Here is a 57304-nt window from a genome sequence, read left to right as displayed (position 1 = left end):
GGGGGAAGGCTTTAAATGAGAAGCCTTTCTAATATTGCCTTCCCCTTGGGGGGAAGGTGGCGCGAAGCGCCGGATGAGGGGATTCATCATTCTCCACTTACAGTTGAATTCCCCGCCGTTATATCAATCGTCAGATCAACATAACCTTCCGTCGCCTGTCGCATGAGCACCAGGTGCACTTCCTCGCCGGGTTTTATATTTCTCAATTTGGATATAAAGGTATCATATCCATCTACCTGCTCGTCATTGATCGCAGTTATGATGTCTCCGCTCTGCACACCTGCCAGCATAGCAGGAGAATCCATCTCCGTCCTTGTTACGTAAACACCCTCCGGCAGTTCCTCACTGTCACGAAGAGACTGGGGAACGGTCTGCCCATGAATTCCCAAAAAGCCTCTTGCCTTTTCATTTGACAAATCCTCTATAAGTGCGCGAAGCTCTGTGATTCCGATGGCACAAAGGGTATTAGGCATATTTGAATTATTGTAATTCATATCAATAAAGCCAACTACTGAGCCTGACAGATTTATAATGGCTCCGCTGGCGTTACTGCTTCCGCTCATGTCAGTTGTAAGCAGCATATATTTTGAATCAGGCAGGTCAAGGACAGAATTATCTGAAGTCACAAATCCATAGCAAATAGATCCCTGAATTCCCGTGGGACTTCCGATTGCTATTACAGGCGTACCCGTCACAACTCCGGAGCTTGAGCTTCCGAGGGGAGCTGTCTTTATATTCTCCCTGGTCGTATCATCAACAATCCTGTTTTTTACCGCAAGTATGCTGAGCCCCGTTATGCCATCGCTCATCTTCAGGTAAGCACTTGTAGTACTTCCGTCAAAAAAAGTAACCTGTATTGATTCAGCGTCATCTATCGCAGAAGTCTGGGTAAGTATCAGATACTCAGCGCCGTTATCAGCGACTATAACACCTGAAGTCTGGCCCTCACTCTCGTAGGGGTTATTGATCCAGTTGGTGTCCGAGGTCTTGGATGTTACCGTAACTATGCTCTTTGCAGTATTTGTAGCCACTGTTTTTAAAGAAGCATACATCTCGATGTAATCGGAGGAGTCAAAATGGTAAGAACTCATCTCCTGCTGCATCCTTGATATCTCTGAGGAAGCCATGTCTATAGCAACACTCGCAGCCTCAGCAGCTATGGCGTTATCATCGGCATACATATCCTCAGGCTTCATCTCATCCGTTACGGTCTCCTCTGTCAACGCAATAGGCGCAGGAGATTCCTCTGGATAAAGCTTATTATTGATCACAGGTGAGAGAAAAACGAATGTCAGGCATGCTACCGCACCGAACACCACTGCCAACGTCGTGGTTATCAGTGTCCTTCGTAAGAGCTTTTTCTTATTTATGGGTCGCTGCTTGATTTTTTCCCTCATGAAATCAGCCCTGGCTATAGGACTTTTTTCAGGATCAAGCCTTTCATCTTCAGAACCGTGCTTTTTTTCTTCCATAACTGCCTCTGATAATTACTTTTTCTCTAGCCTATCGATGAATCTTCTAAGTCTCTCCATGGCCTTCTTGAGGTCATCAAGTGAATAAGCGTAGGAGATTCTAAGGAAGCCTTCACCGCAGTCTCCGAATGCATTTCCGGGCACAACCGCAAGCTTCTCCTCCTGAAGAAGTCTTGTGGCAAACTCATCACTTGTCATTCCGAACTTCTTGATGCAGGGGAAAATATAGAACGCTCCAAAGGGCTCAAAGCATGGAAGTCCCATATCCCTGAGCTCGTGGATAAGGTATCTTCTTCTCTGATTGTACTGATCCCTCATCATCTTTACGTCATCATCACCGTTTTTCAGTGCCTCGACTGCAGCGTACTGGCTGGTTGTGGGAGCGCACATTATTGCGAACTGGTGGATCTTGGTCATCTGCTCAATAATTATCTCCGGTCCGCAGGCATATCCCAGTCTCCATCCGGTCATGGCGTAGGCCTTTGAAAAACCGTTGATCAGAATTGTTCTCTCATACATTCCGGGTATTTCCACAATTGAGACATGTTTATCCCTGTATGAAAGCTCGCTGTAAATCTCATCGGATATTACATACAGATCCTTCTCTATGATCACCTTGGCAATGGCCTCAAGATCTGCTTTCTCCATAATCGCCCCTGTCGGGTTGTTGGGAAAAGGCAGCACAAGAATCTTGGTCTTGTCCGTTACGTTATCAAGGATCTCCTGAGCTGTAAGTCTGAACTCATTTTCCTCTTTAAGTTCTATTATTACAGGCTTGGCTCCGGCCAGAATAGCACAGGGCTCGTAGGATACGTAGCTAGGCTGAGGGATAAGTACCTCATCCCCGGGATCTACCATAGCTCTGATAGCAAGGTCAATCGCTTCCGATCCGCCGACAGTAACAAGAACCTGTTTACCCGGTTCGTACTCCACATTCTGTCTTCTTTTCAGATAGTTACAGATTTCAACCTTAAGCTCTAATAATCCTGAATTGGATGTATAAAAAGTACGTCCCTTTTCAAGGGAGTATATGCCCTCATCTCTGATATGCCACGGTGTATCGAAGTCAGGTTCGCCTACACCGAGGGATATTGCACCGTCAATGGTCTTAACAACATCAAAAAATTTACGGATGCCCGAGGGCTTTATGTCTACAATTTTCTCAGATAGCGGATTCCTCATGGCGTAATTTTCTCCCTTGTATCATCATATTTTTTTGTCAGAATTGTTCCGTGCTCCTTGTACTTCTGCAAAATAAAGTGTGTAGAGCAGCTAAGAACAGTATCAAGCGGAGAGAGCTTGTTTGTCACAAAGCTTGCAACCTCCTTAAGACTTTTGCCCTCAAGCATAACCATGAGGTCAAAGCCGCCTGACATTAGATATACACTTGTAACTTCGGGATATTTGTAGATGCGCTCTGCAATGGAATCAAAGCCTATGCCCCTCTGAGGTGTGACCTTGACCTCAATAAGTGCCATTACTTTGTCGATTGAGGTCTTGGACCAGTCGATCATTGTATGGTAACCACAGATGATTCCTTCGTCTTCAAGCGCTCGAAGCTCATTCGCGACGTCTATTTCAGGCTCACCTAAAAGTACCGCCAGCTCGGATACACCTATACGGCTGTTCTTGTCAATTGTGCGAAGTAATTCGTCTCTGTTTACCATTATCTTCTCCTCCAACTCTTTTAATAAAGCAATATTCTACCTATTATACCATAAATCTCACTATTTCATCTGCCTGAGGCTTATCAAGATATCTCACTTCATCATCATTTCTGATAATCCTGTCGTTTTTATCTGTGGTTACTCCTATGACCGTTGCTGCTATACCTTCATTTTCAAGGGCTCTCACAACCGCCTCGCCGTCAGGTGCCAGCAGTAAAAGTGCTCCGCCCGAAACCAACTGATATGGATTTACACCTAAATGATTGGTTATCTCCACAGTCTCCTGTTTTATCGGAATCTTCTTGAGGTCAACCTCAAGGCCGCATTTTGCTCTCTCAGCGATTTCCCACAGAGCTGCAAAAATTCCGCCCATTGAGATATCATGAAGATAATATGCTCCATTCTTAATGGCCACCTCTGCATCTTTTCTTATGGAAATAAGCTCCTTAAAATTCTGTGCCTCTCTGATCATGTAGTCAGGAAGCCTCTCTGAGAGTTTTTCATGGCAGTTTTTCGAAAGGATAGCAGTCCCTTCTATTCCTGCCCATTTTGTCATAACTATGGAAAGTCCATTCCCATTTTCACTTATAGTTAGGACTTCTTTTCCTGTCACATTTACTGTTATAACCGGTCTCTTCACAGCATCCGAGACCTCAGTATGTCCGCCTTCAATGGTTATACCAAGGTCATTTGCCGCGTGTACTACGCTTCTCATTATGTTCTTAAGCTCTGATTCTTCAGCTTCCGCAGGCAGTAAAATGCTAATGACCGCCATTAGCGGAACTCCGCCCATGGCAAATATATTATTGGCTGCATTGTGCATCGCATAATAGCTTGCGTCCTCAGAAGCTATAGTAAATGTAGCTATAGAGGATAGCAGCTTTTGCCCGTTTTCATCTATAGAATAAGCGCAGTCTGATTTTGCAGCTGCGCTTACCTTATTAGAATCACTCTGTATTATCTTTAGTACTGAGCGTTTAAGCACGCTCTCAGTAACTTTTCCGATTCTCATGTATTAATTTGCTCCGTTTGTTCACTCCGCAGGATCGATAGGTGCCGGTACCTCTTCCGGTTCAGGATCGATAGGTGCCGGTGTGTCTCCCTCAGCGGGTGCAGGGGCAGGTGTAGGTTCTGCTGCCGGTGCAGGTGTCTGCTCTGCGGGAGTCTCTGCAGGCGTTTCTGCCGGAGTTTCGGCAGGTGTCTCAGCCGGTGCCTGCTGTGCATCGAGCTGTGCCTGTGCAGATGCAGCCTGAGCTGCTGCCGCTGCCTGTGCTGCCTCAACGTCTCCGCCCTGTGCCGCAACCTGCTGCACTGCTGCAATAGCTCCTGCTACGGCTCTTATCTGGTTGATATCGCCTGTCGCAATCGCTGTAGAAATCTGCGCTGCAGCTGTCGGGTCTGAGGTAGCTGTTCCAACAGTTATGATCCTTGGAACCATCTTATAATTACTGGAGTTGATTACTTCTCTGCTTGATTCTGTGCCATTTTCATAAGTAATCTTCCAGAGCTGTGCCTTATAACCTATATGTGCCGCCTGAGTAGTTACGGATCCGATAGGTGAAGATCCATCAGCTACTATCTGGTCAGCTCCTGCAGGTATTGTCTCAAGTACCTCGCTCTCGAACTCAACCTTGTGAGTAGAAGGTCTTGTCTCAACACCGTAGATTGTAAATGTTATATGCTTATCGCTTGTGGTAACACCTTCTATATAGATAGGATATTCCGTACTGTTGACGAATTTAAAGTTCTTTCCGCCATTCTCAGCAATAGCAGCATCCATAGAAGGATCAACATAGCTGATGATCATGGAGTGGTTATGTCTCTCAGTGACCTCAAGCTCAGCCTTAAGTACTGCGTTGTAAAGTGTAGTGGAAACCTGACAGATACCACCGCCGACACTTTCAACAACTATTCCGTTCAGGTATGATCCTGCAGGGAAATATCCATTTTCCTCTGTAAAAGGTGTAATAGCTCCAAGGACAGAGAACTCCTCACCGGGATATAGCGTTGTTCCGTTTATCAGCTTGCATCCGTTAGCAACGTTGGCACTTCTGGCCTTACCTGATGACGAATAGCTTGTAGTAAATGTACCGAGTACATCTCCTACTCTGCTGAGATCCTCATAGCTTCCCTGAGGTTCATCAACATCCATTTCTACCTGAATTGTGCAATCCTGATGGTTCCACTCGTTCTTAACATAATCCTTTATCTTAGTAAGGGATGCCTGCTCATTCAGAATATATCCTGTCTGACCGTCTGCAACCGTGAATCCGCTCTCAGTTTTTGTAAGTGTGTAATTTTTCTTGGAAACGTTAAAGGGTGCGCAGTCAACATCAAGAACCTGATATATAGCATCATCGTTGAATGAATACTCTATATTAAATCTCTTGGTGCTGTGCTCCAAATCCTTCATAGCTTTGTAGCGCTTAATGATGTTGCCCTCTCTGCAAAGAGCGTAGGCTTCATCCACTACCTCAGTATTTGCCCATCCGAGTCCCAAGTCGGCCATAGTCACAACAACGGTCTGGCTATCCTCCATACCCTTCAGGGTTACGTTCTTTGCTCGCAGCTGCTCAATATACTGATTAACAGCATCAGTTGCCTGCGCAGTTGTCATGCCGGAAACATCAACATCACCAATAAAAACACCTTGATGAATAGTATCTGAAGCTGCCTCTGCTTTGCTTGCCGGAAGAACAAGTGCAAGCGTAAGCGCCATCAGACAAAGAAACATAAATTTTTTCATAAACTTCTCCATTTCGCCACTTTTCTGGCAAATACCGGTGTTATATAATCAAAATGAAAGACTGCTTGCAAGCGGAATGACCAATGCAAGAATCAGCACAGCGATGATTATCGCAGAAATGACCTTTCTGTTTTTACCGGAATTAAAAAATCTTAACATAAGTATACTCCTCATTTTCTGAAAGGATATTATAAATGAGATTACCCGTTTTTACAAGTTTTATCATGATAGTCCTTATCACCAACCTGGCTATCCGCAGGAGCAATGCCAAGGCCCGCAAGGACGAGGAGGATTTCTGGAACAAGGAGCTTAAAGCCAACAGCACCAGAAGAAAAAGCCTCGACTCCCTTAATTACATAACCATTCCCGTGGAGAGGCTCCCCTTTGGAGTCGTGCAAAATAACGACGAGATAGATTATTGTGAAAAGAACATCATGCGCCTTACTGACCAGAAGATTGTCAATTTCACAGGTATAACCAACACGGATCTTAAGCTTGAATACGGCGCCCCAAACATTACACTCCTTACAACCTACGACCAGAACTACACCACTTTGGTGACCATGCTGCAAAAATGGGCGAAGGAACTCAGCGACGCCGGTTTTTATGAAGAAGCCGTCTCCATCCTGGAATTTTCAATTTCCACCAAGTCCGACGTGACCGCTTCCTATAAGCTCCTCTGCGACCTGTATAAAAACAAGCTATCCCTCAGCGACACCGAGATAAAGAAAAAGATTGAGAATATCCTTCCCATCGCAGAATCACTCAACTCGCTCAGCCGGGATAATATAGTTAATATCCTTAATGCATGTTAAAAAGACTTGCCTTAGTGAGGCATAGTTGAAATAAAAAGCCTTCCCCTTAGATGACAAGTGTCTGCAAAGCAGACGGGCGAGGTCTCCCTCGCCCGTCTGTATTTTTATAGTATCGTCGGTCCCTGTCCAATTGAAACCGTATAGAAAGTTGCATCATATCCTATCTTATCACGATAAGCCTTTCCAACCTTCTCCTTGAATTCCTCAACAGCCTCATCCTTTACAATAGAAACGGTACATCCGCCGAATCCGCCACCGGTCATTCTTGAACCGATAACTCCCGGAATCTTCCACGCCTCCTCAGCAAGTGTATCAAGCTCTACTCCTGTAACATCATAATCGTCACGAAGTGAGATATGTGACTGCTTCATGAGTTCGCCGAATTTCTCAAGGTTTCCTTCCTTAAGTGCAGCAACAGCCTCGATTGTGCGCTGGTTCTCGTATACAGCGTGCTTAGCCTTAACTCGTCTGTCGTCATCCTTGATTGCATCCTTGTGAGCCTCGAATTCCTCTTCTGTAAGGTCACCAAGAGTCTTGATGTCAACAACTGCCTGAAGCTCCTCAAGAGCCTTCTCGCAGGCACTTCTTCTATCGTTATATGCTGAATCTGTGAGCTTATGCTTCTTATTGGTGTTGCTGATGATAATTTTGGCACCCTTTAAGCTGATAGGAGCATACTCGAATGATAAGTCCGCAGTATCAAGGAAAATTGCATTTCCTTCCTTACCCATAGCAACAGCAAACTGATCCATGATTCCACAGTTACAGCCGTTGAAGTTGTTTTCAGAGTACTGACCGATAAGTGCAAGATCCTGATTTGTAACATCAAAACCGTAAAGGTCTCTTAAGATAAAACCTGTAAGTACTTCAAGTGATGCTGAAGATGAAAGGCCTGAACCATTAGGAATATTTCCATAAATAATCATGTCAAATCCGGTATCAAGCTTAAAGCCTTTCTTCTCAAAAGCCCATACAACACCAACAGGATATGCTGTCCAGCCTGCGTTTCTTGATGCGTCAAGATCATCAAGAGAAGCCTCGATTACCTTTGCATTGTCAAAATTCATTGAGAAGAAACGCATTTTTCTGTCGCTTCTCTTTGCTGCGGCGCCATAAGTTCCGATTGTCAGTGCGCAGGGGAATACATGGCCTCCGTTGTAGTCTGTGTGCTCACCGATAAGATTAACTCGGCCGGGAGCAAAGTATGCCTTTACGGCATCATTTTTTCCATACTGTTCTTCGAAGCCCTTGAGTACGGCTTCCTTCATGTTCTGTTCCATTTTTTTGTCCTTCCTAAACCCTCATCCGGCACTTCGTGCCACCTTCCCCCAGAGGGGGAAGGCTTTATATTTTTTCTTTCTTTCTTAATCTAATAAGATCAATTCTTAATCTAATAAGATCAATTCTTAGCAGCCTGGAGGAGCTTCTCGCGGAGCTGTACTTCAATCTGGGAAAGCTCTGCCTCTGCATTCCTTCTCTTTTCCTTGCCTTCAGTCTGTATCTTCATAACCTCATCGAGTGTTGAGATCAGTGTCTCGTTAGTGTGCTTCAATGTCTCCATGTCTACGATGCCTCGCTCGGATTCCCTGGCTGCTTCAATTGATGCAACCTTAAGCATATCTGCATTCTTCTTAAGAAGCGCATTTGTCATGTCGTTAACTTCTCTCTCTGCCTTAGCTGCCTGTGCTGAATGCTCGATACCGATGGCGATTACCATCTGGTTTTTCCAAAGAGGAATTGTGTTAACGATTGTTGACTGAATCTTCTCAGCCATTGCTGTGTCTGCACTCTGAACCATACGGATCTGAGGTCCTGTCTGCATGGCAATTGTACGTGTAAGCTCAAGGTCATAGATTTTCTTCTCAAATCTGTCGCAGAGAGATGCCAAATCTTTAGCTGCCTGAGCATCCTCAGGAAGTCCAGACTGCTCTGCCTTCCTCTGAGCTTCAACAAGCTCGGTTGCTCTAACCTGCTCGAGCTTCTTCTTACCTGCAATGATGTACATTGAAAGCTCTTTATAATAGTTGAGATTCAGCTTGTACATATTGTCGAGAGTTGCCACATCCTTCATGAGCTGCATCTGATGTCTCTCAAGCTCATTACTGATTGTCTCAACGTTCTTCTCAACGCTTGTGTATCTCGCCTTTAATGCGGTAACCTTGTTGGCACTCTTCTTGAAAAGAGCCTTAATTCCCTTCTCGTCTTCCTCAACGTCGAAGTTCTTAAGCTCTGTAACAAGTCCGGTAATCATATCTCCGACCTGTCCCATGTCCTTAGTGCGCACATTATCAATGGCTTTTTCTGAAAAATCTGCCATCTTCTTCTGTGTGCCTGCGCCGTAGTTCATGATCCCCTGTGAGTTAGTTAAGTCGATCTGATCTACAAAAGCATCGATCTGCTTCATCTCTTCCGGTGAAAGCTGTGCTTCCTTAGCTGCCTGCTCCACTGTCGGTGCAGGTGCCGCAGCTGCTGCCGCGGGTGCTTCAGCCTCCGCTACAGGTGCATCGAAAGATAATGTCGGTGCCGCATTCTCAAACTCTTTAAACTCGTCTCCCATTTTACTTCCTCCAACTAATTTTTTCTTTTCAAAATGTTCCAAAAAACATACATTTACGACTGTAAATAATTGTTAAAACTTAAGCTCTACTTTTCCGTCACTTGCTGTCTGTGACTGAGGCTGAGCTGCTGCCTGCGCTCCGGGTGCTGCCTGAAAAGCTGTTCCTCCAAACTCAAGTGGCTGAGTAGCCATCTGAGGCTGTGGCTGTGCTGAAAACTGCGGAACAGGCTGCTCACCTGCCTGAATCTTATCAAGGGCATCCTCTGTGAGGCCGTCCTGAGCCATCATTGTTTTCATAACCGAAATATCAGAAGATATATCCCACGCCATATCCTGGAACAGACTATCCAGAAGGTTTTCAAACGCATCGTTTATAACATCGATAGCGTCCTCGATTTCCTTCTTGGTCTGGGTGATGTTAACACCAACCTCGGGCTGTTTATCAAGATCCGCATAAGCCTGTAAAAGCTTTGTGGTGGTGGGCAGATAATACTCCATAAATTTCTTAAGGTCATCCGCACATCCGGGATCCTTTTCAACCTGAGTGAATATCTTCTTCATGATGCCTTCAAGCTTGTATATCTTAGCAGACATCTCATCACCGGGAATTGCGTCATTTAACTGCTGTATCTGTCTGATATACGCGTTTCCTTCGTTTATTACCGCTCTCGCACGGGAATCAGTAGTATTTAAAGCACTGTCAGTCTGTACTCCGCCTGCATTTGCAGCTGCAGCAGCTTTTAGTTTTTCCTGATTCTCAGCAAACTCTCTGTCCTGTCTTGACTTCTCTGCTTGAAGATACTGTGCAAAGGCACGCTCCGAAAGCATAACTGTTGTCTCGTTCTGATCAAGTCTTGCAGTGGGCAGGAAATCCTTTTTCATCATCTTCTTAATATTGGAAAGAACTGTGTCAGAGCGCTCCCCAGCCGCTATTGCCAGGTCGCTTACCGCAAAGTATTCTGCATTTCCAAGAATTTTTCCATATTTATTAAAAATTCTTGCCAGCTTCTTTTCATCTGATCCCGCCTTAATCAGGAGGCCGCACACTGCCGTTATTGCAAGGAAAAGAACTCCCGGCCAGATGCTTGCGTCTATAAGTGCTCCTAAAGCAGCCACTCCCCAGAAGGATGCTCCGACTATTCCGAATACAACTTTTCCCATTCCCTGGTTGTAGCCGACGGTTCTTGTGAAGAATGGTGTTCTTCGTCCCGCACTTGCGTAATTAACAGTTTTAACAGTAGAAGCTTTTCCGCTAAAATTCTGGGAAGGATTGGCTTTTGCTGCCTTAACCGCGTCCTCTATTGAATTTTTCAGCGAGCTGCTAAGGTTGTTGTAGTTGCCCGTCTCGACAGCTTTCTCAACCTCTTTTAATATTTTATTGCTCGCGTTGTAAATCTTGTCATAATCTCCCATAATTTACCATCCGCTCATATATATAATTCAATAAAAATCCACAGTCTTCATTTTATAATAAGATTTTACAAAACACAATGATAGTGCGCACTTCTTACGCGTCTTTAATTCATCTGTTTTGGCAATTTTATGGTATTATGGTACGTGAGGTTTACCTTATAAACAATAAAAAAGAGGGTATTATTATGGACAGACAGAATCTGACACTATTAACCGACCTGTACGAGCTGACAATGATGCAGGGTTACTTCAAAAACAAGTCTCAGAACGAAACAGTTATATTTGATGCTTTTTTCAGAACTAACCCCTTCGGCGGCGGCTATTCCATAATGGCAGGCCTGGAACAGCTTATCCAGTACATCAAGGAGCTGCACTTCGATGAAGAGGATATAAATTATCTTAGAAGCGTTGGCATTTTTGATGAAGAATTCCTTGATTATCTCAGGGATTTCAAGTTCAGCGGAGATATTTATTCTATTCCCGAAGGAACTCTTATTTTTCCCCGCGAGCCCCTTGTAAAGGTTATCGCTCCCATCATGGAGGCTCAGCTTGTTGAGACAGCTATTCTTAATATAATCAATCATCAGTCGCTTATCGCCACAAAGGCTGCGCGTATCTGCTATGCAGCTCAGGGCGACGGTATCATGGAATTTGGCCTGAGGCGCGCTCAGGGTCCTGATGCAGGTACCTATGGCGCAAGAGCTGCTGTTATCGGCGGTTGCGTCGGCACCAGCAATGTGCTCTGCGGTCAGCTTTTTGATATTCCTGTAAAGGGAACACATGCCCACAGCTGGATCATGAGTTTCCCTGATGAATATACAGCTTTCAAGACTTATGCAAAGCTTTATCCTTCAGCCTGCATTCTTCTTGTAGATACTTATGACACCTTGAATTCCGGTGTTCCCAACGCTATTCGCGTTTTTAAGGAGATGAAAGAGGAGGGTATTGATCTTTCCTTCTACGGAATCCGCCTTGACAGCGGTGACCTTGCTTATCTCTCCAAGAAGGCAAGAAAAATGCTTGATGAAGCCGGTTTCCCGGATGCTGTAATTTCCGCATCCAATGACCTTGATGAATATCTTATTTCATCCTTAAAGACTCAGGGTGCCGCAATCACTTCCTGGGGTGTTGGAACCCACCTTATCACAGCTAAGGACAATCCGTCCTTCGGCGGTGTTTACAAGCTTGCAGCCATTAAAGGTGAGGATGGTAACTTCATCCCCAAGATCAAGCTGTCTGAGAACTCTGAGAAGGTTACCAACCCCGGCAACAAGAAGATTTATCGTGTCTACGAGAAGACCAGCGGCAAGATCAAGGCTGATCTTATCTGTCTCGAGAATGAGACCTTTACGGAAGATAAGCAGCTTCTTCTCTTCGATCCGCTTGAGCCCTGGAAAAAGACTTTACTTCCCGCAGGTTCCTTTACTCTTCGTGAGATTATGGTTCCTATCTTCAAAAACGGTGAGTGCGTCTACACTTCACCCAAGACTATGGAGATCAGGGGTTACTGCCTGAAGGAGCAGGATACCCTCTGGGATGAGACAAGACGTCTCTTCAATCCTCATGAGGTGCATGTGGATCTGTCCAAACGCCTGTATGATACAAAGATGAAGCTCCTCGACCAGATGAGCGGCCTCGATATGACAAATGTAGAGAATTAAAAAGGAAGCCATGTGAGCTGCGCTCACATGGCCTTTATTTCATCCCCCTCTGGTGGATGAAACCCAAAAGTCTTACCCTTTATGGGGGCGTAAATCCTAAAGCCTTCCCCTTAGGGAACGGAATCCTAAAGCTTTCCCCTTAGGGAACGGAATCCTAAAGCCTTCCCCTTAGGGAACGGAATCCTAAAGCCTTCCCCTTGGGGGGAAGGTGCCCCGAAGGGGCGGATGAGGGGAACTCTGCCTATTGCTTTCATCTAATGCCTTTTCCTTAGTGATGCCATTTAAGCATTGACCAAAACAGAGAAATAACCAACATCCTACTCGAAAGCGGATAAGAGGACCTTCTCACATATTTCCTTTTATTTACAGGAGTACCATATGCCAAACTCATATAATCCAAATCTAAAAAACAATTCACAAAAGCTCCGCAAAAATATGACAAAGGAAGAACGTCATCTCTGGTATGACTTTTTAAAAACTCTTCCTGTAACCATTAACAGACAAAAAATCGTAGGTCCTTATATACTTGATTTTTACTGTGCGAAGTCAAAAATGGCTATTGAATTGGATGGATCTCAGCACTTTGAACAAGACGGAAAAGCTTCAGATACAGAGCGTGATAATTATTTAAAACAAATGGGAATTGTGGTTTTAAGATATCCTAATAACGAAATTAATAGGCATTTTGAAGCTGTTTGCGAAGATATTGCAAGGCATCTGGGGATAATAAAATAATATTTGATATAAATGTAAATAGTGATAAACATCTATAACATGCATTTTTAATAAGTGTTTTTCATACTCATATATTATATATAAATATATTGTATATATGTATATTTTATATAAGTATTTTTTATATACACATATGTCGTAAACTTCCAGGAAACATATACCGGTTCCCCTCATCCGGCGCTTCGCGCCACCTTCCCCCCAAGGGGAAGGCTTTAAATTGTTGTCTCAAAAAGTGAATTCCACCAAAAAGGCTTTAAAATAAAAGACCATGTGAGCTGCGCTCACATGGTTCCTTTTTTATGGTCGTACGGATGAATTGTCTCAATAGTTCCATCCTCTGCTATATTGAGCTTTGTATACTTTACACATCTTCTGTGGTTTATGCCATTGGACAGTTCGCAGTCATGATAGAAGAGGTACCACTCGCCCTCGATCTCAAGGATTGAATGGTGGGTTGTCCAGCCTATAACAGGCTCCATAATGCGTCCCTTGTAGGTGAAAGGGCCATACGGATTGTCACCCTCTGCGTAGCACAGATAATGTGTTGTTCCTGTAGAATATGAGAAATAGTACTTTCCATTGTACTTGTAGGTCCAGGGATCCTCGAAGTATCTGCGGTCCTCATCTCCTGCAAGAATCGGATTGCCGTTCTCATCAAGAATCTGCACATCTCTGGGCTCTTCCGTGAAGGATTTCATATCCTCACTCATGAGCGCAACCTTAGGGCATACTGCAGGCTCATCCTTCTCAGGTTCTGTTCCGTTAGGATCAAATGTACCGGTTCTGTACTTTTCAAGCTGACCTCCCCAAAGGCCGCCAAAGTATACATAAACCTTGCCATCGTCATCCTTAAAGGAACATGGATCTATACTGAAACTTCCCTCTATACAATTATCCTCGGGCTTAAAAGGTCCCTCGGGCTTATCACTCTCCGCAATACCAAGTCTGAAATTTCCTTCCTTGTCTCTTGCAGGAAAAACAAGATAATATTTGTCGTTCTTATATACTGCATCCGGAGCCCACATCTGGTCTCTAACCCAGGGCACATCGTGCATGCTGAGTGCAACTCCGTGGTCTGTAACCTCTCCTCCGAGCTTATCCATTGAAAGGATGTGATAATCCTCCATCTGGTACTCATCACCGTTATCGTTGTCCTCCCCATCATGAGGCTTGTCATGTGACGGATATACGTATATTTTTCCATCAAACACATGGGCTGAAGGATCAGCTGTAAAAATATGTGTTACTAAAGGCTCTCTTTCTTTACTCATCTCGACTCCTTCCAATATTACTCAGTGAAATAAAGATATCACAGACGCCATATGGTTTTCTTTTCAATAGTTGTTAATACGTTATTAAAAATTGCTTACTATATTTAGAAAAAAGAATACAACTTTACAATCATATACAACTTTAAGCCCATAAATTGTGGATTTTTAACAACTTGTATATTTTTATGCGCAATAATTTAATGTTTAAGAGCAATTTTTGATAGTCATTTGAGCACCTTTTTATAATAAAATAATCCATATAGTTACCAAAAATTGCTAACGCAATTTTTGAGAAGAAACTTGATGTTAGTTTTTACTGAAATTGTTGCCGAGGATAAGCCTATGATAGAAACTTTAAACGGACTTGTAGAAACAGTTAATTTTAAACAGAGCACCTCATTAAAACTTTACTACAATGATGAATACGAGGACTATCCGCCCCACTGGCATGCTGCTATCGAGATAATCATGCCCATAGACAATCTGTATTATCTCAACTGCGCCGGCGAGGATGTTGTTCTTCGCGAAGGTGACATTATTATTATATGTCCGGGCTGCATTCATTCGATTAAGGCTCCCGAGGTTGGAGAGCGCATCATTTTCCAGCCTGATACTACTGAGCTCAGATTCATGAATGAGATAGAGAGCCTTATAAACATCATGTCCCCTTACATCGTGGTCACACCTGAGGATTATCCTGAGGTTCATGATCATGCCCAGGCACTCCTGCTTGAGATTAACGAGATTTATAAAAAGAACAACTCCTTTTCAGAAGTTGATATCTTCTGTAAGCTGTTGGAGTTCTTATCATGCATCGGAAAAAATTACGTAAGCACAAGAACTGCTTCCGACTCATCCGATTATTCAAGAGGCGATGAGTATTTTGAGAAATTCATTGAGATCTGCGATTATCTTCAGGAACATTGCTCCGAGGATTTGAGCCTTGATGATATTGCCGACAGAAGCGGTTTTAGTAAGTTTTATTTTTCAAGGAGATTTAAGCAGTTTACCAACGTTTCATTTTATAAATATGTAAACCAGAAACGTATTGCCAAGGCAGAGACTTATCTTACGGATCCTCGCAATTCTGTTACGGATGTTGCATTAAACTGCGGGTTCCCGTCACTCTCTTCCTTTATCAGAATGTTCAAGATAATCAAGGGATGTACACCGACAGAATTCAGAAATATGTACTGGTGCCCGAAGTAAAAACTTAAATATGATTATTATTCAAATTTCTGCACTAATCAAAAATTCAAATTAATTTAAAACGATCCTGTGATGGACACACGCAAGGCGAAACCAGGCTACCTTACAACACATGAGAGATTCCGCTTAGTGCTGCTTCGTTCCCGACCTGACACGGTTCGCAGGCTCTCATTGCATAAGACCCGATCCCGCACGAGCGTGCACCCGTCACAAGACCGTCATTTGTTTATAATACGCAGAAGTGGGCAGATTGTCAACCGGAATCTATAGCCCCTCAAAATCAAACGCAGGAATAAAGCTCTCGGTATCCGTTCCCTCACCCTGGAAAAATCCATTCTCGATACCCAAATCAATCGCATAATCTATCAGAGCCTCATAATCATCCGGGTTAATCCCTTTCAATAGTTCAGGATAAAGAGACAAATCTCCAAGGGGAGTAAACTGGTTCATAATGCTCAGAAAAACTCTGTCCCCATATCTATTAATCAGCTCCGAAACAATCTTCTTAGAATCATCAAGCTGTCCCGGTAGCATAAGGTGTCTGATAATAACCCCCTTTGCCATAAGCGGGCCTGCATAATCATCAGAGTCTCCGGGGATATCCTCGATAATGCGGTTATATTCCTTCGCATCCAACAATTTCCCCTGTGTATTATCACAAACCACGGTATCATTTATCTGTTCCGTTGTTATAAGCTTAGGCTTGTCAACCTGCTCCGGCCTCATAAACCGTGGCTTGTCAACCTGCTTTGGTCTTATAAACCGTGGCTTGTCAACCTGCTTTGGTCTTATAAACCTTGGCTCACCGACCTGCCTTAGCATCTCATCAATCGCACTTATCGCAATGTCAAAATACCCCGGTGCATTGCTATAGCGAAGTGAAATCTCCTCGGAATAATATTTGCAATCAGGCAGATATATGTCCACCAGTCCGTCCATCATCCTTAAGGTATCAATATTTTCATAGGCGCTTGTGTTATAGACCACAGGAATGAAAAGTCCCTGCCCCTTTGCTCTCTCCAAAGCCGGCACAATAAGCGGAACAAAGTGCGTCGGCGTCACTAGATTGATATTTGAAGCGCCCTTTTCCTGAAGTTCAAAAAAAATCTCAGATAACCGCTCCAAGGATATCTCTCTTGAAACATCACCCAAGGCGATCTCTGAGTTCTGACAAAAAACACAGTGCATATTACAGCCTGAAAAAAACACTGTTCCGGAGCCATTCATTCCCGAAATACACGGTTCCTCCCAGGCGTGGAGATATGCCCTCGCAGCTGTCAAATGCGCAGGTTGCCTGCAGTATCCAAGCTCTCCCCGGGTTCTATCCACACCGCATTTTCTAGGGCATATCCTACAATTTTCTAAATATATTTTTCCCTGTCTATCTATTTCCAAAATAATCTACCTTCTGATTCATCATAGATTACTATTTTCGTTCGCTTCTTTTTCCGCTTCAGCAAGCTTTCTTGCTTCCTTTTCCGCTTTATTTCTCTTTCGAAGATCATTAAAAAATTCCTTTAAAATATCGCTGCAGTCGGTCTCAAGTACTCCCCTTGTCACATCAACCTGATGGTTAAACTCCGGATTCTCCAGGATATTCAGTACTGTTCCGCCACATCCCGCCTTGGGACTTGATGCCCCCATAACAACTCGTGGTATCCTCGACTGAACTATCGCACCCGCACACATCTGACAGGGCTCGAGTGTCACATAGAGTGTGCAGTCCTCAAGTCTCCAGTCACCGATTTTCTTACAGGCCTTTTTTATCGCTGTGATCTCTGCATGACAAAGCACGGATTTATCTGTATTTCTGCGGTTATATCCCCTGCCGATAATTTTTCCTTCGTACACAATGACACAGCCAATTGGAACCTCTCCCAGCTCTATGGCCTTCCGCGCCTGTTTCAGAGCGGCCTTCATGTACTTTTCATTAATCTTCTCTTCGTCTGTCTTTGTTTTTAATTCCGGGTAATTTCTCATAATATATTAAAACTGATTTGAATCCACATATTTCATGTAATTCAGAACCATGAGCGCAATCTTAAAGGTCAGCGCCTCATCAAAGGTTCTGATATCAAGGCCTGTCGCCTTTTCCAGCTTCTCTATTCTGTACACAAGAGTATTTCTGTGAACGAAAAGCTGTCTTGAAGTCTCGGATACATTAAGGTTATTTTCAAAGAATTTATTAATTGTATTCAAAGTCTCTTCATCCAGATTTTCCGGTACTTCGCGGTCACCGAATATCTCATCTATGAAAATTCTGCAAAGGCTTATGGGAAGCTGATAAATGAGTCTTCCGATGCCCAGTGTATTATAGGCAATCACGTGCTTTTCAGCATAGAATATTTTTCCTACATCCAGTGCCATCTTAGCTTCCTTGTAGGATTTACTGAGGTCCTTGATTTCTCCGACAATTGTTCCGAACGAAACACGGACGTCAAGCATGGCCTCTGTATTCATCATGTCCACAATTGTTGTGGCAATTCCCGCAATATCCTCATATGTCTCACCGGCTTTAAGCGACTTGATCAGTATCACACTTGACTCATCAACAGCTGTGACGTAATCACCAGTCTGTGAGGTATACATGCTTCCAAGGAGCTCCGCAGCGCCGCTGTCTCTCTCAGCCCTCGTCTCAACAAGGATTATTACTCTGGGAACATTTACATCTATACGAAGTTTTTTTGCACGGTTGTAAATATCAATAAGGAGCAGGTTATCAAGAAGAAGGTTCTGGAAAAAGTTATTCCTGTCATATTTTTCCTTATAAGCCACTATAAGATTCTGAAGCTGGCTTACACAGATTTTTCCTACCATATATGCATCCTCTCCCTGCCCTGAAGCAAGAAGGATGTATACTAGTTCACCCTCATCTAATATTTTCAAAAGATGTACACCACTTATAACCTGAGATTCAACAGGCGACTCAGCAAAACCCGCTATAAACTCTGTGTCAAAAAAAGGAACATCTGCCGTCGTAGCAACAGTTCTTCCCTTTAAATCCATGACACTGAGTTGCACTCTTGTAATGGCTGAAAGCTCATCAATGCTATTTTGTATAATCTGCGCTGTTATCATCTAATCCGCCTCCATCATGTTTTGGGTTATTTATGAATACATAATAAGCTAAAAAAAAGGGAGATGCAATGCATCTCCCCTTGAGAAATCTTATTAGTTTGTGATAACCTTCTCTGTCTCTTTGTCAAATACGTGAATCTTCTCAACATCGAATGCGAACTTAACCTTATCGCCAGGACGAGCTGTTGTACGAGAATCAACTCGTGCTGTTACAGGGAAGCCTGCAAGATCGAAGTACAGATAAACTTCTGCACCAAGAAGCTCGTATACGTTGATTGTTGACTCAAATACTGCCTTAGATGTGCTAACAACCATCTCAGAATCATCAACATCCTCAGGACGGATACCGAATGTTACAGTCTTTCCAGCGTAACCACCCTCGATAACCTTCTTAGCCTTTGCCGGAGGAAGCTCGATTGACTGACCAGCAATCTTGAGGCTAGCCTTGTCGCCAGATACTTCAACTTCTGCATCAAGGAAGTTCATCTGAGGTGATCCCATGAATCCTGCAACGAAGAGGTTTGTGGGCTTGTCATAAAGGTTCTGAGGTGTATCAACCTGCTGAACAACACCATCCTTCATAACTACGATTCTTGTACCAAGTGTCATAGCCTCTGTCTGGTCATGTGTAACGTAGATGATTGTGGTACCAAGTCTCTGGTGAAGCTTAGCGATCTCAGTTCTCATCTGTACACGGAGCTTAGCATCAAGGTTTGAAAGAGGCTCATCCATAAGGAATACCTTAGGATTACGAACGATAGCACGACCCATAGCAACACGCTGTCTCTGACCACCGGAAAGAGCCTTCGGCTTACGATCAAGAAGGTTTGTAAGATCAAGGATCTTAGCTGCATCCTTAACCATCTTGTCGATCTCAGCCTTCGGAACCTTACGAAGCTTAAGACCGAATGCCATGTTATCATATACTGTCATATGAGGATACAGAGCGTAGTTCTGGAATACCATCGCGATATCTCTGTCCTTAGGCTCTACATCGTTAACTACGCGATCACCAATCTTAAGTGTACCTGAAGAAATATCTTCAAGACCAGCGATCATACGAAGTGTTGTTGACTTACCACATCCTGAAGGTCCAACGAAGATGATGAACTCCTTGTCCTGAATATCAAGATTGAAATTCTTAACAGCTTCAAAACCGTTAGGATAAACTTTGCAAACATTTTCAAGTGTTAAACTTGCCATTTTTATTTTCCTCCTCTTATACTGGCAAACTAGGATACCGAGTACCCTCAATACCGTTTTTCACGATATAAAAAGTATAGCCAAAGCGATTTGCTTTGGCTATGTGGCGATTAAACAAAGATTTCGGTAATCGTTGTATAAATTGCTTATTAATATTTTCTTTATAAATTCTTTAGGAAAGTTTGCACAAATTTTATGAATTCTTGTGTGCAAATTGTCCCCTCATCCGGTCCTTCGGACCACCTTCCCCCCAAGGGGAAGGCTTTATATTCGTTAATTGCTTTGCCTTCCCACCTAGAGAGAGGCTTTATATTCATTATTTGTTTCGCCTTCCCACCTAGAGAGAGGCTTTATATTCATTATTTGTTTCGCCTTCCCACCTAGAGAGAGGCTTTATATTCATTATTTGTTTCGCCTTCCCACCTAGAGAGAGGCTTTATATTCATTATTTGTTTCGCCTTCCCACCTAGAGAGAGGCTTTATATTCATTAACTGTTTTGCCTTCCCCTTGGGGGGAAGGTGTCGCGAAGCGACGGATGAGGGGATCACTTCTTATCCCTCGCCTCCTGCATACGCTTGATCGCTGCCTGGAGCTCTTCGTCGTCATCGTCAGTGCGAACCTCTTCGCCGTCATCAAATCCCTCAACCTGAGGCTCAAACTTCTTGAAAAGTCCGTTGTACAAAAGTGCCATAAGGTACGCAGGACCTGTAATACCAAACATAATAAGTATAGGAATAATCCTCATATCAAAGAAGTACAAAAGCACAAGCGGAATAGCTGAAACAATTGCCATTGCCACTGTTCTGGGAAGTCCGAGAATTGAGAACATGCACGCATTTTTGAGTGTGTTCTTTATAGGATTCTCAAATCTGGCCTGAAGCGGGAATATATAAAGTGAAATCATGTAAAGGATAAGTGTGATTCCAAGCATTATATATGTATAGATTGGCGGAAGTACTGTCGCATTGGCTTTTACCCACAAAAAGTCAACTCCGATAATTCCTGCAAGTGCCATGATAATTATCCAAATGATTGTCGCCTGCTTGAAGTTAAGCTTAAAGGATTTCCAAAACCCCTTTACCACATATGTCTCTTCATTCCTTACCATTTTCAGAAGAACATAATGCATTCCTGTAAGTGCTGCGCCGCCGGTAAACGGAACGATTACAAAAAACAAAACAACCAAATTTAAAATCATAAGATCGGCAACTCTGTTAAGAGCTCTTATGAAAGGACTATCTAAATCAAATAATTTTCCCATAACAATATTACTCCTTAAAAATAGAAAAAAAACGCTCAAGCACTACTATACCATGCTTGAGCGTTAATTGCATTTCAATTTTATAAAATTTATGAAGCGATAGTCTTTTTAATCCATTCAAGCTGATCAGCGAATACCTTCTCGCGTCCGATTTCCTGCTGAAGCTCATGTCTGAAGCCGTCGTAGAGTTTGATTTCAAGATTCTGAAGACCGATCTGATCCTTCCAGATTCCATAGAGATGCTCTACACCCTTTCCATATTCGCCTACCGGATCCTCTTTTCCTGCTGTAAGAAGAATAGGAAGTTTCTTGGGAATATCTTCCATCTTGCCTGTATCCTGAACTCTGGACAGGAGCTCAAACAGGGTCTCAAAACCATTTATTGTGAATACGAAATTGTCCTTGGGATCATTCTCGTACTTCTTTACACTATCTTCGTTGTGGGAGAGCCAGTCAAATTTACTCTTGGGACTGGAAATCCTGCTGTTATAAGCCTTGAAAGCCATATTGTTCATGAAGTTTGAACGATGCTTTTCTCCAAAGAACGCACCAAGTATAGCGCACATTGTCTTGCCGGACTTGATTGTACCTGGGCTCTGCCAGCCTGTTCCCTGGATAATTGCGCCCTGAATACCAGTGCCATATCTGGTAAGATATTCTCTTGCCACAAATGATCCAAAGCTGTGTCCAAGAAGGATTACCGGAATTCCGGGATACTCTTCCTGAGTCATTTTCTTAAGTCTGTGTGCATCTCTAAGAATAACCGTCGCAGGATCATTCTTGCAGAAGTAACCATAGGGCACCTTAGTGGAAACAGAATCACCATGTCCCAGATGATCATTTCCGATTACCATGATTCCGTTCTTTGTCATGTAATTGGCAAATTCATCATAGCGATCTATATATTCCTGCATTCCATGAATAATCTGCAGGATAGCTATCGGCTTCTCATCCGGAATCCATCTTATCGCATGAATAGTAGTTTCGCGGTCTCTAGATTTGTAGGTAAGTTCCTCTTTTCGTGCCATAATACCCCCTTAAGCATGCATAGCTTTTTCGAAATATAACTTCTGAAAATATTTTACCACAATATCGTCACATATATTCTAAAAAAATCGTTAAATCGTTTATATTTTTAAAAGAATATTAAAAAGCCTGCTTCATTATACTGAAACAGGCTTAAAAATACTTTATATGTTTGAAAAGACCTCGCCAAGTGATTACTTTAGCAGATCTCTGCACCTGAAGGCATAGCCTTCTCAGGTGTCATAAGTGCAAGGTTACCCTCTGCATCCTCTGCGCAAAGAAGCATTCCCTCAGATAATACTCCGGCAAGCTTGGCAGGCTTTAAGTTCACAAGAACCATTACCTTCTTACCAACCATCTCCTCAGGTGAATAGTACTTACGGATTCCGGATACAATCTGCTTTGTCTGGCTTCCGATCTTTACCTGTGAGCAAAGGAGCTTCTTGGACTTCTCTACTGCTTCGCAGGCAACAATCTCACCTACCTGGAACTGCAGCTTCATAAAATCATCAAAGGTGATCTCGTCCTTTGCGGGAATATCGATTCCGTCAGAAGCTTCGCCTTCCTCAGCCTGATCTTCTCCGCCGCCTATTACAATGGCATTTGCTTCCTTTATCATTCCGGCTTTTGTGAGATTTTCCTTAGCCTTCTTCTGTGACTCCATGAAGTCAGCCTTCTGCTTCTCTGTAATCTTTGCTGCCTCTGCAAGAACCTCATTGAGGTCTTTTCTTGCGAAGGTCTGCTCAGGAGCATCTGTTACCTTTGTGCCGCTCTTGAACATACCAAATGTATTAAGAGTATCGAAATCACGGCTCTGTGTATTGAGCATGGAGAAAATCTTCTCTGCTGTTCTGGGCATGAAGGGCTCAAGCAGGCTTGTTCCGATAGTAATACCCTCAACCAGGTTATAAAGTACAGTTGAAAGTCTGTCAGCCTGTGCTTCATCCTTAGCAAGATTCCACGGTTCAGTCTCATCAATATACTTATTGCAACGCTTGAATACTGCAAAAATCTCTGTAAGAGCATCAGCAACTCTGAGCTCATCCATCTTTTTCTCAACCTTATCGTAAGCACCTGTGCATACTGCCTTGAGGTCAGCATCCACTCCGCCTTCTACGCCCTTATCGGCAACTACACCGTCAAAGTACTTATTGGACATAGCGATTGTGCGGTTTACAAGGTTACCAAGTGTGTTTGCAAGGTCTGAGTTGTATCTCTCAACCATGAGCTCCCATGTGATGACACCGTCGTTGTCGTAAGGCATCTCGTGAAGTACGAAATACTTAACAGAGTCAACACCAAAGAGGCTTACAAGGTCATCGGCATAGATTACGTTGCCCTTGGACTTACTCATCTTCTCGCCGCCCTGAAGAAGCCAGGGATGTCCAAATACCTGCTTCGGAAGAGGCTCACCAAGTGCAAGAAGGAAAATCGGCCAGTAAATTGTATGGAATCTGATGATGTCCTTACCTATAAGATGAAGGTCTGCAGGCCACCACTTTTTATAATCCTCACTGCTGTTGTCAACGTCATAGCCGATTCCGGTGATATAGTTTGTAAGCGCATCAAGCCATACATATACTACGTGCTTTTCATCAAAGCTTACAGGAATTCCCCACTTAAATGAGGTTCTTGATACGCAAAGATCCTGAAGTCCGGGAAGAAGGAAGTTGTTCATCATCTCATTCTTACGGGAAACAGGCTGGATGAATTCAGGATGGCTGTTGATGTGGTCAATAAGCTGCTGTGCGTATTTACTCATCTTGAAGAAGTAAGCTTCCTCCTCTGCGGGATGCACATCGGAACCACACTCAGGGCATTTTCCGTCAACAAGCTGAGACTCTGTATAGAACGCCTCACACTCTGTACAGTACATTCCCTTGTAGGATCCCTTATAGATATCGCCCTGGTCATAAAATTTCTTGAAAATCTTCTGAACCTGCTGAACGTGATCCTCATCTGTTGTACGGATAAATCTGTCATAGGATGTATCCATCATATCCCAGAGGCTCTTGATTGTTCCTGCAACGCCGTCAACAAATTCCTTAGGGCTCTTGCAGCCTGCCTCGATGGCTCTTGTCTCGATCTTCTGACCATGCTCATCTGAGCCTGTCTGGAAGTGAACATCATAGCCATCTTTTCTCTTATATCTTGCAATAGCATCAGCCAGCACGATTTCGTAACTGTTGCCGATATGCGGCTTACCTGATGTGTAAGCTATCGCTGTTGTGATGTAATATTTTCCTTTGTTCTGCATTTATATAAATCTCCTTTTCCCCTCATCCGGCGCTTCGCGCCACCTTCCCCCCAAGGGGAAGGCTTAATGAGGTGAATTTTTCTTTTGTTTCCTCTACTTTTATTGCCTTCCCCTTGGGGGGAAGGCTTAATGAGGTGAATTTTTCTTTTATTTCCTCTACTTTTATTGCCTTCCCCTTGGGGGGAAGGTGGCGCGAAGCGCCGGATGAGGGGATCACCAGCAAAGAATATCGCAACCTGTCTCAGTCACCACTATCTCTACTTCCCACTGCGCTGAAGGTGAACCGTCCTCGGTGTAAACCGTCCAGTCATTATCCGCATCGACGAAAATCTTGTCCCCGCCCATATTTATCATGGGCTCTATGGTAAATACCATACCGGGAACCATAATCATCTCTGTGCCGGGCTTACTGACAAAGCTTACAAAAGGCTCCTCATGGAACTCGTTGCCGCAGCCGTGTCCGCCAATCTCACGAACCACAGTGTAGCCGTTTTTAAGAGCGTGCTGATGAACTGCGTCGCCCATGTTTCCAAGGGGAGTCCAGGGAATTACATTCTTAACCCCGATCTCAACTGCTTCCTTGGTAACATCAACCAGCTTCTTCCATTCAGGATCCACATCTCCGATGCAGAACATTCGTGAAGAGTCTGAATAATATCCATTCAAAATGGTTGAGCAGTCTACATTAATTATGTCACCCTCCTGAAGAATATCCTCAGATGAAGGAATACCATGGCAAACCATATCATTAATGGAAGTGCAGACACTCTTGGGGAATCCCTCGTAGTTAAGAGGCGCTGCAATACCACCCATCTTCCTGGTAACATCAGCAACTATGTCGTCAATCTCCTGCGTGGACATACCTGCCTTAATCTTCTCACCTACTTCATCAAGGCATGCCATATTTATCTTTGCGCTGGCCTTGATTCCTTCTATGTCTTTTTCTGTCTTCAGAAGAGATCTGCGGGGAACAATCTTCCCTTCTCTCTGAAGGCTGATGATTTTCTCATCAAAAGCTTCGTGGCAAGACTTATACTTTTTACCACTGCCGCACCAGCACGGTGCATTTCTATCCATCTTTTTATACATTATCTATTTTTCGACCTTTCTACTCCTACCGTCCTTCTCGTGAATAAAGTCTATTATCTAGTATGCCTTTTGGCTCTATTATTGTCAACGCAGAGTCGCTGTATTTTCTTATTATAATGCTGTCCCGGCATTCCTCACTTCAGATAAAGCCATGGCTATGAAAATATACATAAAGGAAGTTGCGTAAACATGCTGGAAAAAGAATATACTGCAGGCAATATATCCCGAAAGTGACAGCAGTGCCATAAGTGACAACCTGCTTTCGCCTGCTCTTTTCCAAAGTAATGAAAAGGAAGATATCATAAATCCCATATATGAAAGACATCCGATGATACCGTTTTCAATCAGGAAGTTAAGATACTCGTTGTGGGCAACCATGAGCTTATATTTTCCATACATCTCGTGCAGGCTATCGCTGAGATCCTGAAAGGAATAGATATATGCCTCAAAGCCTCCCTGCCCCGTTCCTACTATTTTTCTAAGTGGCGACATCCTGGCAAAGCCATATACAGCACATCTCCAGTTAAGTCCCCTATGGGTTCCCCAGTCATAATCAAATCTAAGCATTCTGACATTTGCCAGTGCCCCGGCCTTTTCAGGCGTATTGGTAACTGCCACCATTGCAATAATAATGAAAATTACGGAAAGCAAAACACCCGCCACCATAAGCTTATAAAGGTTCGTCAATATATTGCTGCCCCACTCTTTATTTTTCATCAAAGAAATCAGCATAAAAATAAGCGCAGCCACTACTATAAACCATACGCCTATCTGTTTTTTAAGAAGCGAATTCACCGCATCGTTCTCATCAACGAAAACGAATCTGTCATAAAAAAACTCGAATACAAGAAAATATATGACTTCTGTCACTACGCCCAGCACCGAAAGGATAACAACAAATCTTTTCATATATTCTCTCTTTTTCAGGCAGATCCCCAGAAGAATAAACAACTCCGCCACGATTACAGGTAGTATGGTGTCACTTCCCACAACCCAGGCCCCCATGAATATGAGAGCATCCACCAGCAGAATGATGATTCTTTTTATCAGTTTTTCCTCATTTATAAACAGGCCTATTCCCACTCCCATGAGGCATGCCACATACATGGTAGCCCAGTTTGTCTGCCCCAGAGTTGAGATGAATCCAGGATATTTATTTCCCATATCAAGAGGATATATATCAAATCTGTTAAGCACGGTGAGCAGTCCTGTAATTCCGGCGCCTAATCCTGCTGCTGCCCAGATTATTATCCTATTTTTAAAATAATAAAAAACCAGAAGCATAGATAGCAGAAATAGCAGCTGCGATAAAAATCCCATATGCCAGCTGCCGTTGCCTATCCACGAAAGCTTGTGATCACTTGAAAATATCCATGAGATAAGATTAGAAAAAAAGTGGATAATCACACACGAAACCGGCACCAGCGGTCTTTTCCTTAGATTCTCACATTTGAACATTCCGGTTTCCGCAGAAAAACATATCAGTCCGCAGATTACAACAAATACTATAGTTATTAGTCTGTACATCTTGTACTTCGCATTTGCTATATCACTGTATCCGTTATGATAGAAAAGTGGTAATACCGCAAGCATTACAACAAGGTAAATAGTTGTAAGCAGTTCCCCATATTCATGAATAACCTGAACCGTAGATTTTTTCTTAGGTTTCACCCCTTAACCTCCAAAAAATTTCACTGCGACAATTATACTTGCAAAGAAGTACTGTTGCAAAGAAAAAGTACAGGCAGGTGTTTTCCTTCCTGTACTATCTTGAATTTTTTATCTTTTTATTTACCTCCCGGTGTCTTATAGGATTTGTGCAACTGGAGGTTTTCACAGTCAGGTGGAGAGTTTACAAGTGAATCGTTGCGCACTTTACAGCTTGCATTTCTGCAGTCCCTGCATCTATAGCCTGAATGATTGGAGTACATCCGTTTACACTCAAGCGAACAGAAAGCATGGTTACTTTCTCTCGCAGTAAACATTCTTCCACAATTCATGCATATGTTTCTCACATTGTGCGCCATACTCTCACCCTTACTTTCACTAGATGGGCATTATCTCAACTCAATTATACGATATAAGGCTTAGCAATTCTCGATATTTAGAGAAAGTTTAGAAAAAATTAAGGAGCTCCGCCATTTATATGCTTTGCTCCTCTTTCCTTTATAATAAATTAATGTTTGCTTCTAGTTCATTTTATCAAGCAGGGTCTTTACATTATCTGATATATCTCCGTTAAAGACCGCGGATCCCGCAACAATTACATTTGCACCTGCCTCTATGGAAACCTGTATGTTGTCTCTTGTTACGCCGCCATCTATTTCTACATCCACATTTAAACAGGCTTTGGTAATAAGCTCTCTGGCATATCTTACTTTTTCTGTGCAATCGTCCATGTACTTCTGACCGCCAAATCCGGGCTCAACAGTCATGACCAGCAGCATATCGATATGCTCTAAATACATCTCTATTTCTTCTACCGGTGTCTTGGGCTTTATCGCAAGGCCGACTTTTTTCCCACAGCTACGAATTTTATCTATGACTTCTCTCGAATCTGAGGCTGCCTCAACATGAAAAGTGATTATATCAGCACCGCTCTCAGCGAACTGCTCAATATAACGTATTGGCTCCTCAATCATCAGATGCACGTCATAAACCTGATTTGATGCTTTTCTTATGGTCTTAAGCACAGGAAGCCCAAAGGATATCGAAGGCACAAAAATCCCATCCATCACGTCAAAATGGAGATACTGTGCGCCTGCTGCCTCGGTTTCCTTTATCTGCTGTCCAAGTATTGTAAAATCCGCTGAAAGAATTGATGGTGCAAGAATATTCATATCTGTTTTAACCTCAAATTCATGTGTTTGTAAATTCAGAACGTTTTCTCTGATTTGGTACCCAAAAACACCCATATTTTAACTCATTTTAATTGAATTTGGTATTTTTAATCGCAATATAATAATTTGGTACCCATTTCTAGAGAAAAAATGGGTACCAACCTTAAATAATTCTATATATTTTTCCAAGTAATAGCTTATTTAAGAAATTCCTTAACTGAGTTGTATACACCCTCGCCGTCAAGGCCATATTTCTTAACAAGTTCTCCAGCTGAACCTGATTCGCCATAACGATCCTGCATACCAATCTTCTTAACAACTGTAGGACACTCTTCTGCAAGAACATCACAAACTGCACTTCCGAGACCACCGATTACTGAGTGCTCTTCAACAGTTACAACCTTACCTGTCTTCTTAGCTGTTGCAACAACAAGCTCTCTGTCGATAGGCTTGATTGTGCAGATGTTAATAACCTCAGCGCTTACGCCATCTGCTGCAAGCTTCTCTGCTGCCTCAAGAGCTGAACCAACGCCGATACCTGTAGCGATGATACTTACATCTGTACCCTCGCGAAGGACTGTTCCCTTGCCAAGTTCGAACTTGTAATCAGGTCTGTCATTAACGATAGGGCAAGCTGCACGTCCGAAACGGATGTAAACAGGGCCCTCGTGCTCAGCTGCTGCACGCACGCATGCTCTTGCCTCGATATCATCAGCAGGGCACATAACAACCATTCCGGGGATTGTGCGCATAAGTGCAAGATCCTCGTTACACTGGTGGCTGGCACCATCTTCACCTACTGTAATTCCGGCATGTGTTCCACCGATCTTAACATTGAGGTGAGGATAACCTATTGAGTTACGAACCTGCTCAAAAGCACGTCCTGTAGCAAACATTGCAAATGTGCTTACAAAAGGAATCTTGCCTGTTGTTGCAAGACCTGCTGCAATGCCCATCATGTTACACTCTGCGATACCACAGTCGATGTGACGATCCGGGAATTCCTTCTTAAACCAGCCTGTTCTTGTTGCTGCTGCAAGGTCAGCGTCAAGAACAACAATCTTGTCATTAACCTTTGCAAGCTCTATAAGTTCTTTACCATAGCTGTCTCTGGTAGCTATCTTCTTAACTTCGCTCATTTTAACCTCCAAATCTTATGCCTCTAAAGCAGCGCCGATCTTTTCAAGATCTTCCATTGCCTTAGCATACTCTTCATCATTAGGTGCTACACCATGCCAGGAAACCTGATTCTCCATGAAGGATACACCCTTACCCTTTATAGAGTGTGCAATAATTGCTGTAGGCTGTCCCTTTGTCTCTCTTGCTTCCTTGAATGCTGCTCTTATAGCATCAAAATCATGTGCATCAATATTGATTACATGGAAGTTAAATGCCTCAAACTTCTTGTCAATCGGATAAGGAGAGCAAACCTGATCAACAGGTCCGTCAATCTGAAGGCCGTTGTTATCAACGATAACAACAAGGTTATCAAGCTTTCTGAAGCCTGCAAACATTGCAGCTTCCCATACCTGGCCCTCTTCGATCTCACCATCACCAAGAAGTGTGTATGTTCTGAAATCTTTATTATCAAGCTTTGCAGAAAGTGCCATTCCACATGCTACAGAGATACCCTGTCCAAGTGAACCTGATGACATATCAAGTCCGGGAAGGTACTGCATGCTGGGATGTCCCTGAAGTCTTGATCCGAGCTTACGAAGAGTCTTAAGCTCCTCTACCGGGAAATATCCACGCTGTGCCATTACTGAGTAAAGGCCGGGTGCTGTGTGTCCCTTTGAAAGTACGAAACGGTCACGATCTGCCTTAGCCGGATCCTTGGGATCAATATTCATCTCCTCAAAATACAGATATGTGTAGATATCTGCTGCTGACAGTGATCCACCGGGATGTCCTGCACCTGCTGCGTGAACCGCTGTGACTATGCCCTTGCGGACTTCATTTGCAATCTTCTGCAATTCTTTGTTCGTCATAATTCCTCCACTTCCTTTGCTATCTCTCTTTATGCGCAGTAAATACCTGCTTCTGCGCGTGCAGTTTAAATTTAACACAAATCGCAATATGTGACTATTACATTTTTGCTATGTTTTTGCGCTTTATTGCCTTCCCCTCATCCCTGTCCATAATATGCGTTGGCGCCATGCTTCCTGTAATAGTGCTTGTCCTGCAGCTCCTGCGGTGCGGGCATTACTCTGGGATTTATAACCTCACATCTGTATGCCATCTTTGCTACTTCCTCAGTTACTACCGCATTATGCACTGCCTCGTGTGCATCCTTGCCCCAGGAGAATACTCCGTGATTTTTGCACAGTACTGCCGGCACAGCCACGGGATCCTTGCCCATTGCATTAAATTCATTAACTATAAGATGTCCTGTGTTTTCCTCATATGCATCTTCAATCTCATCCTTGGTAAGGCATCTTACACAGGGAATCTCGCCATAGAAATAATCTGCGTGAGTTGTTCCGTAGCAGGGGATTGACCTTCCTGCCTGTGCCCAGCTTGTTGCATAGGATGAATGTGTGTGAACAACTCCTCCAACCTCTTTAAAGGCCTTGTATATTTCCACATGAGTAGGTGTATCGGAGGAGGGATTAAGCTTTCCCTCTACCTTGTTGCCTTCAAGATCCATAACTACCATGTCATCCGGTGTCATTGTCTCGTAGTCCACACCACTTGGCTTTATTACGAAAAGTCCTGATTTTCTGTCAATTTCGCTGACATTTCCCCAGGTAAATGTAACCAGACCATATTTGGGAAGCAGTATGTTTGCTTCATAGACCTTCTTCTTTAATTCTTCTAACATATATCCTCCTTTAAAGTGCCTCAACTGCCGCCTTCTCAATTGCAAGTCCGGCCTTATAATCCTTCATAAACTCATCAAATCCCTTAACATCCTCGGCTACAGGGTCGCAGGTCTCAACCTTGCCGTCCTTGAATACCTTATTGTTAAGATACTGCTCAAGAGTCTCGCCATCTTCCTTATTAAGCATGAAGCCTGCAAGAATAGCCTGTCCCCAAGGGCCGCCCTCTCCTGCTGTCTCCATGAGCTTGATGGGTGTATCAAGTGCTGCTGCCATAACTCTGTCACCAACACCTCTGATCTTGAAAAATCCGCCCTGACCGAAGAAGAAATCAGCCTTAACATTTTCTTCCTTCATAAGGATGTCGTTACCAACCTTGAGCGCACCAAGCGCTGTGTAAAGATGTGTTCTCATAAAGTTTGCAAGGTTCATCTTTGCATCAGGTCTTCTTACAAACAGCGGTCTTCCTTCATTGAAGCCAGTAATACTCTCACCTGAGAAGTAGTTGTATGCAAGAAGTCCGCCGCAGTCAGCGTCTCCTTCCATAGCCTTTTTATAAAGTGTTCCATAGAGTGTGTCGTCATCGATGTCATTACCTGTTGCCTTGGCAAACTCTCTGAAAAGTCCCACATATGCATTGAGATCAGAAGTACAGTTATTGCAGTGAACCATGGCAACCTGCTCACCTGAAGGTGTTGTTACAAGGTCAAGCTCAGGATATGCCTTTGAGAGGTCATGCTCAAGAACAACCATGGAAAATACTGATGTTCCTGCTGAAATATTACCTGTTCTCACACCAACAGAGTTGGTTGCAACCATTCCTGTTCCTGCATCACCCTCAGGAGGACAAACCGGAATGCCTGCCTCAAGAGTTCCTGTAGGATCAAGCTTCTTAGCACCCTCTGCTGATAACTTTCCTGCATCTGCTCCTGCCGGAAGTGACTTCGGAATAATATCGCGGAGCTTAAAGCCATAGCCTTTTTCGGAAACAAGCTTATCAAACTGTCCTACCATCTTTTCATTGTAGTCACAGGTAGATGAATCTATCGGGAACATTCCTGATGCATCGCCAACTCCGAGAACCTTCTCGCCAGTGAGCTGCCAGTGAATGTAGCCTGCAAGTGTAGTAAAGAATGTAACGTCCTTAACATGCTCCTCACCGTTAAGCATTGCCTGATATAGGTGAGCAATACTCCATCTCTGAGGAATGTGATAACCGAAAAGCTCGGTAAGCTCATCTGATGCCTTCTCTGTTATGGTATTTCTCCATGTTCTGAAGGGAACAAGAAGATTATCATCCTTATCAAAAGCCATGTAACCATGCATCATTGCTGAAAATCCCATAGCTCCGACCTTTGTAAGTTTCTCGCCGTACTGCTTCTCAACATCCTCGGAAAGTTTCTTGTAGCAGTCCTGAAGACCTCCCCAGATATCATCAAGTGTATAAGTCCAGATACCGTCCTCAAGTCTGTTCTCCCAGCTGTGTGAACCCTGTGCGATAGGATTGTTATCCATATCCGTGAGCACAGCCTTAATTCTTGTTGAACCAAACTCGATTCCTAAAAGTGTTTTGCCAGCTGCAATAGCCTGTTTTGCATTTCCCATACTTCTTCTCCTTTACCCATATATATTTTTTATCTAAAAATTTCTAAATTGTTCTGACTGATCCTCGTACCGTGATATCTTCCTCAAATTCATAGGTAGCTGAAAATCCCGGATGGTGTATCAGCCTTACAAGATTCTCCGCAGCTCTCTCTCCAAGCTTCTCCTTTGGATGAGGAATCGAATCTATCGGCGGTCTTGTAAGCTTGGCCAGATCCGAATCATCCATACTGACAAGAGAGATGTCATCAGGTACTTTTCTTCCATCCTCTTCAAGAATCTGCATTACCATAGCCGCAACTTCATCGTTATAGCAGAAAACAGCTGTGCATCCGGATAGTCTGTCTCGTATCTTATCCCGGATATGCTCCTGTTTTTTAAGATCCTCTGTATCAAGCCATATTATCCTTGAATCCTCCGGTGCAAGTCCCTTTTCCGAAATTGCCTCCTGATAGCCGCTGTATCTGTCAAGTCCCTGTCTGTCATCCATCTTGAGTACGCAGCCAATCTTGCTGTGTCCGCATTTCATGAGACTTTTAACAGCTTTATATGCACTCTTTTTATCATTCATGGATACATGCGGAATCCCTCGTCCACTCTGCGTTCCCCGAGTCCATCCCCCTGAAATCTCAGGATAATAACTGTTCATAAAAAGAATAGGGATATTCATCTCCGAAATCTCAGACAGAAGATCCGTATTCGGATTTGGAAGTGCGCTTCTCGTAGGCTCAAGTATTATTCCTGCAACCTCATCCTTATCGATTATCTCCGAGAGAATCTCCCTCTCTCTTACTGATGAGTTGTTTGTGAAAAAAAGTTGTACGGAATATCCAAGTTCTCTTAATTTGTTCTCAATCCCTTGAATTGTCTTAGGAAAGATATAACTGTCAACATAAGTTGTTATTACAGCTATCCTGTTTCTCTCACCGCTCCTTACCCTCTCGTCGGTGACGTAGGTTCCGCTTCCGCGCTCAGCTGTGAGAATTCCTTCCTGTACAAGTATCCCTATGGCATGTCTTGCGGTCTGCCTGCTTATATTAAATTGTATGCACAGATCATTCTCAGACGGGATCTTACTTCCGGGCCTCAGCTTACCGCTGCTGACCTGCTTTTGAATCCAGTCGACGACCTCCTGATATTTCGCCACGTTTTACCTCCGGCAATCACCAAGTGATTACCTAAAAATCATAACCATCCTGGCTGGTCAGGTCAATACATTTTCTCTTGTGATTATGTACAAGATTTCAAAGTTGTATATGTACAAGTTGATACATTTAAATCCGATTCAAATATTGTGGAATCCGTTTTAATGCCTGCCTTTTTTAGAAAAAATTTATACTAAATAAATCACTAATTTATGACTATACGCTATGATGTATGGCAGTAACGTAGTTACATCCGAAACTTAATCGTATTAAGGAGGGAATTTAGATGAAGAAAATTGTTTCTTTCGCTTTAGCAGCAGTTATGTTTTGCGCTATGTCTGTTTCCGTATGCGCAGCTCCCATGACCCCCGGCAGAATTATTCCCGGTGAGTACACAAACAATGCAGTTCTTAGTGGACTCTGGCTTGAGACCAATGATTTCGTTCCTGTATCTTCAGGTGTTGGTGATTGCACTATTGAAGGCCAGGAGAAATCCGGAATGACAGCAGATCTGTTCCATGTAGATCCCCGTTATACACGTACAGCTCAATCTATCGCCAATACACATGGCGCAACAATCGTTTGTGCTTTTGGCGTTAAGCTTCCGCCCCTTATTCCCGGTGGCAGAGTAGTTTTACATGTTAAGGATGGTTTTGATATGCCTGCTAATCTTATTGCTGTTTCAATGCATGGCGAAAAGTTCAATACTCTTCCCGTTGAGAAAATTAACGACAGACAGATTGCTCTTAATCTCAATGCTTCCGATAACCATATTTATCTCTTCCAGGGTGGCACGATCGCAGCCGGAACAGAAGAGACATACAAAGATTGCCTTGGATGGTAATATTATTAGGTAATTAGGAAAACAAACAACTTAATTATCGGATTTGTAACTATGAATAGTTCGAAAAAAGAAGCCGCCGGTTTTTTTCCGGCGGCTCTTTAAGTTTCCATACTGTCTATATACTCTCTGTCCCATAGCAATATCTTTAATTTTTTTGCGAGTTCCACAGCAGGTTCTGTAAAGTGCTGGTTTGTCATCACAGCTCCTACCATACAGTCGTAGTAATCTCTTCCCGCGTATATCTCCTGGACTGCCTTTACTCCTATGGGCTTATCATAGCATTTGCACTGGATTGCATAGCTTACTCCGTCCTTTTCAGCAAGGATGTCCGCTCCGAAATCTCCGCTTCCCCTTGTGACCTCAACATCCGTAAACCCATGCTCTTTTAGCAGATCTGCGCAGTAATACTCGAATTCATGTCCCTCCAGTTCATCCATAGGGAGGGGTCTTCTGCTTCGGATACGCAGTATGATAACTACTGCCAGCAGCACGATAAATAAAAGTCCTGCAACTGCTGCCAAAATCATTAAATTGTTCTCTAACATTCTATGGTAATTCCCCAATTATTTATTTTCCGGTCTTTTCCAAAAGTGCCTGATAAATCTCTCTTTTCCCAACTCCTCTGTCGGAAGCAACCTGTTTCATAGCGTCCTTATGGCTCATTCCGCTGTTTTCATAGTAAGCCATGTGATCCTCAAGACTCATCTTAGTCCACTCTTCCTGCTTCTGTCTGTCAAGTTCTTCCAGGCTGACACCTTCTATTACGAGAACATACTCCCCTCTTGGTTCATTTTCCTCATAATAAGCTATAGCTCCGTCCAGTGTCGTTGGCATCACTTCCTCAAATTTCTTTGTGAGCTCTCTGCATATGGAAAGCTTTCGCTCTCCCAGAGCCTCCCTTAAATCCTTGAGAGTTCCCTTAAGATGATGCGGTGCCTCATACATTATTATCGTTCTGTGCTCGTTTTGAAGCTGCTCCAGTATACGTCTTCTTTCCTTTTTATCATCCAGTCCAGGTAAAAAGCCTTCGAATACAAATCTCCTGGTATTAAGTCCTGACAAGGTAAGAGCTGTTATGCATGCTGCAGGTCCCGGGAGGGACGTCACGGTAACCCCTGCTTCATGACACATCCTTACAAGGACCTCTCCGGGATCGGAAATGGCAGGTGTTCCGGCATCGGTTATAAGTGCTATATCCTTTCCCTCCTGCATAAGCTTTATAAGGTACTCAGCCTTCTCAACCTTATTGTATTCGTGATAGCTTGTCATCTCCGTATGAATGTCGAAGTGATTCAGCAGCTTTATACTATTTCTGGTATCCTCGGCAGCAATGATGTCTACTTTCTGAAGAGTCTCGAGAACCCTTGCAGTGATGTCATTAAGGTTTCCTATCGGTGTTGCGCATAGATACAGCATTCCCTGTGTGTTAGAAGCCATAATTCTCCTTTATTTCCCGGCTGTACTGTCCGGGCTTTTCATAAATAATGAGCGGCGGTTCAACGGATAATCTGGGTTTCCCGTCCCTTGCACCTTCTATCAAAACCATGCTGGGTTCCTTATCAATATATGGATGAACCATTCTTATTCTTTTTGGTTCCAGTCTGTTTTTGTGCATGCACTCAAAAATCTCTGCCAGCCTGAAGGGTCTGTGTACCATGTAAAATTTCCCACCGGGATGAAGCATGATCTTTGCAGCTCTCAGAACATCCTCCAGGTCACACAGCACTTCGTGTCTTGCTATTGCCTTGGGACTGTCCGGGTTAGTGAGTCCATGACCTTTTATCATATATGGCGGATTTGTTGTTACAACGTCAAAAGAGGCAGGTTCAAATAATCTCTCCGCCTCTTTTATATCACCTTCCACTATGCTGACACGCTCTGTAAGATTGTTGTACAAAACGCTTCGCATAGCCATATCCGCACTATCCTTTTGAATTTCAAGTCCCACAAGATGCTCTGCCTTTGTCTTTGCAGACATCAGCAGTGGAATGATACCGGTTCCGGTTCCAAGGTCAAGCACCCTGTCACCTGCTGCCGCAGTGGCAAACCCCGATAGCAGAACAGCATCCATTCCAAAGCAGAACCTGTCGGGATCCTGAATGATCATCAAGCCGTTTCTCTGAAGATCATCCAGTCTTTCTCCTTCCTTAAGGAGATGCTCTTTATCTTCAGTTCTTTCCATTGGATTCCTCACCGCGATTAGGTTTGTTGTTGTTCTGTCCGCGATTGTTGTGGTTCTTCTTATTGAAGTTCTTTCTTCTGTTATTCTTCTTTTCGAAATTCTTCTGGCCTTTATTACCCTGTCCGCCTTCTTCTTTGTTCTGCTGAGGTGCATTCTGGCCATTATTTTGTCCTGCAGAATTATTCCCGGAAACCTGTTTATTATCCTGGTTGTTCTTATTCTGGCTGTCTTTGTTCTGGTTATCCTTATTCTGACTATCCTTATTCAGATTGTCTTTATTCTGGTTGTCTTTGTTTTGGCTCTCTCTACCCTGCTTATTCCTGTTCTGATTGTCCTTGCTCTGATTATCTTTGCCCTGATTATCTTTGCCTTGATTATCCCTGTTCTGGTTATCTTTATTCTGGTTGTTTCTGTTCTGATTATTTTTATTATTATTCTTTGCAGGCTTTTCAGAAGTATTCAGATCCTTGTCCTGCTGTTCAAGAGCCTTTGCAGCCTCTTCGTCTGCATCCTTCTCCTTAGGTGCGTTCTGCTTATGCTTCTGCTTTTTCCTTACAAGTGTAAGATCATCCACATGTGCCTCGTGAACTTCCTTCTCATCATCAACATCCACAAGGATACGAACTGTCTGTCTGAGAATATTTACGCTTGCAACCTCACCCTCGAGATCATCACTTGTTCTTACAACATCTCCGACTCCGGGCATCTTGCGGTTGAGCTCCTCATATACATCCTCTTCGTTTTTGAGACAGCACATAAGTCTTCCGCACACACCGGATATCTTGGTGGGATTAAGGGACAGATTCTGCTCCTTGGCCATTTTTATTGAAACAGGAATGAAATCCGACAGATACGAATGGCAGCAAAGCGGTCTTCCGCATATGCCGTAACCGCCAATGATCTTGGTCTCATCTCGAACACCGATCTGTCTGAGTTCTATCCTTGTCTTAAACTCGGATGCCAGATCCTTAACAAGGTCTCTGAAGTCAATTCTTCCATCAGCTGTGAAATAAAACAGAACCTTATTGTTGTCAAAGGTATACTCTGCATCAATAAGCTTCATCTCAAGACCATGCTTGATGATCTTCTCCTTGCAGATTCTGAAGGCTTCCTTCTCTCTTGCTCTGTTATTTTTTTCCTGCTCGTTGTCCTTGTCATTAGCCATGCGAAGTACTGCCTTAAGAGGCTTTGTCACTTCTTCGTCGTCAACGTCCTTAGGATCCGAGAGCACTGTGCCGTACTCAACTCCCCTTGCTGTCTCAACGATTACATGGTCACCCTTTTTTATATCAAAGTTACCCGGATCAAAATAGTAGATCTTGCCGGCCGTTCTGAATCTTACGCCGATAACTCTGGTCATATATTATAAATTCTCCTTTATATCAAGCATCAGCATCTCGAGAGTCATCATACTGTTAACATTGGCTCGAATCCTGCCTCTCGCCCCCTCGATTGCGTTTAAAATATTATCTATCTGTTTAAACGAACATTTATCCGTAACACTACTAATATACGACAGTTTATCCGCGAAAATCAAGTGATCCGCGCTCTTCTCCGCCTTGTAGACAAGAAGATCTCTCGTGTAAAACAAAAGGATATCCAAAAAGTCACCCGTCATTATCACATCAGGTTTCTTTTCACTTGAATCCTCAGGAGTCAGCAGTGCAAGGAGCCTGTCTGATATATCTCCCGCCTGGGTCCTCGGAAGCCGCTCCAACAGATCGATTGCTCCGTTTTTTAAGTTCTCAAAGTTCTCATTCTCCGTTAAAAGAATGGCCTTTCCCACATTTCCCTGAGCAAAGGAAACCGCAAGCCTTGCCTTGTAATCGACTATTTTTCTTTTTTCCATAAGGAATTTTTGTATGAGGTCGTCCCTGACTGACTTTATGGGAAAAACTATACATCTACTGAGTATGGTCGGAAGAAATGCATCTATATTTGAAGTAAGTATTATTATTGTTGTATATGCAGGCGGCTCTTCAAGGGTTTTGAGAAGAGCATTCTGGGCCTGCTGAGTCATAAGCTCACCATCCGGAATGATATAAATCTTGTGATCCGAATAGGGTTTTATATATACATCGTCACAAACCTGAACCCTTATCTCATCAACACCGATGGATGTTGGCTTCTCATGCCTCACAATTCTTATGTCAGGATGCGAACCCGAAAGCGCCTGTTTACAGGAATGACACTCTTCGCAGGGTTCTATGTAGCCATTTATATCTTTTTTATCCTCGCATAATATCGCCTCCGCAAATATATTCGCGATCATTTTTTTGCCGCTGCCGGTGTCACCGGAGATTATATATGCGTGCGATATCTTGTCTGTTTTTAGAGCATTCTGCATGTGCTCCTTTATCTGATCCTGCTCTATTATGTCTGAAAAACGCGCCATGAGCGGCAGCTCCTCCCCTGTACATTATGTAAAAATATCCAGCAAAAGTCCTTCAATCTGTCCTATCTTTGCCAGGATATTTATATTATCCTTCTCATCCTTAACGAGCTCCTGCGCCAGCTCATCAAGATTGTCATCAATCAGTCTTATTATGCCGTAAACCCTGTGCCTTCCCCTTCTGTCCAAAAAGTTTTCTCTGGCAAAGGCATGGGATCTTGTAACTATCTCGTTCAAAAAATCTTTTATTAAAATCCTGTATCTCTGCATATCGCGGATATCATTCTTTTTGGAAATCTGTTTTCCCTGCTGGACAATATCCTGCATCATGAGGTTTAGGCGCTCGGCAAGTGATGCATCCTCTATCTTGCTGGTAAGTGTGAACTTAAAGTCACCGTTTACCTCCTGCTGAGCCTGCGTCTGTTGAACCTGTGTTGTTTGCTGAACATTATCAATCCTGATATCCATAAATAGCCTCGCTTAAGAGTGGAAAGCGCAAAGTCATTTTTTTACTTTGTCTCTTCCAGGATAAATTTCTCAATTTCTTTTATGCAGTCCTCAAGCTCTCCGTTATTGTCAAAAGTCCTTGTGATGCCTGCTGCCTCAAGCTTTTCATCTGCATAATCCGCTTTATCTGCAAGGAAGCGCCTGCACATCTCGTCATACTTTGGCTCCTCCTGCTTAAGCTCCCTTTTCATGGCTCTTTGCATAATTGCTCCGTCAGTAGCACTTATCATGAGCGGAACAACATTTCCCTCTCCAAAGTAATCACGCATGGAAACATACATCTCAACCGTTCCGATGATAAGGTAATTGCCCTTTGATAAATCGATCTGCCCGTCATCAACCGTGAAATAATGCCAGGGTCCATACATGGTATTATATGTGCGTTCCTCTATTATTTTTCGGTCTGCCTTTAAGCTCTCATAACGCTCTATGCTGCAGAAATAGTACTGAACTCCGTCCTTTTCTTTTTCGCGCATGGGCCTTGTCGTATATATTATTACCTTATTAAGAGGAACATTTCCCCTCTCAAGAAGGTGCTTATAAATTGTATCTTTACCGCATGAGCTTCTGCCCATTATTTCAAATATCTTTCCCATATCAATCAGCGCTTTTTAATACGCTTACCTTTCTCTCTCCGTTCTCTGTTATGAAGGCTCCCTGCACATTCATTTTTGCATTAATGTATTTTCCTATATCAGCAATCAGTTCTTTTGTAAAAATTTCCCCGGGTGCTATGAGTGGTATCCCCGGAGGATATAAATTAATGAATTCTCCGGAAATCCTTCCGCCTGCAGCAGAAATATCCATCAGCTCACTTTCTGCATCCCACGCCTTATATATAGGAAAAAGTGCCTTCGGATAATCCCCTGCTCCCCCATAAGAATTACCGGATGCCTTTTTAGGCTCATTTCTGTCATCAGCCTTTTTTATAAGCTTTTGATCTAAGTCCTTTATCGCCGCTATAAGTCTGTCTATCCCTTCATCTGTGTCATATCCCGTTATGATCATCAGCGAATAGAAGTCCCCTGCCATCTCAGGCTGCAGCTTATAATCTAATCGAAGTATATCATATATCTGCTGCCCTGTGATAGCGCCATCCTTCGCACAGACAAGGACTTTACAGGGATCAGACACTATGTCTTTTCCCGGGATAAAAAGCTTTTTACAATCCTTTGTCTCCTTAAGGATTTTGTCCTTAAAACCTATAAGCCTTGAGAATATTTCATCTCCTCTGCTTTCAATATCTCTTATGCACGAATCTATTGATGACATTAATACATATGAAGGGCTGCTTGACTGATAAATCCTTAGGTATCTGCGAAGCCTTTCCCTGTTTACCAGCTTACCCTGTACATGAATAAGTGCGGTTTGCGTCATGGAGGCAAGAGTCTTGTGAACACTGTGTATTACAATATCCGCTCCCTCTCTCACTGCATTTTCAGGTAATCCCTTATATAATCCAAAATGTGCGCCATGGGCCGCATCAACTATAAGAATCACATTATGGTTATGACAGATTTCGGCAATTGCTCTTATATCTGAAGAAATCCCGTCATAGGTCGGAGATGTAATAAAAACCGCCTCAATATCCCTATCGATATTTAGCGACTCCTCCACTTCTCCAGGATCTATCTTTCCCCACAGGATTCCGTAATTTCCCGGTTCTATTTTCCCCGGTTTTAGATACTTAAGCTCCAGCTGTCTTAAATATGCTGCATGATAAAGCGCTTTATGTGAATTTCTTCCCGCAAGAAGCTTTCCCCCGTCAGATACTGCTGCCGACACTGCAGAGAGAATCCCCGCTGTGCTTCCGTTTACAAGAAAATGCGTCTCCTTTGCTCCGTACAATCTCTCTGCCCGTTTTTCCGCTTCCAGGATTATGCCCTCTGCATCATGGAGATTGTCATAGTCATCTATCTCAGTAATATCTATGTCCATATATCCTGCCATGGCTCCCGCATCAGGGTTGCGCTTGTGCCCCGGCATGTGAAAAGGATACAGATCGCTGTCTCTTAAGCTTTCTAATTCTTTTTTCATTAGTTCCTCATTCGTTGCCTTAACCTGTTTTCATAAAATATCGAAAAATTACCACTTCATTATACCATGCATCAAATATGAAAAGGCTACCGCAATTAAGCAGTAGCCTTCTCATTATGGTGTATGAAAAAGAGAGTAACCGATATTAGTGCTGAATCTCTACATCCCCGCCGAACTCAAATTTCGGAATGATTGTCTTATGAAGGTTTACGAGTTCAGTGTCAAAGTTGTGCCTGCATTCACAGGTTCTGTCAAATACCATGGTTGCCTCATCACCGGGCTTGGAAGCCTCCCATACCGGAAGCTCATCATGATTCGGATCTCCTGTCCTTGCAAAATTCATGACTGCCCTGAATATCTGCTCCTGAAGCTTGTCCGAAACACCCGGAACATTAGCTACAGGGACAAGATCAATGTTGTGGAAGAAGAATGCAATATCTGAGCAGTGCCATGCCGGCTTATTATGCTGAATAGGGAACTCAAGTGCAAACAGGTATGAATATACCGGTACATTTGGTCTCTTACTTGCTTCTTCAATGAGAACCTTTGTAGGCGCTCTGAAAATTGAGTCAAATGACATAACATCTATGATCTTCTTATCAGGATATGCCTCTTTGAACTTTTCGATAAGCTCATCTGTCTTATCTCCAAATACCCTGCTAAGTCTCTCCTTCATCTCGTCCTCTGTCATCTTTGTCTTATCAAAATCAAGAGGCATGAAAGCAAACTCTCCGAAAACGCTACCTACCATAAGCGGTATCTTGGCTGCATTCTCTGTAAAGCCTGTAAACTGAGGCTCACCCTGGTACCAGTCATTTATCATAGGTGACATACCGGTATAAAGTCCCTGCTCCTTGATTGAAGGAAGAACCTTTTCATATGCTTCTACCAGTCTCTCGTAGGGAAGTGTCTGCATCTGATCCACATCGTCTTCAGTGAGACCAAGTTCCTTAAGCATAGCAGTTACAATCGGCTTTCCATCGCCTTTTCCTGTGTCCATGAAGTCTTTTCCGAGAACACCGCTCATTACGATACCCTTGTGGAAAAGTCCGTCAGCAGCAGGTGTCTGCATGAGGGATGTAACCTTCATTCCGCCGCCTGACTGTCCGAATATTGTTACATTTTCAGGATCTCCGCCAAACTCAGCGATGTTTTCCTTAACCCACTTAAGAGCTGCTACCATATCTGCATTACCGCAGTTACCTGAGTTCTTATATTTCTCACCAAAGGGAGAAAGGTCAAGGTATCCGAGAAGATTTAATCTGTGATTAATGGTAACAACAACCACATCACCTTCTTTTGCCATTGCCGCACCGTCATAGCAAAGCTGCTCTATAGAGGATCCTGCGAAGAATCCGCCGCCGTGAAGCCATACCATTACAGGCTTCTTAGCATTCTTGCAGAGCTTTGTTGACCAGATGTTAAGATTCTGACAATGCTCATCCTGGGGCCAGTATGCGTGGGGAACCATAAGCTCTCCGCGAGGTGTATCCTGGTGCATTAAAGGGCAAACCATTCCGAATGATGTTGCATCCTTTATGCCCTCCCAGGGCTCCACATCTGTAGGCTGGCAGAAACGCTCAGCCTCAGCATAGTGTACGCCTTTGAAAATATATGTGCCATCGTAGAAATAGCCCTGAAGCTTTCCGGCCTTTGTGCTTACTATTGTTGATTCATCCTGCTTAAAATATTTCATGTATCTACTCTCCGTGTTCTGTCATATACAAGGTGAAACGGCCATTTTTGTGACCGTCACGCCTAATAATCATTATTCCAATATATTTTCCCCTATGAGTTAACGTGCGTTGTATCTGTCAAGAGCTGCCTGCTTAAGCTCGATACAACGATCGATGTTGTAGGTCTTAAGCTGCTCAACAAATGCATCGTAGTCATCAAGTGACTGCTCGCCTGTGATGAACTTAACTGTATTCTCCTGAACAAGTGTCTGGATATCTGTGTAAAGTGTTACATATTCAGAATTTTCTGCATCTGTCATTGTCATGCAGGAAGGAAGCATGAGATCAAACTTGTCCTTATCAAACTCATCATATGCCTTAAGTGCATCCTGTCCCTCATAGATAGGATCGAACATACCCCAGTTGTAAAGACCGAAATCTGATGTTCCAAGTGAATATGTGTATACTGCTTCTGAAAGTGTGTTAACCTTGCCTTCATCTACCATCTGCTGCATAGCATCTGTGAGGTGATATGTGTCGCCATCCTTTGTATAGGACTCACCCTCGATACCAAGTGAATCAAGCATCATTGCATCCTGTGAATACCAGTAATCAAGATATCTTGCTGCGAGCTCAATGTCTTTACATGATGTTGAAATTCCAACCTCTTCTTTTACAAGGTCAGATGTTGCAAAACCGATTTCAGGTGTATCGCCTTCCTTAAGAACAGGTGAAGATGTTGCTACGATATTGAAATCTTCATCTGTTGTGTAACCCTGCTGCTTAAATACGTCTGAAGTCATACCCCAAAGCTGGATACCTGCGCCTGCTTTACCTGTTCCCATGTAATCAGCAGGGCTCATGATGTCAGCTGCATTTGTCATGAAGTTAGGATCAATGAGTCCCTTTTCATACCAGTCATGGAAAAGTGTAAGCCACTGTTTGTAACCATCCTCAAGAGGACCATATTTAACTGTATCTCCGTCCTTGTAAAACTCACCAAGGCAGCCATAAGCTGAAAGGAAATGGCTGAAATAATCATAGCCGTTTGTACCGATCATAAGAGGAGCTTCACACTCAGGATAGTTCTCCTTGAATGCTGTAAGAACTGTCTCCCACTGATCAATTGTTCTCGGAACCTCAAGGCCGAGGTCATTAAGCCAGTCTCCGCGAAGTGCCATGCCGGCCCAAACTCTCTCACCTCTTACATCACCAAAGTATGATGCGATTGTACGTGTTCCAACGATTTTTCCTTCATCAGTAACGGTATCCTTCTCAAGAGACTCGTTGCTCTTACGAAGTGCCTGGTAAGTAGGCATATATTTATCAACTATATCTGTAAGGTCTACAAGAACGCCATCCTGTACACCCTTCTCTGTTCCACCGGGATAATAGGTTCCGCAATCACGGATGATATCCGGATATTCGCCTGATGCAAGCATAAGACCAAACTGCTCCTGTGCAGATGCAGCATCAACTACCTGCCAGTTTACATGTACGTTCGTCTCTTCTTCCATCTTCTGGATAGCCTTAAGATCATTAGGATTCTCTACATAATCGTTACTCCATACGATCCAGATGCTAAGTTCCTTCTTTTCACTAAGGGGCCAGGTCCACTCGCCTGACTCTGATGCAGTTGCAGTTTCCCCTGAACCGCCTGCTGCCTCACTTGTTGAAGCTCCCTTGCCACATCCAGCAACTGTTCCAACCATCACAGCTGCTGTCAGAAGCATTGCCAATACCTTCTTTTTCATAAACTATACCTCTCTTTCATTTATATCATTTTTAAATTTAAAACTTTTTTATTAACATCAACCCTTAACTGATCCAACCATTACTCCTGAAACGAAGTACTTCTGGCAGAAAGGATAGATTGCAAGTATCGGAAGTGTGGATACTACGATTGATCCATACTTTACAAGTGTCTTGTACATCTGAGCATTATCCATAAGATCTCCGGCGTTTGCTGTAACTGAGCTTGTGGAGTTCTGTGCAGAGATGAGGATTTCTCTCATGAACATCTGAAGAGGATACTTATCTCTTGCTGTAGGAAGATATAACAGTGCTGAAAACCACTCATTCCACTTACCAACTGCGATAAAGAGAATGATTACCGCAAAGGTTGCCTTACACAAAGGAAGAATGATATTAAACATTATTGTCAGCTCGCCTGCACCGTCCATTCTGGCTGATTCTTCAAGAGAATCCGGAATAGCCTGGATTGCAGTCCTCATGATGATGATGTAGAAAACACCCATTGCCTGAGGAATAAGAAGTGCTGCTCTTGTATTAAGAAGTCCGAGCTTATTTACAACCATGTAGGTCGGGATCATACCGCCGTTAAACAGCATTGTGAATGCAAGGAACATCATAAGTGCATTTCTGTAACGAAATCTTTTTCTGGAAGTAATATATCCTGCTATTACTGAAAGCACGCTTGTTATAAGGCACTGTGCAACAACATAAATTATTGTGTTTCTGTAACCGATCCAGATGTTTTTATATCTCATGATGATCTTGTAGGCATTCAATGAGGGCTTTCCCAGAGGGAAAAGTATGAAGCTTGCTGCCTTATCAACCAATGCAGGTTCAGATATTGATGCAAAGCATACATGAATAATCGGAACCACACATAAGAATGCGATCAAGAGCAGAAACAAATGATTAAGTGTATCAAATATCCAATCACCTATTGTCTTTTTAACTACCATTTTTTGTATCCTCCAATCAGAACAGGCTAGATTCTGTATATTTCTTTGATATTGCGTTTGTTACAAGAAGGAAGGTCGTTCCGATTATTGAATTAAACAGACCTACTGCTGTTGAGAATCCATAATCATATTGCTGAAGACCACATCTGTATATATAAGTACTTATTACATCCGCTGTTTCATATGTTGCAGGTGTATAAAGAAGAAGGATCTTATCTGCACCTACCTGTAAAAGTGAACCCATTCTCAAAATAAGCATGATCATGATTGTAGGCATGATTGACGGGATTGTAATATGAATACATCTCTGCCATCTTGATGCTCCGTCGAGAACTGCTGCCTCATAAAGCTGCTGGTCTACACCAGAAAGAGCTGCTATATAGATGATTGATCCATATCCCATTCCCTGCCAGATATTTGACAGAATGTGGATTGCCCAATAGTTCTTGGGATCAGCCAGAAGGTTCTGTACTGTTGTGCCTGACAGCTTAGCTACTACATTAGAAATAAGTCCCCCACTCTGTGTAAAATCAACAATAAGACCGCAGACAACAACCATTGATATGAAATATGGCATGTATGAAACTGTCTGTATTGTCTTTTTAAATACCTTTGTTCTTACTTCATTAAGAAGAAGTGCGAAAATTATCGGTGCAGGAAATCCGAATAGCACATCCAGAATTCCAATCATTGCTGTGTTTCTAAGTAATCTTCCAAAATACGGTCCGGTAAAAAATCGTACAAAGTTGTCAAATCCAACCCAGGGACTTCCGCTTATTCCAAGTGCGGGTGTGTATTTTTGGAAAGCCATCACAATACCTGCCATCGGTATGTAATGGAAGATTATGTACCATACCACTATCGGAATGCACATAATATAGATAACCTTGTTCCTGATAAAGTCTATTTTCAGATTATGTAAAAATCCGGCGAATCCGGCGTGCTCTACATAACCTGTTGCAGGTATCTCTGGCTTTTCTTTTTGCCTGCTGACTCTTTCAGAACGTACAAGCTTATCTTTCATTAGTACTTGTTCCATAACTAAAACTCCTTTTCTCTTTTTACTCTCTCTCCCGGCGTTGTCGCCTTAACTGGTTGTTAGTATATCGTTGTACCATATCCATATAAAGAGTCGTTTTTTTACATTCAGCGACCAATTTTTGTAAAAAGTAAAAAATAGTACCTTGTTTTAGTGGCAATATCTGACCATTTTCAAAGCAATTATTGACCAGAATCCGCCATCTACGCGCAAAATAAAAAACAGACCGAAATCTGTCATAAGACTTCGATCTGTATATTTATTACCTATGTACGATTTTTTACTATAACCTTTTCGTTAGGTTTTTACTTGCTTTTATAGTAATCTCCGGGAGTTGTCCCATGCTTTTCCCTAAAGCATCTGATGAGTGGTCTTGGGGTTGTAAATCCGACCATATCGGCTGCGTCCTTAACGGTGAATCCTTTTTTCATTAGCCCTTCTGCATTTTCAAGTCTGACATTATTAATGTATTCAAGCATTCCTATGCCGTAAACCTGTTTAAAGGTCCTGGACAGGTAAGAATTATTGACGCCAAGCTCAAGAGCCACACTATTGACGTTCATATCCTTATCAGCGTACTGCTTATCCACATATTCCTTTGCCTTTTCCACAAGAAGAATACTTTTTCCACTATTCTCATGTTCAAGTGGTTCTGTCATCTGGTGATCCTTACTGTTTTCCACAGCTGCATTCACAATATCATCCAGCATGCTCTGAGCTTCGATTCCCCTGTGCATTCGATACATGTTCTGGATCTGTTCCATCTGATCCCAGCTAGTAAGAGTTGCCTTCGCCTCATCATCAAGAGACAGTTCCTTATAAAAGGCTACATTTTCCAGCTTTCCGACATATATTCTGTATTCCCTTACCAGCATGGATTCCCTGTTTGCTGTGGGAATTGATCCGATTCCGTGATGAATGTCAGAAATATTTGCAACAAGCGCAATATCAAATTTTTCACGTATAAAACTGCAGACTGTATTCAGCTTTTCAGTAAGTTCGGTCAAAGAGATCTCGTTTGTACCTGTCAGCTGCACTATGTTATAAAACCAGTGAGCCAGTCCTCCTGTTATAAGAAGGTTCTCCTTCCCGATAAGCTCTTCTGATACATTGTGTATGATGAACCACACCTGGTCTCTTTCCTTCTGGTCCATTGGCTTATCCGTCGGATTATCAATATCATAGCTCACTACAAGATAGCGGTTTTTATCATCGTTCTCGGTCTCTATCGTATCCGTACCGTAATTTAAGAGCTTTATCAGTCTCGTTTCCGTATCAGTCCTGAATTTCCTGAATTCATTTTCCGAAAGCTTAAGACTGTTTACCGTTCTGCTTATACCGTCTTCTATCCTCTTAAATTCATCGCTGAGCTCTGAATCTGCCATATTTGCGGATTCATGCTCATCAAGGAACTCAAGAATGGACTCAATCGGTCTGTACTGAACACGTAAAAGGTGGGTCAAAACTATTCCTATCAGGATAAGAAGTGCCACTCCGTATATAACAACTCCGATAATGAAGGGTCTTATTGCACTCATGGCTATCCCGGAATCCATTATCGCAATGAGCCTTAGTCCATATGGCTTTAGGTAGTAAGGATAGATCACTTTCTTACCAACAGCTGTTTTTTCCTGAACCTCAAGGCATTTTTCCACAAAAGTGTCGCTTATTTCCTCATTTCCAAGTTTTATATATGTCCCGTCATCCGATACCAGTAAAAACTGGTATTCATCGCTTAGCGCACTTCGAACCTCCGACATATCAATTTTTATAAGAAGTACTGCATCCTGATCCTCAAATGGTACTGCATACCTGGTGGCCATGGAATAATAGAGCTGCTTGTCATTTGACTGACCGACAATCTTAAACTTACTGTAGAGATTATCACCAAAAAGAGCCTTATTCTCCTCAGCCTCAATATCAAGTCCGGAAACTATATGTACTCCGTCTCCAATCCTGATGAATTCCTCCTTGGTAAGTACAGCCGGTTGTCCCTTAGGAAAAAACAGATATACTTTATCAAAGGCAGAATGTACCGCTCCATACTCATTCATAAGGTCAGCTATCTCGGCAAGTCTCATTCTGTCTTCCACAGTCTCATCGTGCTTTTTGGCCGCGACCTTAACAAGGTTATTTGTGATAAAGGTCTGTGCCCCAAGAACCACTTCCTGGCATACACTCTCCACCACTGATACCTTTTCCCTTACAAGCTTCTCCTCAATATCCTCTTCCTTGGCATACAATGCATGCACGAGAAAAAAAGCTGAAGCAATCATTCCCATCCCTGTTATGAGAATGATCGCCAGCCCTAAAATAATCCATCTTTTTAAAATTGGACGGTGCTTTAAGTATTTAGTAATTCGTCCAAGCATCTAGTCTCTCCCAATAATTTAAAGTAATACGAAGAATGTCATATTCAAGCGTAGCTATACCGATCTTCCAATTATAGCTTATTTTATCTTCAAATTCCTAATTTACTTTTTGTATAGCTTACAACATGCAAAAAGTCATACATAGCTGTATCCTTATCAGATTCTTTTTCCGATTTTATAAAATTAAATTACTGCTTTTTCTTTTAAATGCTTAATCTCGTCCTCAGAATAGTCAAGAACATCCCTGTAAATACTTACATTATCCTGTCCAAGCGTCGGTGCAGGTCTGTTAATCCTCGGCTTCATATCCATGAGCTTAATGGGATTCCCGTTTACCTTCATCGGTCCGATAACAGGGTGCTCTATATCTATAAACATTTCCCTGTCATCAGAGATATGCTCATCCTCTGTTATCTGCCTGACATCATAAATCGGTCCTGCGGGTATGCCGGCTCCAAGAATAATATCCACTATTTCCTTAACTGTTCTCTCTGATGTCCACTTCTCTATCTCTGCCTTTTGCAGGAGATTATTTTTTACTCTTAGCGGCACAGTAAGAAATCTTTCATCCGTAATCATGTCTTCACGGTCTATCAGCCTGCAGAACTTTTCATAAAGCTTCTGATTACCACAGGCGATGATGACAAATCCGTCCTTAGCATGGTATGTGTCGTAAGGTGCTATTGATGCATAGGCATTTCCGTTTCTCTTCGGAATCTCCTGCGAATCAAAATAGCGTATATATGCATTCTCCAGGCTTGAGACAACAGAGTCTACCAAAGACACGTCAACTCTCTGCCCAAGGCCGGTCCTCTCTCTTGCATGAAGTGCCATTAGGACACCCATTACCATGTTCATACCGCCAAGAATGTCTCCCATGGCATTTCCGGATCTTGTGGGTTCCCCTCCAGGTATTCCTGTTATGGACATAAGACCTCCCATTCCCTGGGAAATGATGTCATATCCCGGGCGCTGGCTGTATCTTCCGTAACTGCCAAAGCCTGAACATGCTGCATAAATAAGTCTGGGATTGATTTCTTTTAGCACATCATAGCCAAGGCCAAGCTTATCCATTACTCCCGGTCTGTAATTTTCAAGGAGAACATCTGCCTTTGCTACTAGCTTTTTAAAAATCTCTTTTCCTTCTTCGCTCTTCAGATTTAGGGTAATACCTCTTTTGTTCCTATTAAGGTTGGCATAGTACATGCTTTCGCCGTTTCGATAAGGGCCATACCCTCTGGCGTCATCTCCCTTACCCGGAACTTCTATTTTTATTACATCAGCACCAAAATCCCCCAATATGGATCCGCCATATGGTCCTGCCACAACTCTTGTAAGATCAAGGACTCTCACATCCTGTAGTGCCTGTCCGTAATTATCTGATTTCTTATCTGTAATATTTATTTCCTGTTCCATCATGCTTCCTCCGCATAAGGATCTTCATAGGGCATAAGTTTAACCCCGCTCTCCAGAAGACTCTTAAGCTCATCCTCTGTTACACTTATTTTCATTCTCATAACTGCTGATCCCATGGATTTTCCAAGGGAGTCGAGTCTGAGGCTCATGGTTGCTCCGCCGCCAAGTGCGTGATGCATTACAAAATTCATTCCCTGCAGGGACTCAACTTCATATCTTGTAATATCACCCTTTACCATGTCTCCAAAATAGTCTTTTAGTTTATCAGGGGTTGCTTCCCTTAAAATAATGTCGTAGTATTCGGGTTTTCTTGCAAACACACAGACATTACTTGTATCTCCCTTATCGCCGCTTCTTCCATGGGCGATATCATACAAATATATTCTAGGCATTACACTCCTCCTATATATCATCAGCTATATTCTAACTTTTACAAAAAGCTGCTTCTTAATAACATTTTTCCCTTCTTATACTGTGATAATATGGCTTTCAACAGTAAGCGCATCTCTTGGAATCACTGTCGGATACAGTGCCATAACTTCCTGTACATGTGCTCTTCCACCAAAGAATGATGCTCCCTGAGGTCCGTTAAGCTGAAGAGGGCTGATCTCAGGAATTATCTTTGCACACTCTGCCTTATCCTCTGAAAATACAGCGATTCGCATTACGCACTCATTTAGTCTTGCGATAGTTTCAGGGCTCTTATCAGCTACTCCGAGATGAAGTGAATCCAGTCCGATAAAGCTGATATGTACATCATTCGCCTTCATTCCGCGTTCTTTCATCTTTTTCATGATTATGTCCGCGCAATATCTCGCCTTTTCATATGCATCAGGCCATGCAAATGAGAGCATAGATACTGTTTTCCATCCCTTGTGATATCCTACACAAAGCTTTATGGTATCAGGTCTCTCCTTACCCTTTATTCCTGCAACGGATACCCTGTTCTCGCCTTTTTGAGTAATGGTTGCATGACTTAAATCTACATTTACATCCGGTGTGTAATAATTTGCCGGATCAAGAACCTCATAGAGGAACTGTTCCTTAACACTCTGTTCTGAAATGAGACCTCCGCAGTCCGGAGCCTTTGTTATTTCAAAGGTGTCCTCAGTAAGCTCAGCAATAGGAAATCCCAGATGTTCCATGTCAGGTACCGATCTCCAGTCATACATGAAATTACCGCCGGCTCCCTGTCCGCCGCACTCAAGAAGATGTCCTGCCATTATTCCTCTTGCAAGGTTATCCCAGTCGTCATCTGCCCAACCGAATTCATGAGCAAAGGGTGCCAGGAAAAGTGCTGAATCTGCTGCTCTTCCAGTAATTACCGTATCAGCACCATCTGCGATTGCCTTCTGAATCTGCTCATGTCCGATATATGCATTACAGTTGTATATCTTGTCCTTTATATCTGAAAAGGTAACTCCATCCGGATCGTTACTTCCCGCAGTATCCATAGAGGGAAATTCCCATCCATCCGCTATCAGCTGTGGAATCTTGTCCTTTATGTCATCACCTGTAACATAGCCAATTTTATATCCCTTAAGGTTTTCGTTTTCTGCCCAAGCCTTTATTGCATCAACGCATCCCTGGACATTCATTCCACCGGCATTAGTAATTATTCTTATCTTTTTTTCAAAGGTTTCTCTGCCTGCTTCCTTCAGAAGTCTTGTTACAAAATCCGGTGCATATCCTTTTGACGGATCCTTTATCTTTTGTCTTGCCATAATTGATAACGTAAGCTCGGCAAGATAGTCACAAGCCAAATATTGAATATCTGCTTTCCTGATCATATGTATTGCAGCATCAGGTGAATCTCCCCAGAATCCCTGACCACCGCCTATAGCTATTTTTTTCATTATATATTGCCTCCTCGCGTATACTACAACGTTGTACCTGAATTACAAAATACACCTCAATACTCATATTTGTCAATAGTACATCGTTGTATTATTTGTTCATTTTCCTGTTTTATTTTGGAGATGCTTTATGTATAATTAGTTTTGATTAAAAGATAATTTCGCCTTTTTATGGTGAAATTGAAACTGAGGATGAATAACATGGTCACAATAAAGGATATAGCCAAATATACAGAACTGTCGCCAAGTACAGTCTCAATAGTTCTAAGAGGTCTTGGCAAAAAAAGGAATATTTCGGAATCAACTATAAACAAAGTCACAGAGGCTGCTGTTAAACTTGGATATACTCCAAACATGCAATCCAAGCTATTACGTAGTAACCTTCCCAATTTGCCTGTAATTACTCTTTTCTGGGATGCCTCCGCAAGGCAGGATACGCTTTCCCGTTTTCTTGCAGGACTCCAGGATTCATTAGACAGGCATGACTATAATTATGGTCTTCTTATAAATCCATATCGTATCGGTCATCTCGATGAAGCCATAACTCAAAGAACACTGACCGGAAGCAATGGCATAATAATCTGTAATGCTTCTGAAAATGATATGGAATATCTCGAGCAGAACGATTTTCCTATTCCGATCGTCTTATATAACAGATATTCAAAAAAATATCCTACTGTAACCATGAACGATGAAGAAATAGGAAAAATTCCTGCCGAAGTTTTTCTGCGTCATTCAAAAAAACATCCGGCGCTGCTTACCTCAAAAGCTACCTTTAACGGAATGAATATCAGAGAGAATGTATTTAAGTACACTCTTAATGAATCCGGAATAAATATATTAGAAAAAATAGAAGTAACCGACACACTTGAAGGTGGATATCAGGGTGCACTCCGGTTATTGGATTCTTCCACTTTACCTGATTGCCTGTTTTGTACCTCCGATAATATTGCCTTTGGTGCCTTAAAGGCATTTAACGAACGGCAGATACTCATTCCCCAACAGCTCGAAATCATTAGTGTCGGCAATGGTATGAAACAGCACGAAGAGTATTCAATCCCTTCTCTTTCTGTCGTTGGTCTTCCGATTGAACAGATGGCAGATGCATGTCTTACAAGAATATCCCGAGCTATTACAGCTTTTGATACCACGCCTGACATGCAGCAGTTTCATGTAGAATATATCTCAAGATCAAGTAGTTTAGTATAGACAATATTCTTCTATAATACTGTTTCGTAAAGATAACTTTTCTCGATAATATCGTTTCATGTAGAAAATATTTTCTAACTAATCGATTTTATTTGATAATTCATTGATTTTGTCCTAGTTTTGAAGTATTTGTAAAATTTCTATTATATGCGTTATTTTTCTAACAAAATATTGTATAATGTAGTGTATGAGCGTTTAGCCGATGTTCTACAACATCGACTATCACAATAGAAAAAGAAAAGGAGTTAAAGAAATGGCAGAAATCAATTTAACACAGTATGGCATTACTGGCACAACTGAGATCGTGCACAACCCTTCTTATGAAGTTCTCTACGAAGAAGAGAAGAAGGCTGGTCTTGAAGGATATGAAGTAGGTCAGGATACAGAACTCGGTGCTGTTAATGTTATGACCGGTATTTACACAGGTCGTTCACCTAAGGATAAATACATCGTTATGGATGCTAATTCCAAGGATACAGTTTGGTGGACAACTGATGAGTACAAGAACGATAACCATCCCATGAGTGAGGATGTATGGGCAACAGTTAAAGATATCGCTAAGAAAGAGCTTTGCGACAAGAGACTTTTCGTTGTTGACGCTTTCTGTGGTGCTAACAAGGATTCTCGTATGGCAGTTCGTTTCATCGTTGAGGTTGCTTGGCAGGCTCACTTCATTAAGAACATGTTCATCGTTCCTACAGACGAAGAGCTTGCTTCTTTCGAGCCTGATTTCGTAGTATACAACGCTTCTAAGGCTAAGGTTGACAACTACAAGGAGCTCGGTCTTAATTCTGAGACATGTGTAGCATTCAATATTTCCAGCCGCGAGCAGGTTATCATCAACACATGGTACGGCGGAGAGATGAAGAAGGGTATGTTCTCAATGATGAACTACTATCTTCCTCTTAAGGGCATGGCTTCCATGCACTGCTCAGCTAACACAGATATGGAAGGTAAGAACACAGCTATCTTCTTTGGTCTTTCCGGAACAGGTAAGACAACTCTTTCAACAGATCCTAAGAGACTCCTCATCGGTGATGATGAGCACGGTTGGGACGACAACGGCGTATTCAACTTCGAAGGCGGCTGCTATGCTAAGGTTATCGGTCTTGATAAGGACGCTGAGCCTGACATCTACAACGCTATCAAGAGAAATGCTCTTCTTGAGAACGTAACCGTTGCTGCAGACGGCAAGATTGATTTTGACGATAAGAGCGTTACAGAGAATACTCGTGTATCATATCCTATCGATCACATTGATAATATCGCTTCTAAGGTTAATAAGATTTCTGCCGGTCCTGATGCAAAGAACGTTATCTTCCTTTCAGCTGATGCGTTCGGAGTACTTCCTCCTGTATCAATCCTTACACCCGAGCAGACTCAGTACTATTTCCTTTCAGGCTTCACAGCTAAGCTTGCTGGTACAGAGCGTGGTATCACAGAGCCCACACCTACATTCTCAGCTTGCTTCGGTCAGGCATTCCTTGAGCTTCATCCTACAAAGTATGGTGAAGAGCTTGTTAAGAAGATGCAGAAGTCTGGTGCTAAGGCTTACCTTGTTAACACAGGTTGGAACGGCACTGGCAAGCGTATCTCCATCAAGGATACTCGTGGAATCATCGATGCTATCCTTAACGGCGATGTAAACAAGGCTGAGACAAAGAAGATCCCGATCTTCGATTTCGAAGTTCCTACATCTCTTCCCGGAGTTGATCCTGCAATCCTTGATCCTCGTGATACATATGCAGATGCTTCTGAATGGGAAGCAAAGGCTAAGGATCTTGCAGAGAGATTCACTAAGAACTTCAAGAAGTATGAAGGCAATGACGCTGGTAAGGCTCTTGTAGCTGCTGGCCCCAAGCTTTGATATCAGTACAATTAAGCATTAATTATTTACAGGCGAATGCATAACGCATTCGCCTGTTTTATTATCAACTCGTATTATTTTGTTATTAAAGCATCTTTCTCTATTATGTTAAAATGATTTATTCTGTGGTACTTCAATATACCTGTTCTTAACCTTTGCCTTATGAAGCCCAAAGGTTTCCATGGTCGAGCAATACTTATCTGCCAGTGTAACAATCCATGCTTCCCTGCAAAGCGGTGGTATTATGGTTAATGGCCACATATGCTTCTTAATTATGTCCTTTTCACGCTCCGTCAGGACAAAGTCCCTACTGGCATTTTTGAGGGCTGTACCGGGGTGATAAAAGCCATGAAGTTTAGGATGTATATTCCCTTTATCTTTACCATCTATATGCCAGTCATATAGGAAATAATCGTGCAATAAAGCCCCTCTAACCAACTCACGCTCATTACACTTAGCATGAAGAAATCTGTTTATTCTAAGGGCCCTCTCAGCAACATTGATGCTATGTTCATATACTGACATATCCCCATGCTGAATAAAACCGTTTGACTTTATAAATGAATGAGCGGAAAGGATCTCTTGTCCATGCTTTCTAAGAGATTCTCTAATCTTCTTTCTTCTTTCTATCTTTTCTTCTCTTGTCATATAAAAACTCCAACATAAAAAGTAAATCCAAAGTTCATTTTAAAATCATATAATTTATTTATCAATAAAGAATTAGTAAAATCAGTACCTAATTGAAATAAAATATCATTTGGGAATTATTTTAGATAACTACATTTGAAAGAATTATAAAAATTAATAAAAAAGATGCCTAGACTCGGAATCGAACCAAGGACACGAGGATTTTCAGTCCTCTGCTCTACCAACTGAGCTATCTAGGCAAACTTGAGTAGCGGGGACAGGATTTGAACCTATGACCTTCGGGTTATGAGCCCGACGAGCTTCCAGACTGCTCCACCCCGCGATATTTAATTGAATGGATGGCGGTGGATTCGAACCACCGAAGCAATTTGCAGCAGATTTACAGTCTGTCCCCTTTGGCCACTCGGGAAGCCATCCATATAAAGAGCCGATGAGCGGACTCGAACCGTTAACCTGCTGATTACAAATCAGCTGCTCTGCCAATTGAGCCACATCGGCTTATTTCTGAAGATATAATCCTCAGAAAAAGTGGGGCCTATAGGGCTCGAACCTATGACCCTCTGCTTGTAAGGCAGATGCTCTCCCAGCTGAGCTAAGACCCCAGATTTAAACAAATATTTGATTGTTGAACGACCCGAAGGGGGTTCGAACCCCTGACCTCCGCCGTGACAGGGCGGCGCT

At 42.7% G+C, this 57304-nt stretch carries 47 protein-coding genes, 5 tRNA genes, 1 other RNA gene and 1 pseudogene; 7 read left to right on the top strand and 47 right to left on the bottom strand.

The genetic code is table 11. The features are described 5' to 3' along the window. Positions 1-86: 86 nt before the first annotated feature. Genes G602_RS0124075 through G602_RS28315 form a run of 5 tightly spaced genes read right to left on the bottom strand, consistent with a single transcriptional unit; the run spans position 87 to position 5885 of the window. Entirely contained in the window at positions 87-1472 is a 1386-nt protein-coding gene (locus G602_RS0124075) for a S1C family serine protease (protein WP_026661310.1), read from the bottom strand. 15 nt (positions 1473-1487) lie between these two features. Beyond that, positions 1488-2654 carry an aminotransferase class I/II-fold pyridoxal phosphate-dependent enzyme gene (locus G602_RS0124070; RefSeq protein WP_026661309.1) on the bottom strand — a complete coding sequence of 389 codons (1167 nt, stop codon included), beginning with the start codon at positions 2652-2654 and terminating at the stop codon, positions 1488-1490. Next, positions 2651-3139 (bottom strand): Lrp/AsnC family transcriptional regulator, encoded by a 489-nt coding sequence (locus G602_RS0124065; RefSeq protein WP_044933562.1) that lies wholly within the window; start codon positions 3137-3139, stop codon positions 2651-2653. The genes G602_RS0124070 and G602_RS0124065 overlap by 4 nt, the downstream gene beginning before the upstream one ends. 43 nt (positions 3140-3182) lie before the next feature. Continuing rightward, positions 3183-4151 carry an AIR synthase-related protein gene (locus G602_RS0124060; protein ID WP_026661307.1) on the bottom strand — a complete coding sequence of 323 codons (969 nt, stop codon included), beginning with the start codon at positions 4149-4151 and terminating at the stop codon, positions 3183-3185. Positions 4152-4172: 21 nt separating this feature from the next. Next, a complete protein-coding gene (locus G602_RS28315; RefSeq protein WP_081676158.1) occupies positions 4173-5885 on the bottom strand; it encodes a VanW family protein in 1713 nt (570 codons plus the stop codon). A 194-nt stretch (positions 5886-6079) separates the two neighbouring features. Here G602_RS28315 and G602_RS0124045 point away from each other — a divergent pair, with 194 nt between their 5' ends. Further along, on the top strand, positions 6080-6700 hold the full coding sequence (locus tag G602_RS0124045) for a hypothetical protein (RefSeq protein WP_026661306.1): 621 nt from the start codon (positions 6080-6082) through the stop codon (positions 6698-6700). Between the two features lie 104 nt (positions 6701-6804). On the opposite strand, the gene G602_RS0124040 is transcribed toward G602_RS0124045, so the two are convergent. From G602_RS0124040 to G602_RS29610, 3 genes are all read right to left on the bottom strand, one after another. Next, on the bottom strand, positions 6805-7968 hold the full coding sequence (locus G602_RS0124040) for a galactokinase (RefSeq protein ID WP_026661305.1): 1164 nt from the start codon (positions 7966-7968) through the stop codon (positions 6805-6807). A gap of 131 nt (positions 7969-8099) precedes the next feature. Then, positions 8100-9257, bottom strand: coding sequence for a toxic anion resistance protein (locus G602_RS0124035; protein WP_026661304.1), 1158 nt, complete (start codon positions 9255-9257; stop codon positions 8100-8102). A 72-nt stretch (positions 9258-9329) separates the two neighbouring features. Next, positions 9330-10670 carry a 5-bromo-4-chloroindolyl phosphate hydrolysis family protein gene (locus tag G602_RS29610; protein ID WP_049945456.1) on the bottom strand — a complete coding sequence of 447 codons (1341 nt, stop codon included), beginning with the start codon at positions 10668-10670 and terminating at the stop codon, positions 9330-9332. Positions 10671-10855: 185 nt separating this feature from the next. Between G602_RS29610 and G602_RS0124025 the strand changes: the two genes are divergently transcribed. Next, positions 10856-12331, top strand: a complete 1476-nt coding sequence (locus G602_RS0124025; RefSeq protein WP_026661303.1) for a nicotinate phosphoribosyltransferase — start codon at positions 10856-10858, stop codon at positions 12329-12331. A 378-nt stretch (positions 12332-12709) separates the two neighbouring features. Next, a complete protein-coding gene (locus G602_RS0124020) occupies positions 12710-13066 on the top strand; it encodes an endonuclease domain-containing protein (RefSeq protein ID WP_026661302.1) in 357 nt (118 codons plus the stop codon). A gap of 281 nt (positions 13067-13347) precedes the next feature. Here G602_RS0124020 and G602_RS0124015 read toward each other — a convergent pair whose 3' ends face one another. Next, entirely contained in the window at positions 13348-14337 is a 990-nt protein-coding gene (locus tag G602_RS0124015; RefSeq protein WP_044933560.1) for a glycoside hydrolase family 43 protein, read from the bottom strand. A 303-nt stretch (positions 14338-14640) separates the two neighbouring features. Between G602_RS0124015 and G602_RS0124010 the strand changes: the two genes are divergently transcribed. Then, the gene (locus G602_RS0124010) at positions 14641-15546 is read left to right on the top strand and encodes an AraC family transcriptional regulator (RefSeq protein ID WP_242835715.1); all 906 of its coding nucleotides are present in this window, start codon (positions 14641-14643) and stop codon (positions 15544-15546) included. A gap of 88 nt (positions 15547-15634) precedes the next feature. On the opposite strand, the gene ffs is transcribed toward G602_RS0124010, so the two are convergent. From ffs to G602_RS0123925, 16 genes are all read right to left on the bottom strand, one after another. Beyond that, an RNA gene (gene ffs, locus G602_RS30055) (signal recognition particle sRNA small type) lies at positions 15635-15734 on the bottom strand. A 76-nt stretch (positions 15735-15810) separates the two neighbouring features. After that, positions 15811-16941, bottom strand: a complete 1131-nt coding sequence (locus G602_RS31660) for a radical SAM protein (RefSeq protein WP_242835714.1) — start codon at positions 16939-16941, stop codon at positions 15811-15813. 21 nt (positions 16942-16962) lie between these two features. Then, positions 16963-17526, bottom strand: coding sequence for a tRNA adenosine(34) deaminase TadA (gene tadA, locus G602_RS28305; protein ID WP_044933558.1), 564 nt, complete (start codon positions 17524-17526; stop codon positions 16963-16965). Between the two features lie 6 nt (positions 17527-17532). Further along, positions 17533-18624, bottom strand: a complete 1092-nt coding sequence (locus G602_RS0123995; RefSeq protein ID WP_026661298.1) for a PucR family transcriptional regulator — start codon at positions 18622-18624, stop codon at positions 17533-17535. A gap of 93 nt (positions 18625-18717) precedes the next feature. Further along, complete coding sequence (locus G602_RS0123990) at positions 18718-19827, bottom strand: ABC transporter ATP-binding protein (RefSeq protein WP_026661297.1); 1110 nt, start codon at positions 19825-19827, stop codon at positions 18718-18720. Positions 19828-20372: 545 nt separating this feature from the next. Further along, a complete protein-coding gene (locus G602_RS28300) occupies positions 20373-21089 on the bottom strand; it encodes a YesL family protein (RefSeq protein WP_044933556.1) in 717 nt (238 codons plus the stop codon). Between the two features lie 89 nt (positions 21090-21178). After that, positions 21179-22117 carry an alpha/beta fold hydrolase gene (locus G602_RS0123970; protein ID WP_026661296.1) on the bottom strand — a complete coding sequence of 313 codons (939 nt, stop codon included), beginning with the start codon at positions 22115-22117 and terminating at the stop codon, positions 21179-21181. Between the two features lie 197 nt (positions 22118-22314). Then, positions 22315-24372: a methionine--tRNA ligase gene (metG, locus tag G602_RS0123965; RefSeq protein ID WP_026661295.1), complete on the bottom strand. Its 2058-nt coding sequence runs from the start codon at positions 24370-24372 to the stop codon at positions 22315-22317. 213 nt (positions 24373-24585) lie between these two features. Continuing rightward, positions 24586-25461 carry a methionyl aminopeptidase gene (locus tag G602_RS0123960; protein ID WP_026661294.1) on the bottom strand — a complete coding sequence of 292 codons (876 nt, stop codon included), beginning with the start codon at positions 25459-25461 and terminating at the stop codon, positions 24586-24588. Positions 25462-25572: 111 nt separating this feature from the next. Then, entirely contained in the window at positions 25573-27132 is a 1560-nt protein-coding gene (locus G602_RS0123955) for an O-antigen ligase family protein (RefSeq protein ID WP_026661293.1), read from the bottom strand. 518 nt (positions 27133-27650) lie between these two features. Then, on the bottom strand, positions 27651-28301 hold the full coding sequence (gene rpe / locus G602_RS0123950; RefSeq protein ID WP_026661292.1) for a ribulose-phosphate 3-epimerase: 651 nt from the start codon (positions 28299-28301) through the stop codon (positions 27651-27653). Between the two features lie 197 nt (positions 28302-28498). After that, positions 28499-29440 (bottom strand): transketolase family protein, encoded by a 942-nt coding sequence (locus G602_RS0123945; RefSeq protein ID WP_026661291.1) that lies wholly within the window; start codon positions 29438-29440, stop codon positions 28499-28501. Positions 29441-29455: 15 nt separating this feature from the next. Continuing rightward, positions 29456-30289, bottom strand: coding sequence for a transketolase (locus G602_RS0123940; protein WP_026661290.1), 834 nt, complete (start codon positions 30287-30289; stop codon positions 29456-29458). A gap of 137 nt (positions 30290-30426) precedes the next feature. Further along, positions 30427-31122: an L-ribulose-5-phosphate 4-epimerase gene (locus G602_RS0123935; protein ID WP_026661289.1), complete on the bottom strand. Its 696-nt coding sequence runs from the start codon at positions 31120-31122 to the stop codon at positions 30427-30429. 10 nt (positions 31123-31132) lie between these two features. Beyond that, positions 31133-32725: a xylulokinase gene (locus G602_RS0123930; protein ID WP_026661288.1), complete on the bottom strand. Its 1593-nt coding sequence runs from the start codon at positions 32723-32725 to the stop codon at positions 31133-31135. A gap of 43 nt (positions 32726-32768) precedes the next feature. Beyond that, positions 32769-33869: a GntR family transcriptional regulator gene (locus G602_RS0123925; protein ID WP_026661287.1), complete on the bottom strand. Its 1101-nt coding sequence runs from the start codon at positions 33867-33869 to the stop codon at positions 32769-32771. A 284-nt stretch (positions 33870-34153) separates the two neighbouring features. Between G602_RS0123925 and G602_RS0123920 the strand changes: the two genes are divergently transcribed. Beyond that, positions 34154-34711 (top strand): hypothetical protein, encoded by a 558-nt coding sequence (locus G602_RS0123920; RefSeq protein WP_026661286.1) that lies wholly within the window; start codon positions 34154-34156, stop codon positions 34709-34711. Between the two features lie 98 nt (positions 34712-34809). Here the strand turns inward: G602_RS0123920 and G602_RS0123915 are convergent, their stop codons facing one another. From G602_RS0123915 to G602_RS0123840, 16 genes and pseudogenes are all read right to left on the bottom strand, one after another. Then, positions 34810-35256: a restriction endonuclease gene (locus tag G602_RS0123915; RefSeq protein WP_026661285.1), complete on the bottom strand. Its 447-nt coding sequence runs from the start codon at positions 35254-35256 to the stop codon at positions 34810-34812. Positions 35257-35278: 22 nt separating this feature from the next. Continuing rightward, entirely contained in the window at positions 35279-36148 is an 870-nt protein-coding gene (gene rsmI, locus G602_RS0123910; protein ID WP_026661284.1) for a 16S rRNA (cytidine(1402)-2'-O)-methyltransferase, read from the bottom strand. After that, the gene (locus tag G602_RS0123905) at positions 36138-36893 is read right to left on the bottom strand and encodes a tRNA1(Val) (adenine(37)-N6)-methyltransferase (protein WP_026661283.1); all 756 of its coding nucleotides are present in this window, start codon (positions 36891-36893) and stop codon (positions 36138-36140) included. The genes rsmI and G602_RS0123905 overlap by 11 nt, the downstream gene beginning before the upstream one ends. A gap of 469 nt (positions 36894-37362) precedes the next feature. Next, positions 37363-38253 (bottom strand): annotated as a pseudogene (locus tag G602_RS32145) (PSP1 domain-containing protein); the annotation flags it as partial. A 3-nt stretch (positions 38254-38256) separates the two neighbouring features. Continuing rightward, the gene (locus G602_RS0123895; protein ID WP_026661281.1) at positions 38257-39288 is read right to left on the bottom strand and encodes a DNA polymerase III subunit; all 1032 of its coding nucleotides are present in this window, start codon (positions 39286-39288) and stop codon (positions 38257-38259) included. Positions 39289-39312: 24 nt separating this feature from the next. Then, positions 39313-39753, bottom strand: coding sequence for a YaaR family protein (locus tag G602_RS0123890; RefSeq protein ID WP_026661280.1), 441 nt, complete (start codon positions 39751-39753; stop codon positions 39313-39315). A 41-nt stretch (positions 39754-39794) separates the two neighbouring features. Then, complete coding sequence (locus G602_RS0123885) at positions 39795-40388, bottom strand: guanylate kinase (protein ID WP_026661279.1); 594 nt, start codon at positions 40386-40388, stop codon at positions 39795-39797. A gap of 1 nt (position 40389) precedes the next feature. After that, the gene (locus tag G602_RS0123880; protein ID WP_026661278.1) at positions 40390-41829 is read right to left on the bottom strand and encodes an aminotransferase class I/II-fold pyridoxal phosphate-dependent enzyme; all 1440 of its coding nucleotides are present in this window, start codon (positions 41827-41829) and stop codon (positions 40390-40392) included. 145 nt (positions 41830-41974) lie between these two features. Continuing rightward, the gene (locus G602_RS0123875; protein ID WP_026661277.1) at positions 41975-43525 is read right to left on the bottom strand and encodes a carboxylesterase/lipase family protein; all 1551 of its coding nucleotides are present in this window, start codon (positions 43523-43525) and stop codon (positions 41975-41977) included. A 99-nt stretch (positions 43526-43624) separates the two neighbouring features. Further along, a complete protein-coding gene (locus tag G602_RS0123870) occupies positions 43625-45259 on the bottom strand; it encodes an extracellular solute-binding protein (protein WP_026661276.1) in 1635 nt (544 codons plus the stop codon). A 57-nt stretch (positions 45260-45316) separates the two neighbouring features. Beyond that, the gene (locus G602_RS0123865) at positions 45317-46216 is read right to left on the bottom strand and encodes a carbohydrate ABC transporter permease (protein ID WP_026661275.1); all 900 of its coding nucleotides are present in this window, start codon (positions 46214-46216) and stop codon (positions 45317-45319) included. A gap of 16 nt (positions 46217-46232) precedes the next feature. Beyond that, entirely contained in the window at positions 46233-47255 is a 1023-nt protein-coding gene (locus G602_RS0123860; protein WP_242835713.1) for an ABC transporter permease, read from the bottom strand. A 305-nt stretch (positions 47256-47560) separates the two neighbouring features. Then, the gene (locus G602_RS0123855; RefSeq protein WP_026661273.1) at positions 47561-49627 is read right to left on the bottom strand and encodes a helix-turn-helix transcriptional regulator; all 2067 of its coding nucleotides are present in this window, start codon (positions 49625-49627) and stop codon (positions 47561-47563) included. A 183-nt stretch (positions 49628-49810) separates the two neighbouring features. Then, the gene (locus G602_RS0123850) at positions 49811-51046 is read right to left on the bottom strand and encodes a CaiB/BaiF CoA transferase family protein (protein ID WP_242835712.1); all 1236 of its coding nucleotides are present in this window, start codon (positions 51044-51046) and stop codon (positions 49811-49813) included. Continuing rightward, on the bottom strand, positions 51043-51435 hold the full coding sequence (locus G602_RS0123845) for an AtuA-related protein (protein ID WP_026661271.1): 393 nt from the start codon (positions 51433-51435) through the stop codon (positions 51043-51045). Before G602_RS0123845 ends, G602_RS0123850 begins: the two co-directional genes overlap by 4 nt. 75 nt (positions 51436-51510) lie before the next feature. Beyond that, positions 51511-52899 carry an acyclic terpene utilization AtuA family protein gene (locus G602_RS0123840; RefSeq protein WP_026661270.1) on the bottom strand — a complete coding sequence of 463 codons (1389 nt, stop codon included), beginning with the start codon at positions 52897-52899 and terminating at the stop codon, positions 51511-51513. Positions 52900-53100: 201 nt separating this feature from the next. On the opposite strand from G602_RS0123840, the gene G602_RS0123835 reads away from it, so the two are divergent. Further along, a complete protein-coding gene (locus G602_RS0123835; protein WP_026661269.1) occupies positions 53101-54108 on the top strand; it encodes a LacI family DNA-binding transcriptional regulator in 1008 nt (335 codons plus the stop codon). Positions 54109-54361: 253 nt separating this feature from the next. Next, positions 54362-55975 (top strand): phosphoenolpyruvate carboxykinase (ATP), encoded by a 1614-nt coding sequence (gene pckA / locus G602_RS0123830; RefSeq protein WP_026661268.1) that lies wholly within the window; start codon positions 54362-54364, stop codon positions 55973-55975. Positions 55976-56083: 108 nt separating this feature from the next. Here pckA and G602_RS0123825 read toward each other — a convergent pair whose 3' ends face one another. From G602_RS0123825 to G602_RS0123800, 6 genes are all read right to left on the bottom strand, one after another. Then, the gene (locus tag G602_RS0123825; RefSeq protein WP_044933551.1) at positions 56084-56623 is read right to left on the bottom strand and encodes an HD domain-containing protein; all 540 of its coding nucleotides are present in this window, start codon (positions 56621-56623) and stop codon (positions 56084-56086) included. Positions 56624-56789: 166 nt separating this feature from the next. Then, positions 56790-56862, bottom strand: a tRNA-Phe gene (locus tag G602_RS0123820). Between the two features lie 9 nt (positions 56863-56871). Continuing rightward, a tRNA-Met gene (locus tag G602_RS0123815) sits at positions 56872-56945 on the bottom strand. 13 nt (positions 56946-56958) lie between these two features. Further along, positions 56959-57040, bottom strand: a tRNA-Tyr gene (locus G602_RS0123810). 8 nt (positions 57041-57048) lie between these two features. Beyond that, a tRNA-Thr gene (locus G602_RS0123805) sits at positions 57049-57121 on the bottom strand. 31 nt (positions 57122-57152) lie between these two features. Next, positions 57153-57225, bottom strand: a tRNA-Val gene (locus G602_RS0123800). Positions 57226-57304 lie beyond the last annotated feature (79 nt).

The organism is Butyrivibrio sp. AC2005 (assembly GCF_000424145.1).
GTDB lineage: Bacteria > Bacillota > Clostridia > Lachnospirales > Lachnospiraceae > Butyrivibrio.
The sequence above is the reverse complement of the archived record's forward strand: the minus strand, read 5'-3'. Positions and strand labels throughout refer to the sequence as shown.

What these genes read in the sequence shown, in the direction of transcription:
- G602_RS0123930 (WP_026661288.1), bottom strand. Translation starts at nt 32,725, where the DNA reads ATGGGAAATGCAAAACAGGCTATTGCAGCTGGCAAAACACTTTTAGGA.
- G602_RS0124045 (WP_026661306.1), top strand. Translation starts at nt 6,080, where the DNA reads ATGAGATTACCCGTTTTTACAAGTTTTATCATGATAGTCCTTATCACC.
- G602_RS0123945 (WP_026661291.1), bottom strand. Translation starts at nt 29,440, where the DNA reads ATGAGCGAAGTTAAGAAGATAGCTACCAGAGACAGCTATGGTAAAGAA.
- G602_RS0123825 (WP_044933551.1), bottom strand. Translation starts at nt 56,623, where the DNA reads ATGACAAGAGAAGAAAAGATAGAAAGAAGAAAGAAGATTAGAGAATCT.
- G602_RS0124025 (WP_026661303.1), top strand. Translation starts at nt 10,856, where the DNA reads ATGGACAGACAGAATCTGACACTATTAACCGACCTGTACGAGCTGACA.
- G602_RS0124075 (WP_026661310.1), bottom strand. Translation starts at nt 1,472, where the DNA reads ATGGAAGAAAAAAAGCACGGTTCTGAAGATGAAAGGCTTGATCCTGAA.
- G602_RS0123935 (WP_026661289.1), bottom strand. Translation starts at nt 31,122, where the DNA reads ATGTTAGAAGAATTAAAGAAGAAGGTCTATGAAGCAAACATACTGCTT.
- G602_RS0123885 (WP_026661279.1), bottom strand. Translation starts at nt 40,388, where the DNA reads ATGGGAAAGATATTTGAAATAATGGGCAGAAGCTCATGCGGTAAAGAT.
- G602_RS28315 (WP_081676158.1), bottom strand. Translation starts at nt 5,885, where the DNA reads ATGAAAAAATTTATGTTTCTTTGTCTGATGGCGCTTACGCTTGCACTT.
- G602_RS0123875 (WP_026661277.1), bottom strand. Translation starts at nt 43,525, where the DNA reads ATGAAATATTTTAAGCAGGATGAATCAACAATAGTAAGCACAAAGGCC.
- G602_RS0124070 (WP_026661309.1), bottom strand. Translation starts at nt 2,654, where the DNA reads ATGAGGAATCCGCTATCTGAGAAAATTGTAGACATAAAGCCCTCGGGC.
- G602_RS0124015 (WP_044933560.1), bottom strand. Translation starts at nt 14,337, where the DNA reads ATGAGTAAAGAAAGAGAGCCTTTAGTAACACATATTTTTACAGCTGAT.
- G602_RS0123865 (WP_026661275.1), bottom strand. Translation starts at nt 46,216, where the DNA reads ATGGTAGTTAAAAAGACAATAGGTGATTGGATATTTGATACACTTAAT.
- G602_RS0123860 (WP_242835713.1), bottom strand. Translation starts at nt 47,255, where the DNA reads ATGGAACAAGTACTAATGAAAGATAAGCTTGTACGTTCTGAAAGAGTC.
- G602_RS0123845 (WP_026661271.1), bottom strand. Translation starts at nt 51,435, where the DNA reads ATGCCTAGAATATATTTGTATGATATCGCCCATGGAAGAAGCGGCGAT.
- pckA (WP_026661268.1), top strand. Translation starts at nt 54,362, where the DNA reads ATGGCAGAAATCAATTTAACACAGTATGGCATTACTGGCACAACTGAG.
- rsmI (WP_026661284.1), bottom strand. Translation starts at nt 36,148, where the DNA reads ATGGCTTCTAACACACAGGGAATGCTGTATCTATGCGCAACACCGATA.
- G602_RS0123915 (WP_026661285.1), bottom strand. Translation starts at nt 35,256, where the DNA reads ATGTTAGAGAACAATTTAATGATTTTGGCAGCAGTTGCAGGACTTTTA.
- G602_RS0123870 (WP_026661276.1), bottom strand. Translation starts at nt 45,259, where the DNA reads ATGAAAAAGAAGGTATTGGCAATGCTTCTGACAGCAGCTGTGATGGTT.
- G602_RS0123990 (WP_026661297.1), bottom strand. Translation starts at nt 19,827, where the DNA reads ATGGCAAGTTTAACACTTGAAAATGTTTGCAAAGTTTATCCTAACGGT.
- G602_RS0124035 (WP_026661304.1), bottom strand. Translation starts at nt 9,257, where the DNA reads ATGGGAGACGAGTTTAAAGAGTTTGAGAATGCGGCACCGACATTATCT.
- rpe (WP_026661292.1), bottom strand. Translation starts at nt 28,301, where the DNA reads ATGAATATTCTTGCACCATCAATTCTTTCAGCGGATTTTACAATACTT.
- G602_RS0123960 (WP_026661294.1), bottom strand. Translation starts at nt 25,461, where the DNA reads ATGTATAAAAAGATGGATAGAAATGCACCGTGCTGGTGCGGCAGTGGT.
- G602_RS0123880 (WP_026661278.1), bottom strand. Translation starts at nt 41,829, where the DNA reads ATGAAAAAAGAATTAGAAAGCTTAAGAGACAGCGATCTGTATCCTTTT.
- G602_RS0123940 (WP_026661290.1), bottom strand. Translation starts at nt 30,289, where the DNA reads ATGACGAACAAAGAATTGCAGAAGATTGCAAATGAAGTCCGCAAGGGC.
- G602_RS0124010 (WP_242835715.1), top strand. Translation starts at nt 14,641, where the DNA reads ATGTTAGTTTTTACTGAAATTGTTGCCGAGGATAAGCCTATGATAGAA.
- G602_RS29610 (WP_049945456.1), bottom strand. Translation starts at nt 10,670, where the DNA reads ATGGGAGATTATGACAAGATTTACAACGCGAGCAATAAAATATTAAAA.
- G602_RS0123890 (WP_026661280.1), bottom strand. Translation starts at nt 39,753, where the DNA reads ATGGATATCAGGATTGATAATGTTCAGCAAACAACACAGGTTCAACAG.
- tadA (WP_044933558.1), bottom strand. Translation starts at nt 17,526, where the DNA reads ATGAGAAATTACCCGGAATTAAAAACAAAGACAGACGAAGAGAAGATT.
- G602_RS0123840 (WP_026661270.1), bottom strand. Translation starts at nt 52,899, where the DNA reads ATGAAAAAAATAGCTATAGGCGGTGGTCAGGGATTCTGGGGAGATTCA.
- G602_RS0123855 (WP_026661273.1), bottom strand. Translation starts at nt 49,627, where the DNA reads ATGCTTGGACGAATTACTAAATACTTAAAGCACCGTCCAATTTTAAAA.
- G602_RS0124040 (WP_026661305.1), bottom strand. Translation starts at nt 7,968, where the DNA reads ATGAAGGAAGCCGTACTCAAGGGCTTCGAAGAACAGTATGGAAAAAAT.
- G602_RS0123920 (WP_026661286.1), top strand. Translation starts at nt 34,154, where the DNA reads ATGAAGAAAATTGTTTCTTTCGCTTTAGCAGCAGTTATGTTTTGCGCT.
- G602_RS0124060 (WP_026661307.1), bottom strand. Translation starts at nt 4,151, where the DNA reads ATGAGAATCGGAAAAGTTACTGAGAGCGTGCTTAAACGCTCAGTACTA.
- metG (WP_026661295.1), bottom strand. Translation starts at nt 24,372, where the DNA reads ATGCAGAACAAAGGAAAATATTACATCACAACAGCGATAGCTTACACA.
- G602_RS0123995 (WP_026661298.1), bottom strand. Translation starts at nt 18,624, where the DNA reads ATGATAACAGCGCAGATTATACAAAATAGCATTGATGAGCTTTCAGCC.
- G602_RS0124065 (WP_044933562.1), bottom strand. Translation starts at nt 3,139, where the DNA reads ATGGTAAACAGAGACGAATTACTTCGCACAATTGACAAGAACAGCCGT.
- G602_RS0123835 (WP_026661269.1), top strand. Translation starts at nt 53,101, where the DNA reads ATGGTCACAATAAAGGATATAGCCAAATATACAGAACTGTCGCCAAGT.
- G602_RS0123895 (WP_026661281.1), bottom strand. Translation starts at nt 39,288, where the DNA reads ATGGCGCGTTTTTCAGACATAATAGAGCAGGATCAGATAAAGGAGCAC.
- G602_RS0123905 (WP_026661283.1), bottom strand. Translation starts at nt 36,893, where the DNA reads ATGGAAAGAACTGAAGATAAAGAGCATCTCCTTAAGGAAGGAGAAAGA.
- G602_RS0123850 (WP_242835712.1), bottom strand. Translation starts at nt 51,046, where the DNA reads ATGATGGAACAGGAAATAAATATTACAGATAAGAAATCAGATAATTAC.
- G602_RS0124020 (WP_026661302.1), top strand. Translation starts at nt 12,710, where the DNA reads ATGCCAAACTCATATAATCCAAATCTAAAAAACAATTCACAAAAGCTC.
- G602_RS0123970 (WP_026661296.1), bottom strand. Translation starts at nt 22,117, where the DNA reads ATGGCACGAAAAGAGGAACTTACCTACAAATCTAGAGACCGCGAAACT.
- G602_RS28300 (WP_044933556.1), bottom strand. Translation starts at nt 21,089, where the DNA reads ATGGGAAAATTATTTGATTTAGATAGTCCTTTCATAAGAGCTCTTAAC.